General features: G+C 50.8%; 44 protein-coding genes, 1 tRNA gene and 3 pseudogenes (2 of these 48 cut by a window edge). 32 read left to right on the top strand and 16 right to left on the bottom strand.

From position 1 onward, the window contains the following. Positions 1 to 402, top strand: partial view of a DinB family protein gene (locus ABV298_RS03725; protein WP_353720847.1) — the 3' portion only. It extends 117 nt beyond the left edge of the window; 402 of the gene's 519 nt are visible here — the last part of the coding sequence; its start codon lies beyond the left edge, outside the window; the stop codon is at positions 400 to 402. Here the strand turns inward: ABV298_RS03725 and ABV298_RS03720 are convergent. Beyond that, the gene (locus tag ABV298_RS03720; RefSeq protein WP_353720846.1) at positions 399 to 2,414 is read right to left on the bottom strand and encodes a thioredoxin domain-containing protein; all 2,016 of its coding nucleotides are present in this window, start codon (positions 2,412 to 2,414) and stop codon (positions 399 to 401) included. The genes ABV298_RS03725 and ABV298_RS03720 overlap by 4 nt on opposite strands. A gap of 14 nt (positions 2,415 to 2,428) precedes the next feature. Beyond that, a complete protein-coding gene (locus tag ABV298_RS03715; protein ID WP_353720845.1) occupies positions 2,429 to 4,060 on the bottom strand; it encodes a T9SS type A sorting domain-containing protein in 1,632 nt (543 codons plus the stop codon). A gap of 160 nt (positions 4,061 to 4,220) precedes the next feature. Between ABV298_RS03715 and ABV298_RS03710 the strand changes: the two genes are divergently transcribed. From ABV298_RS03710 to ABV298_RS03685, 6 genes are all read left to right on the top strand, one after another. Further along, complete coding sequence (locus ABV298_RS03710; protein WP_353720844.1) at positions 4,221 to 4,676, top strand: hypothetical protein; 456 nt, start codon at positions 4,221 to 4,223, stop codon at positions 4,674 to 4,676. An 81-nt stretch (positions 4,677 to 4,757) separates the two neighbouring features. Continuing rightward, positions 4,758 to 5,483 carry an MFS transporter gene (locus tag ABV298_RS03705; protein ID WP_353720843.1) on the top strand — a complete coding sequence of 242 codons (726 nt, stop codon included), beginning with the start codon at positions 4,758 to 4,760 and terminating at the stop codon, positions 5,481 to 5,483. Then, positions 5,476 to 6,072 carry an MFS transporter gene (locus ABV298_RS03700; protein ID WP_353720842.1) on the top strand — a complete coding sequence of 199 codons (597 nt, stop codon included), beginning with the start codon at positions 5,476 to 5,478 and terminating at the stop codon, positions 6,070 to 6,072. The genes ABV298_RS03705 and ABV298_RS03700 overlap by 8 nt, the downstream gene beginning before the upstream one ends. 21 nt (positions 6,073 to 6,093) lie before the next feature. Continuing rightward, positions 6,094 to 6,168 (top strand) — tRNA-Val (locus ABV298_RS03695). Positions 6,169 to 6,356: 188 nt separating this feature from the next. Then, entirely contained in the window at positions 6,357 to 7,502 is a 1,146-nt protein-coding gene (locus ABV298_RS03690; RefSeq protein ID WP_353720841.1) for a T9SS type A sorting domain-containing protein, read from the top strand. 42 nt (positions 7,503 to 7,544) lie between these two features. Next, a complete protein-coding gene (locus tag ABV298_RS03685; protein WP_353720840.1) occupies positions 7,545 to 8,117 on the top strand; it encodes a metal-dependent phosphohydrolase in 573 nt (190 codons plus the stop codon). 62 nt (positions 8,118 to 8,179) lie between these two features. Here ABV298_RS03685 and infB read toward each other — a convergent pair whose 3' ends face one another. From infB to rimP, 3 genes are all read right to left on the bottom strand, one after another. Continuing rightward, positions 8,180 to 11,218 (bottom strand): translation initiation factor IF-2, encoded by a 3,039-nt coding sequence (infB, locus tag ABV298_RS03680; RefSeq protein ID WP_353720839.1) that lies wholly within the window; start codon positions 11,216 to 11,218, stop codon positions 8,180 to 8,182. A 69-nt stretch (positions 11,219 to 11,287) separates the two neighbouring features. Then, complete coding sequence (gene nusA, locus ABV298_RS03675) at positions 11,288 to 12,529, bottom strand: transcription termination factor NusA (RefSeq protein WP_353720838.1); 1,242 nt, start codon at positions 12,527 to 12,529, stop codon at positions 11,288 to 11,290. Positions 12,530 to 12,617: 88 nt separating this feature from the next. Next, positions 12,618 to 13,100: a ribosome maturation factor RimP gene (gene rimP, locus ABV298_RS03670; RefSeq protein WP_353720837.1), complete on the bottom strand. Its 483-nt coding sequence runs from the start codon at positions 13,098 to 13,100 to the stop codon at positions 12,618 to 12,620. 169 nt (positions 13,101 to 13,269) lie between these two features. Here rimP and ABV298_RS03665 point away from each other — a divergent pair, with 169 nt between their 5' ends. Further along, positions 13,270 to 14,355 carry an endonuclease/exonuclease/phosphatase family protein gene (locus tag ABV298_RS03665; RefSeq protein ID WP_353720836.1) on the top strand — a complete coding sequence of 362 codons (1,086 nt, stop codon included), beginning with the start codon at positions 13,270 to 13,272 and terminating at the stop codon, positions 14,353 to 14,355. Between the two features lie 24 nt (positions 14,356 to 14,379). Here ABV298_RS03665 and ABV298_RS03660 read toward each other — a convergent pair whose 3' ends face one another. Continuing rightward, a complete protein-coding gene (locus ABV298_RS03660) occupies positions 14,380 to 14,736 on the bottom strand; it encodes a DUF4907 domain-containing protein (protein WP_353720835.1) in 357 nt (118 codons plus the stop codon). Next, positions 14,733 to 15,710, bottom strand: a complete 978-nt coding sequence (locus tag ABV298_RS03655) for a kelch repeat-containing protein (RefSeq protein WP_353720834.1) — start codon at positions 15,708 to 15,710, stop codon at positions 14,733 to 14,735. The genes ABV298_RS03660 and ABV298_RS03655 overlap by 4 nt, the downstream gene beginning before the upstream one ends. A 547-nt stretch (positions 15,711 to 16,257) precedes the next feature. Here ABV298_RS03655 and ABV298_RS03650 point away from each other — a divergent pair. Beyond that, complete coding sequence (locus ABV298_RS03650) at positions 16,258 to 17,649, top strand: DUF4270 family protein (protein ID WP_353720833.1); 1,392 nt, start codon at positions 16,258 to 16,260, stop codon at positions 17,647 to 17,649. Between the two features lie 58 nt (positions 17,650 to 17,707). Here the strand turns inward: ABV298_RS03650 and ABV298_RS03645 are convergent, their stop codons facing one another. Continuing rightward, positions 17,708 to 18,610 carry a bestrophin family ion channel gene (locus ABV298_RS03645; protein WP_353720832.1) on the bottom strand — a complete coding sequence of 301 codons (903 nt, stop codon included), beginning with the start codon at positions 18,608 to 18,610 and terminating at the stop codon, positions 17,708 to 17,710. 581 nt (positions 18,611 to 19,191) lie between these two features. Between ABV298_RS03645 and ABV298_RS03640 the strand changes: the two genes are divergently transcribed. After that, positions 19,192 to 20,259: a hypothetical protein gene (locus ABV298_RS03640; RefSeq protein ID WP_353720831.1), complete on the top strand. Its 1,068-nt coding sequence runs from the start codon at positions 19,192 to 19,194 to the stop codon at positions 20,257 to 20,259. 425 nt (positions 20,260 to 20,684) lie between these two features. Here ABV298_RS03640 and ABV298_RS03635 read toward each other — a convergent pair. The 5 genes and pseudogenes from ABV298_RS03635 to ABV298_RS03615 form a co-directional block, all read right to left on the bottom strand. Next, a pseudogene (locus ABV298_RS03635) lies at positions 20,685 to 23,853 on the bottom strand (multidrug efflux RND transporter permease subunit). A 39-nt stretch (positions 23,854 to 23,892) separates the two neighbouring features. Continuing rightward, positions 23,893 to 25,029 carry an efflux RND transporter periplasmic adaptor subunit gene (locus ABV298_RS03630; protein WP_353720830.1) on the bottom strand — a complete coding sequence of 379 codons (1,137 nt, stop codon included), beginning with the start codon at positions 25,027 to 25,029 and terminating at the stop codon, positions 23,893 to 23,895. Between the two features lie 56 nt (positions 25,030 to 25,085). Further along, positions 25,086 to 26,450 (bottom strand): TolC family protein, encoded by a 1,365-nt coding sequence (locus tag ABV298_RS03625; RefSeq protein WP_353720829.1) that lies wholly within the window; start codon positions 26,448 to 26,450, stop codon positions 25,086 to 25,088. 382 nt (positions 26,451 to 26,832) lie between these two features. After that, a pseudogene (locus ABV298_RS03620) lies at positions 26,833 to 28,531 on the bottom strand (sodium:solute symporter). Then, a complete protein-coding gene (locus ABV298_RS03615) occupies positions 28,528 to 28,671 on the bottom strand; it encodes a hypothetical protein (protein WP_353720828.1) in 144 nt (47 codons plus the stop codon). The pseudogene ABV298_RS03620 and the gene ABV298_RS03615 overlap by 4 nt, the downstream one beginning before the upstream one ends. 220 nt (positions 28,672 to 28,891) lie before the next feature. On the opposite strand from ABV298_RS03615, the gene ABV298_RS03610 reads away from it, so the two are divergent. Both ABV298_RS03610 and ABV298_RS03605 read left to right on the top strand, forming a co-directional pair. Continuing rightward, positions 28,892 to 30,649, top strand: a complete 1,758-nt coding sequence (locus ABV298_RS03610) for an alpha-L-rhamnosidase C-terminal domain-containing protein (protein WP_353720827.1) — start codon at positions 28,892 to 28,894, stop codon at positions 30,647 to 30,649. Positions 30,650 to 30,663: 14 nt separating this feature from the next. Continuing rightward, positions 30,664 to 33,504 carry a family 78 glycoside hydrolase catalytic domain gene (locus ABV298_RS03605; protein WP_353720826.1) on the top strand — a complete coding sequence of 947 codons (2,841 nt, stop codon included), beginning with the start codon at positions 30,664 to 30,666 and terminating at the stop codon, positions 33,502 to 33,504. Positions 33,505 to 33,509: 5 nt separating this feature from the next. Here the strand turns inward: ABV298_RS03605 and rfbD are convergent. The 3 genes and pseudogenes from rfbD to ABV298_RS03590 form a co-directional block, all read right to left on the bottom strand. Next, positions 33,510 to 34,391 (bottom strand): annotated as a pseudogene (gene rfbD / locus ABV298_RS03600) (dTDP-4-dehydrorhamnose reductase); the annotation flags it as partial. Positions 34,392 to 34,433: 42 nt separating this feature from the next. Beyond that, entirely contained in the window at positions 34,434 to 35,414 is a 981-nt protein-coding gene (locus ABV298_RS03595) for a T9SS type A sorting domain-containing protein (protein WP_353720825.1), read from the bottom strand. A 181-nt stretch (positions 35,415 to 35,595) separates the two neighbouring features. Further along, the gene (locus ABV298_RS03590; protein ID WP_353720824.1) at positions 35,596 to 36,966 is read right to left on the bottom strand and encodes a sugar transferase; all 1,371 of its coding nucleotides are present in this window, start codon (positions 36,964 to 36,966) and stop codon (positions 35,596 to 35,598) included. A gap of 905 nt (positions 36,967 to 37,871) precedes the next feature. On the opposite strand from ABV298_RS03590, the gene ABV298_RS03585 reads away from it, so the two are divergent. The 20 genes from ABV298_RS03585 to ABV298_RS03490 form a co-directional block, all read left to right on the top strand. After that, positions 37,872 to 38,609, top strand: coding sequence for a CpsB/CapC family capsule biosynthesis tyrosine phosphatase (locus ABV298_RS03585; protein WP_353720823.1), 738 nt, complete (start codon positions 37,872 to 37,874; stop codon positions 38,607 to 38,609). Between the two features lie 217 nt (positions 38,610 to 38,826). Next, positions 38,827 to 39,654, top strand: a complete 828-nt coding sequence (locus tag ABV298_RS03580; protein ID WP_353720822.1) for a polysaccharide biosynthesis/export family protein — start codon at positions 38,827 to 38,829, stop codon at positions 39,652 to 39,654. A gap of 52 nt (positions 39,655 to 39,706) precedes the next feature. Continuing rightward, on the top strand, positions 39,707 to 42,076 hold the full coding sequence (locus ABV298_RS03575; RefSeq protein ID WP_353720821.1) for a polysaccharide biosynthesis tyrosine autokinase: 2,370 nt from the start codon (positions 39,707 to 39,709) through the stop codon (positions 42,074 to 42,076). A 206-nt stretch (positions 42,077 to 42,282) separates the two neighbouring features. After that, entirely contained in the window at positions 42,283 to 43,611 is a 1,329-nt protein-coding gene (locus ABV298_RS03570; protein WP_353720820.1) for a UDP-glucose/GDP-mannose dehydrogenase family protein, read from the top strand. Between the two features lie 270 nt (positions 43,612 to 43,881). Continuing rightward, positions 43,882 to 44,910, top strand: coding sequence for an NAD-dependent epimerase/dehydratase family protein (locus ABV298_RS03565; RefSeq protein ID WP_353720819.1), 1,029 nt, complete (start codon positions 43,882 to 43,884; stop codon positions 44,908 to 44,910). Positions 44,911 to 44,952: 42 nt separating this feature from the next. Beyond that, positions 44,953 to 45,504: a serine acetyltransferase gene (locus tag ABV298_RS03560; protein ID WP_353720818.1), complete on the top strand. Its 552-nt coding sequence runs from the start codon at positions 44,953 to 44,955 to the stop codon at positions 45,502 to 45,504. Positions 45,505 to 45,579: 75 nt separating this feature from the next. Continuing rightward, the gene (locus ABV298_RS03555) at positions 45,580 to 47,061 is read left to right on the top strand and encodes a multidrug transporter (RefSeq protein WP_353720817.1); all 1,482 of its coding nucleotides are present in this window, start codon (positions 45,580 to 45,582) and stop codon (positions 47,059 to 47,061) included. Positions 47,062 to 47,103: 42 nt separating this feature from the next. Next, entirely contained in the window at positions 47,104 to 48,339 is a 1,236-nt protein-coding gene (locus tag ABV298_RS03550; protein WP_353720816.1) for a hypothetical protein, read from the top strand. After that, positions 48,336 to 49,496, top strand: coding sequence for a glycosyltransferase (locus ABV298_RS03545; protein ID WP_353720815.1), 1,161 nt, complete (start codon positions 48,336 to 48,338; stop codon positions 49,494 to 49,496). The genes ABV298_RS03550 and ABV298_RS03545 overlap by 4 nt, the downstream gene beginning before the upstream one ends. Positions 49,497 to 49,517: 21 nt before the next feature. Beyond that, a complete protein-coding gene (locus ABV298_RS03540; protein WP_353720814.1) occupies positions 49,518 to 50,075 on the top strand; it encodes an acyltransferase in 558 nt (185 codons plus the stop codon). Beyond that, positions 50,053 to 51,138 (top strand): glycosyltransferase, encoded by a 1,086-nt coding sequence (locus ABV298_RS03535; protein WP_353720813.1) that lies wholly within the window; start codon positions 50,053 to 50,055, stop codon positions 51,136 to 51,138. Before ABV298_RS03540 ends, ABV298_RS03535 begins: the two co-directional genes overlap by 23 nt. Positions 51,139 to 51,192: 54 nt before the next feature. Next, the gene (locus ABV298_RS03530; RefSeq protein WP_353720812.1) at positions 51,193 to 51,720 is read left to right on the top strand and encodes a hypothetical protein; all 528 of its coding nucleotides are present in this window, start codon (positions 51,193 to 51,195) and stop codon (positions 51,718 to 51,720) included. 20 nt (positions 51,721 to 51,740) lie between these two features. Next, positions 51,741 to 52,859, top strand: a complete 1,119-nt coding sequence (locus ABV298_RS03525; protein WP_353720811.1) for a glycosyltransferase family 4 protein — start codon at positions 51,741 to 51,743, stop codon at positions 52,857 to 52,859. Between the two features lie 28 nt (positions 52,860 to 52,887). Beyond that, complete coding sequence (locus tag ABV298_RS03520; protein ID WP_353720810.1) at positions 52,888 to 53,331, top strand: glycosyltransferase; 444 nt, start codon at positions 52,888 to 52,890, stop codon at positions 53,329 to 53,331. Further along, the gene (locus ABV298_RS03515; protein WP_353720809.1) at positions 53,328 to 53,822 is read left to right on the top strand and encodes a glycosyltransferase; all 495 of its coding nucleotides are present in this window, start codon (positions 53,328 to 53,330) and stop codon (positions 53,820 to 53,822) included. Before ABV298_RS03520 ends, ABV298_RS03515 begins: the two co-directional genes overlap by 4 nt. A gap of 35 nt (positions 53,823 to 53,857) precedes the next feature. Further along, a complete protein-coding gene (locus ABV298_RS03510; RefSeq protein WP_353720808.1) occupies positions 53,858 to 54,802 on the top strand; it encodes an acyltransferase family protein in 945 nt (314 codons plus the stop codon). 22 nt (positions 54,803 to 54,824) lie between these two features. Beyond that, positions 54,825 to 56,006, top strand: coding sequence for an endo-1,4-beta-xylanase (locus ABV298_RS03505; RefSeq protein ID WP_353720807.1), 1,182 nt, complete (start codon positions 54,825 to 54,827; stop codon positions 56,004 to 56,006). A 74-nt stretch (positions 56,007 to 56,080) separates the two neighbouring features. Beyond that, the gene (locus tag ABV298_RS03500) at positions 56,081 to 56,254 is read left to right on the top strand and encodes a hypothetical protein (protein ID WP_353720806.1); all 174 of its coding nucleotides are present in this window, start codon (positions 56,081 to 56,083) and stop codon (positions 56,252 to 56,254) included. 11 nt (positions 56,255 to 56,265) lie between these two features. Continuing rightward, positions 56,266 to 57,621, top strand: coding sequence for a capsule assembly Wzi family protein (locus ABV298_RS03495; protein ID WP_353720805.1), 1,356 nt, complete (start codon positions 56,266 to 56,268; stop codon positions 57,619 to 57,621). An 8-nt stretch (positions 57,622 to 57,629) separates the two neighbouring features. Then, a protein-coding gene (locus tag ABV298_RS03490) for a DUF5723 family protein (RefSeq protein ID WP_353720804.1) crosses the window boundary here: on the top strand, positions 57,630 to 57,671 show its start. It continues 1,308 nt past the right edge of the window; 42 of the gene's 1,350 nt are visible here — the first part of the coding sequence; it begins with the start codon at positions 57,630 to 57,632; its stop codon lies off the right edge, out of view.

Here is a 57,671-nt window from a genome sequence, read left to right as displayed (position 1 = left end):
GAAACTGAAAAACTGCTGGGCCTGGGCGACCGCGTATATGAGCCGGGAAAATGGACGGTAAAGGATATTTTGCAGCACGTGATCGACAACGAGCGGATCATGGCTTACCGTGCGCTCCGTTTTTCCAGAAACGACAAGACGCCGCTGCCCGGCTACGACGAAGCTGTGCTGGCTGCGAATACCACTGCCAGCCACCGGACTGTCGACGATCTGATGGAAGAGTTCCGTGAGCTACGCCGGAGCACCGTCACATTGTTCCGGAATATGGACAGCATCATGCTCACCCGGCCGGGTAACGCAAATAATACCGAAATATCGCCCCTGGCATTGGGTTTTGTGATCCTCGGTCACCCGGTACACCACATGAACATCATCCGCGAACGATATTTCCCGCTGCTTTAAACGCCCGCGAGCTGATCGAGCGCCTCTTCCACCTTGGTTACGGGCAGTTGGCAGGTCTTGTCATAACAAACGTAAATCGCTGTTTTCGCATTGATATCCGTTCGGTTCATCAACAGCGGCAGGGTAGAAGAGGTGCTGGTACCCATTACAATTTTGTTCGGGACAAAAAAGCGGTCGAAGTCTTTCCGCATGGCATCCGCCTCGCCGCCGACGATCGCGATTTCCGCGGTGGGCACCGCGCGCAGGCAGTATAACGCAGCCCAGTTGGTAACCCATTGCACATCGGCCAGGAGTAATTTCGTCATCCGGGAAAGCATGTTGTCCGCGACCTCAAGATAATCGTCGCGATCCAGCATTTTGCCCAGCGTGTACAGATTGTGGGCCATTATAGAGTTCGAAGATGGAATGACATTGTCGAAAAGCTCTTTCTTACGTGCAATCAGCGCCTCGCCGTAGGCATCGGTAAAATGGAAAAAACCTTCCGACTGATCGAAAAAGTTGCTTAATGTGTAGTCTGCCAGTTGCCGGGCCTGTTCCAACCAGTTTTCTTCGAATGTGATTTGATACAGGCCGAGGTAACCTTCGATTACCGCCGCATAGTCTTCCAGAAAGCCGGTTATTGTGGCAGTGCCGTTTTTAAAGCTATGGTTCAATCGGCTTCCCGACGTCATTTTTTCGGCAAGGAACCCGCCGGTGGCGACGGCCAGTTCGCGTATTTCCTCGTGACCGAGCGCGCGGTAGCAGTCTGTCAGTCCTTTGATCAGCAGTCCGTTCCATGAGGCCAGTATTTTATCGTCCAGCCCCGGTCTGATTCTGTTACGACGTTTGACCGCCAGCTTGCCCAATGCGTTTTCATACAAACTTAAAAAGTCATCCTGCCAGATGCCGGCGGTACGGGCGGCGTATTCGATCGGTTCGGTCAGGTGCAGATGGTTGTAGCCGTGCTCCCAATTACCTTGCGCCGAAATATTATAAAGTTTTGAGAACCAGGCGAAATCTTCCCCCAAGGCTTCTTTGAGCTCTTGTTCGGTCCAGATGTAAAATTTGCCTTCTATGCCTTCACTATCCGCGTCCAGGGCGGAGAAGAAACCTCCTTCCGAGCTGCGCATTTCCCGGGAAAGCCATTGGATGGTTCGCTCGATGCGGTCGGCGTAAAGCGGCTTTTGGGTTAGCGAATAAGCTTCGGCATACACGCTCAGCAGCTGTGCATTGTCGTACAGCATCTTTTCGAAATGCGGGATAAACCAGTCTTCATCGACCGAATACCGCGCCCAGCCACCGCCAACGTGGTCGTAAATGCCTCCGAGCGCGATGCGGTCCAGTGACAGTTCTGCCTGGGCCAATGCCTCCGGGTTCTGGCTGATGTCGAAATAACGCAGCAGGAACTTGTAAATGGAAGGCATCATGAACTTGGGGGCCCGGTCCATTCCTCCCTTTTTAGTATCGAAATGCCTTTGTATCTGCTCGAACATCAGATCCAGGTCATGGGTGTTGAACTGGACGGTCGCATTTACGAGGCCGTATTTCTGGGTTTCAGAGGCGACCATGTTCTGGACAAAACCTTCGGCGGAACTGGCCAGCTCGTCGTAATGATTATGGAAAGCCTGGTTAATGCTCTTCAAAAGCTGCACCCAGTTTTGCGGCGGAAGATAGGTGACACCGTAAAAAGGTTTGGTGTCGGGCAAAAGGAACACATTCAACGGCCATCCTCCGCGTACGCCCATAGCCTGCACGGCATCCATATACACCGCGTCCACATCCGGCCGCTCTTCCCGGTCGACTTTAATGCATACGAAATATGCATTCATTATCTCGGCGATAGGCTCTTTCTCGAAGCATTCCCGTTCCATGACATGGCACCAGTGGCAGGCCGAATAGCCTATACTCACCAGGATGGGTTTGTTTTCTTTCCTGGCCCTGGCTAGTGCTTCTTCTCCCCAGGGATACCAATCAACGGGGTTGTTGGCATGTTGGAGCAGGTACGGGCTGGTTTCTTGACTAAGTCGGTTCATATTCGTACAGGTGGCTATTGCGATATCACCACCTTTTTAATGACTGTTCGGTTGCTGGTCGTAAAGCGGGCAAAATATATGCCAGCGGAGAGCTTGGGAAGCGGGATGACGGTTTGGGTATTGCCGGCGAATGCTTTCAGTTTTTGCTGAACGAAGATCTGGCCTTTGGTATTGGTCAGCGCGAAATCTATATCCGTTACGCCATTTACACCGGCGAGTGAAACCCGGAGTTCCCGCGTCGCCGGGTTGGGATATACATTCACCATATCCAACGAAGGTTCTACGCCGTTCACAGTGTCGTTGAGGTCGAATTTGCAGAGGAAAACTTCCTTGCCTTTCATGGTGATATTTCGTGCCCAGTTCTGGTAGGAAACCGTAATCGAGGTGGTTTCGTCGTCGGCGGCATAAGGGTTTTGTGCCGCGATCAGGATATTCCCTCCCTTCACAATGCCACGCCATACGGGATTTTGCTGTTCCATATTGTCGCGCGCCGACATGGGGATTACGACTTGATAGTCGCCTTCGAGCATGTCCCTGAACTGCGACAGCCGGTAGAGCCCATAAATGAAATGCTCATAGGGAGCATAATTTTCCTGCCGTTCGGCGGACAAAAACGGATTTTCCCAAACCCAAAGCCCTTTTGCGCCGGAAAAGAAGGGGAATATCGCCGTCGCTTCGGCCATGAACCCGGTAATCAGCGGGATGTTCGGATCGTAACTGTCGTGCACGCGCAACCACACGAACGGAATGACGGGTTTGTCGCTCCATGCGACGTTGGCTTCGATGTTGAACAGCAAATAGGAGAGGTAATCTTTTCCGAACGGATTATCATACCCGTAATAATAGTAGGGAGAAGGCGAGAGGAAATCCATCGCCTGATAGAAACTTCCGCCGATCTTGCCTGCATTGTCCTGGGTGAGGTAATGCGTACGCGCGAGGTTGGTGGCCCAATCCTGCCAACTGTTTGTGGTAATGTTGAGCCAGGTATTGCGGATGGGGACGTCGCTGTAACTGGTTATCGTGGCTTTGACACCCTTCGCGCGGAGGCGGTTGATCGCTTCGGTATACCACCAGCGCATATCGCGCTTGTAAGTCGCCAGAAAATCGGCGTCCGGCAAGTTGCGGTAACTTTGCGGGATACGTGCATTGGTTTTCAGCGCCAGAATATCCCGGTCTTCGCGCTGCATGCGTTCGATGTCGAGGCAAACGATGTCGGCGCCGGTAACGGTGCCCGCGTAATTGTCCCAATAGCTGCGGTATGCCGCCGTATCGTTCCCCCATGGACTGCGCAGAGTATTATCGGCCCACGGCTGGTCACCACTCGACGTGGCCACGCCGTACCAGAGCACGGCGATCTGACTGTGCTGTAACGAGGCGGGCTCCGGGCCGCTGAAAGCCGCGATGTGGCTGAAACCGTGTTTAAGGGGCTGGGATTGCGTGTCGCCGAAGCGGGGGCCGCTGTAAACGATTTTGAACGGAAGCGAAAATTCGGGGAACTTGCCCCATTCGATGCTGTTGTTGGTCTTGACAGGGTTTAGCACATAACCGGGTTGGCAGTTCTGGGCATAGGCATGGGCTGCCCATAGCCATACGCTCAAAAATATGCTGTAAAATGTCCTTAAATAGCTGTTTGTATAGTATATCATAAGATTTGACCGGACAATTTCGTTACCTTTGCAATGTCGCCAATTTCACTTTTTCGGGACGCCCGGTCGGGACACGCAGTCCGTGAGGCAGAGCCGGGAAGTACCGGGCCGAACAGTTCAGCACAGTCGAAATTGCCTTGAAACGTAAAATACAATCAACATGAAACGACTACTCCTATTTGTTCCAATCCTGTTTTTATCGCTTTTGGTGTTTAGCTGCGGGGACAAAGATAACGACGAAACGCCCCAGCCGACACAAAAGAGCAAAATACTGGTCAATTATCCCTGGCGGATGTATTCCGTGACGGATTTGTCCGGCAAGGAAATTCCCGAGAACCAGCTCGACGCGCAGACAAAGGGTATCAAGGAAATGGACATCCAGTTTCAGCAGAACGCGACGGTAAGAGCATTCGATCAAAATTCGAGCCAGGTGATCAACGGCGGAACATGGTACCTGATCAACGATGAAAAGACGCTGGACATCAAAATCATAGGTTTCTCCGGGGAGTTCGGTCTGGAAGAACTTACGAATACGAAAATGAGGCTAAAAAGTAAAATGACGGTGAACGGGAAAGAGCAGGAAGCTGTAATGGTGTTCCAGCCTGTTGTCAAGTAGCCAGTGGAGTGATATACAATTTATGGTGCAAAGCGGCGGATAAAATCTGCCGCTTTTCTTATTTTGTACAAATTTTTTTGAATGAAAAAGAATATCCCCTCTGTGATCAATGCGTGGTGCATGTACGACTGGGCCAACTCGGTGCACGCATTGGTGATTGTTTCCAGCATTTTTCCGGTGTACTTCAGCGCCACGGCATTAAGTGCTTCCGGCACACCCGATGTCGATTTCTTCGGGACGCCGATAAAAAGCTCCGTGTTGTTTTCCTACACGGTTTCGGTCTCGTTCCTGATCACTGCATTGCTTATCCCGATTTGCACCGCCATTGCCGACTTTACGGGCAAGAAAAAGCGGTTTATGCAGTTCTTTTGTTACACGGGTGCGATCAGCTGCATGCTTTTGTATTTTTTTACCAAGGAAACGCTCATATCGGCCGTGTTCCTGTTCGGGATAAGCCTGGTGGGATGGAGCGGGAGTATTGTCTTTTACGATTCCTATCTGCCTGAAATAGCCACCGAAGACCGTTTCGACCGGTATAGTGCGAGGGGTTTCTCGCTGGGATACCTCGGCAGTGTGCTGCTCTTGCTTTTCAACCTGAGTATGATCCTTGCACCACAATTCTATGGTATCACCCAAAAGTCGCTGCCGGCCAGGATATCGTTTTTTACCGTGGGGCTTTGGTGGATATTGTTTGCCCAAATACCATTCTATTTCCTGCCATCGGGCAATGCGGGTAGGGAAAGGGGGGGGCAACTGGATTTTCCATGGGTTCGGGGAGTTGCGGAAAGTGTATGGCCGGTTGCGTGAGCAGCCATACCTGGCGAAATTCCTGAGCGCATTCTTCATTTACACGATGGGCCTGCGCACGGTCATGTATGTGGCGACTATTTTCGGCGCTACGGAATTGAAACTTCCTTCGCAAAGTTTGATCGTGACGGTGCTGCTTATCCAGCTTGTAGGAATCGCCGGTTCGTATACATTTGCCTGGCTGTCCGGTAAAATCGGGAATATTTATGCATTGATGATCGGCGTGGCTGTATGGATAGGTATTTGTACAGGGGCCTATTACACTACCGAGGCGATGGAATTTTACGTAATCGCCTGCACGGTAGGAATGGTGATGGGCGGCATTCAGTCGCTGTCGAGGTCCACTTATTCCAAGCTTATTCCGGAAAATATCCCGGATACCGCCTCATATTTCAGCTTTTATGACGTAACGGAGAAGCTGGCGATCGTGATCGGCACATTCATTTATGGATTTGTAGAACATATCACAGGCAGCATGCGGAATAGCATTCTGGCGCTGCTCGTCATTTTTGTGATCGGGCTGATGCTGCTTTACCGCATCCCGTCCCGGAAAGTTTATCACTTTGAATTGGATCGTAATAAAAATTGATTTAATATCGCGACACGAAAAAGGATGTTAGCTCAGCTGGTTCAGAGCGCCGCCTTGACAGGGCGGAGGTCAGCGGTTCGAACCCGCTACGTCCTACCCGATGCATAGGCCCGAATGCGAAAGCGTTCGGGCCTTCTCGTTTTCGTAGGGCCCTGAATGTTAAATTTTGGTAATCGGCAGGCTTTGACGCCCAAAAAACAGTAATAGTAGGCGATAGTTAACTTATCTGAGCAAAACAGCGGGCAATCGCATTGCCCGGATTCTATCCTAAACTACCTGTGCCGATGAAAAGAGCCAAGACCAACATCTTCATCTTCGCCATGCTTCTGGTGGGGGCTTTACCTTTTTTACCCGCGCGTGCCCAAACGATTACATTCGACGATCAGGGTTATGTCCATAATGCAGGGCTTGGACAAAGCATTACCGTGGGCAATTTTACATTTTCGGTGGTCAACCAGACCCTGGCCATTGATCCCGAAAACGAGCAAATGTATTACGAGTCGTCTTCCGAGGGAAATGGCTTTGCCGGCTCGGGCCTGATTTATGTAGGAGATCAATTCGACTTCGACGATCCTTATTACTTCCGCATTCAGGTGAGTGACGGCACCAACCGGCATTTATCGAGCTTTTACATTTACGATTATATCAATGCGGCCGGCAAAGATAAAATCAGCATAACGGTAGAGGGGTTCAGGGATAATGTCAAGGTAGGAGAGCAGGACTTCAACCTGATCGGCGACGGTGTTTCCAAACAGGTTCTCAGCCTGAATACTACGATATTCAGCGATGTGGACGAAGTCCGGATCAGGCAATTTCAACCGTTTGCTTATGGCGCCGAATACCCGGGGTTGGTATTCGCTTTCGATCAGTTTGTATTCGAGGAAGCGTTGCCGGTGCGCCTGGCCGCGTTCGGAGCTCAAAAAACCGAAAATGGTATCGAGGTGTTCTGGGAAACCGCTACGGAGACGGGCAGCGCTTATTTCGATGTAGAACGCTCGACGGATGCGAGAAGCTGGGAGCGGATCGCCCGGCTGGACGCGAAAGGAGAATCTGACCAGTCGGTTCATTACCATTTTCGCGATGAGGGGCCTGTTCAGGAAGGGCGCTATTACCGGTTGAAAATGGTGGATGCCGATAGTTCCTTTGCTTACAGTAAAATAGAGCATGTCGCTGCGGACAAGCGGCGCGGCATCGTTATGTATCCTAATCCGGCGATCTCATCCGTAACGGTGCGTAATATCGACTCCCCTATATCTTCGGCGGAACTGCTGGACGACGACGGAAGGCGTATGGAGAGCTTTCCCTCTTTGCTGCCGGTGAGGGGAGAAATAACGTTGCCTCTTCCGGATATCACGCCGGGCACCTATTGGCTGCGCATACATATGGCCGGGGGTGTATTCGAAACAAAAAAACTTGTAAAAGCGAAGTAAAATTGTTTAGCTTACGGGGTGTAAAAGAACCCGAACTAATGCATGGAACTCAGCGACCGACAATGGAAATTATTCGACTTTGTAAAAGAGATGCACGGCTCGCAGAAAAGAAAGTACACGGACGCGCCTTACTACACGCATTTGTTGAGCGTGGCCGGGAGGGTCGATCAGTATGTGAAAAATGGGTATGAAACCGAGATAGCCCTTTGTCACGATCTGATAGAGGACACGGAATGTTCGCTGGCCGAACTTTCGTCGAAACTGATGAGCCTTGGGTACAACATCGAGGAAGACGAGGTGATACTGGCCGGCGTAGACGATCTGACGGACAAGTACACCCATGAGAAATATCCGTCATTAAACCGGGCGCAGCGCAAGGAGCTGGAAGGGGCGCGCATTATAGCGTCGAGACCGATCGCGCAGACAGTAAAATATGCCGACATCATCGACAATATGCTATCCCTTGCCGAACACGATCCCGGGTTCGCACGGGTGTATGCGCGCGAGGTCGATGGCTATCTCTGGAAAATCAATAAGGGAAACCCCGAACTCTACCAGGCATGCTGCCGACTTTTGACGGAGATGAAGGAAAGGCTGGGTTTGAACACTAATTAAATCCGGGGTAAAAAAAAGCCTGCCTCATTGAATGGGGCAGGCTTTTCGCGGTATGCTACTGGTTATAGTGTCCGTTTGACTTCGCGTAATTCGAAACTTTCGATGATGTCGCCGATTTCGATGTCGTTGTAGTTTTTGATGCTCAAACCACATTCGTAACCGTTCCGTACTTCCTGAACATCGTCTTTGTAACGTTTCAGCGAGTCGATCTCGCCGGTGTAAAGGACGATACCGTCGCGGACAACGCGAATTTTATTGTTACGTTTCACATAGCCATCCGTTACATAGCAACCTGCAATGGTACCAATGCGGCTGATTTTGAATACTTCTCGGATTTCGATATTTCCGGTAATAACCTCTTCGATAGTCGGTGCCAACATACCTGTCATCGCATCCTTGATCTCCTCGATAGCCTGGTAGATAACCGAGTAATGACGGATCTCGATCTGATCCTGCTCCGCCATTTTCTTCGCGTTCGAGGAAGGGCGGACCTGGAAGCCGACGATAATCGCATCGGAAGCAATCGCAAGGTTGACGTCGGATTCGGAAATCTGGCCTACCGCCTTGTGAATGATATTCACCTGAACTTCGGATGTCGAAAGTTGCAGCAACGAGTCGGAAAGCGCCTCTACGGAGCCATCCACGTCGCCTTTTACGATCAGGTTCAGCTCGCGGAAGTTACCGATCGCCTTGCGACGGCCAATCTCTTCCAGCGTAATGTGCTTGCGCGTCCGGATCGATTGTTCGCGTTGGATTTGCTCGCGTTTCGTTGCGATATCACGTGCGTCGCGTTCGTTTTCGAAGACATTGAAACGGTCGCCCGCCTGTGGCGCGCCGTTCAAGCCGAGCAATTGCACCGGCATGGATGGCCCCGCTGTTTTGAGCCTTTTCCCAAGGTAATCGGTCATCGCTTTCACCTTACCGAAATGCGCGCCGGCCAGTACCGCGTCCCCGACTTTCAAGGTTCCGTTCTGCACCAGGATGGTCGTTACGTACCCGCGCCCCTTGTCGAGTGACGCTTCTACCACGGTTCCCACTGCGCGGCGGTTCGGATTGGCTTTCAGTTCGAGCAATTCGGCTTCGAGCAATACTTTTTCAAGCAACTCGTCGATACCCTGGCCGGATTTTGACGATATCTCCTGGGTTTGGTATTTACCGCCCCATTCTTCCACGAGCAGGTTCATATTGGCAAGCTCCTCACGGATCTTGTCGGTATTTGCTCCCGGCTTGTCTATTTTACTGAATGCGAATACAATAGGTACACCCGCAACCTGCGCGTGATTGATCGCCTCGCGGGTTTGCGGCATGACGCTGTCGTCGGCTGCGATCACGATGATAACCACGTCGGTGATCTTCGCACCGCGGGCACGCATCGCTGTAAATGCTTCGTGACCCGGAGTATCGAGGAATGTTACCGGCTTGCCTGTTTTGGTTTTTACGCTATAAGCACCGATGTGCTGAGTAATACCCCCTGCTTCGCCACTGGCAACGTTTTCCTGGCGGATATAGTCGAGGAGCGACGTCTTACCGTGGTCCACATGTCCCATGATCGTCACGATCGGCGCACGTTCTACCAGGCTGTCTTCGTCATCGACTTCTTCGGTAACGTCGTTTTGTACTTCTTCCTCAGCCGAAATGAACGCCACTTCAAAGCCGAATTCGTCGGCAATGAACGTAATGGCTTCGGCGTCGAGTCGCTGGTTAATGGATACGAACATACCCATGCTCATACAAACCGAGATTACCTCCTGAACGGTCACATCCATCAATGACGCTAGGTCGTTGGCAGACACGAACTCGGTTACGCGCAATACTTTTGTTTCTTCGTCTCCGAAGCTGTTCGGATCGTTCTGATCGCCACGGTCACGGCGGCGGCCTTTGCCTCTTGCCATACCTTTGGTGTTTCCACCCCCCATGCGCGCCATTGTGGCCTTAATATTGTCTGCCACTTCCTTATCGGAAACTTCCTCGCGTCTGTTTCCTCTGCGGTTGTTGCCGCTATTGCTACCTCGATTACCAGGGCCTTGCGTGGTTTTCGACTGCCCGCCACCCTGTTGAGCGCCGCCCTGAGAGGCCGCTCCCGGTGTATTCGGCCGGTTGCGGTTTGCATCAGTACCGGCATTCGTGCTGGTGCCAGCGCTGGTATCGGCAGGACGGTTTTCTCCCGGAGCCACTGCGCCGTCGCGGATTCTCTTTCTCTTTCTGCGACGTTTTTTGTCGGCGGAAGTGTCGCTGGACGCAACCGGATCTTTCTTTTTATTCGACGGTAGTTCGATTTTTCCAACTACCCTTAACCCTCTGAGTTGTTCCCCACGTGCTTCGATCAGCTCGGATTCGCCGGATGGCTGCTCTTCGGTCGTGCTGCCGGATTCCGGCGCGGCTGGGGTAGTCTTTTCAGCAACTGGCGCCGTTTCTTTCGGCTCAGCCGACATTGCCTTGGTTTCCGCGGGTTCGGCCAAGCTTGGCTCTTCCCTGGCTGGTGTTTCGGCAACCGGCGCCACCTGTGCGGGAGGGGTTTCTTTTACGGGAGCTTCTACCGGAGATTCCTTCACAGGTTCCGGCTGACTTGCTGCCGGCCTGGGTTCTTCCTTCTCAACCGGCACGGGGGCAGGCTTAGGAGTTTCGGCAGCGGGCTCTTGCGGGGCTTCCGGCTTCGGTTGTTCCGCAGGCGTGGCCGATTGCTGTACTACCGGTCGTTTCGCATCCAGATCAATTTTACCTACCACCTTAATACCCGGCAATTTATTTTCGAAAGCAGGTTGAGGTTCCGCGGCGGGTTTTTCTTCCACCACAGGTTTCTCTTCCGCTTTGGGTGTATTTCTGAAATAGAGAATTCCCTCGACATCGCTTTTTACCTTGTCTTCCTTCACCTCAACCGGCGCTTCCGCAGGGGGCGCGGCCGGTTTTTGCGTCAGGGAAGACCTCAGCTCATTTGATTTGAAGTCCTTCGCAAGAAACTCAATTTGATCGGCATTAATTTTGGTATTCGGGTTACTTTCCACCTTATACCCCTTGGCAGACAGATGATCCACGATCGTAGTAATACCCACGTTGAGGATCCGTGCCACTTGGCTAAGGCGCATCATTTTATCTTCTGCCATATTAGCAATTTAGTAGAATAAGGTTTTGCATTGGTTGCGGAGCCGGTTTCGCGGCCCCACTTGTTTATTTTATTCAAATTCTTTACGCAGGATGTCGAGCACATCTTCTACGGTTGCCTCTTCGAGGTCTGTCCGGCGTACCAGTTCTTCCTTGCTCAGGGCCAACACGCTCTTCGCGGTATCCAGGCCGATCTTATGAAGCTCGTCGATGATCCACTCGTCGATTTCGTCCTGGAATTCGGTCAGGTCGACATCCTCGTCGTTTTGTTCTTCGATATCGCGGAATACGTCGATTTCCATGCCTACCAGCTTGCCGGCGAGTTTGATATTCTGTCCGCCCTTACCAATGGCCAGTGATACCTGGTCAGGTTTGAGGAACACCGAGACGCGCTTGGCTTCGCGGTCGATCTGCATCGAGCTCACTTTCGCAGGGCTCAATGCGCGGCTGATGAGTAGTTCGAGGTTGTCGGTGTAGTTGATAACGTCGATGTTCTCGTTACCGAGTTCACGAACAATGGAATGGATGCGTGAGCCTTTCATACCTACGCACGCGCCCACCGGGTCGATCCTGTCGTCGTATGATTCGACGGCCACTTTGGCACGTTCCCCTGGTTCACGAACAACTTTCCGTACAGAAATGATTCCATCGTAGATTTCCGGGATCTCCACTTCGAAGAGTCTTTCCAGGAATACAGGCGACGTTCTGGATAGCGTAATCTTGGGTGAACCGTTGTTCATCTCCACTTTATGGATCACCGATTTAACCGATTCGCCCTTACGAAAACGGTCTTTGGAAATCTGCTCGGTACGCGGCAGGGAAAGTTCGTTGCCTTCCGAATCCACGATGATCACCTCGTGCCTCAAAGTCTGGTACACTTCGCCGGTAATCATTTCACCCACCTGATCCTTGTATTTTTCATACATGATCTCTTTTTCCATATCCTTGATCTTCTGGATAAGGGTCTGGCGGGCGGTTTGCACCAGGCGGCGACCGAATTCGGCCAGTTTTACTTCTTCGGCAACTTCTTCGCCTACCTCAAAGTCGCTCTGGATCTTGCGGGCTTCGGAAAGAGGTATTTTGTTATATTCCCAGATATCCTCGGAATTGTCGTCCACGATTTCACGGGTACGCCACATTTCAAGGTCACCGCTTTCCGGGTTAATAATTACGTCAAAGTTGTCGTCGGTGCCATATTTCTTGCGAATCATAGTACGAAATACCTCTTCCAAAACACTGATCATCGTGGGACGATCGATGTTCTTAGAGCTTGCGAACTCCGCGAATGACTCAATTAATATTCCGCTATCCATTGCTATGTTAAAGAATATTTGCTGATACTAAGTTATACATATTATATAATTGATCACAACCCGGAAATGCGAATCCGGCACTGTAAATCTATTTAAAAGAGATTTCTATCAACGCTTTGGCAATCTCATCCAGGCCGATCTGCCGGACCAGCGACGCCTCGTCGACCGGCGTTTTCGCTTTTTTCTTCGGGGCCGGGAGCTGGACGGTAATGCTATCCTCTCCTGCGTCGGTCAGTGTTCCCTGCAGGACTTCGCCGCTTTTCAGACTAATTTTAAGGTTGCGGCCCACATTTTTCTTGTACTGGCGTGGCAGCAGAAGTGGCTGGTCGAGGCCGGGGGAGGAAACTTCCAATGTGTACGCGTCTTTGAATATTTCCAGCTCTTCAAGCTGTTTGGCGAGCCTGCGGCTGATGGACGTGCATTGCTGGATCGTAATTCCCTCGTCACTGTCCACAAGAATGGTCACTTTCTGGCTCAGCCTGGATGGTTTGATCACAATGTCAACCAGAAAACAATCGCCATCTTCCAAAAGCGGGGCCAGCAGTGATTCTAAATGTTCCTTTACGGTCATGTACGAGTTTATACAAATAAAAAAGGGGATTTAGACCCCCTCAATCAATCGATCAAAATAGAATTGGATGCAAATATAAAACTATTTTAGTATTTCTACAAACATTGACGGATGTCTTCCAAATCCATCTCCTTCACCTATTTTTGCGAAAATATGCCGTTTGGAATCAATGAAGGGGATCAAGAAGTTACTATGGTTTTTGTATCAATGCTTTGCCTGCTATACTCTGCTGATTTACACGCTGATACTGTTCGTTCCATCGGATGGCTGGCTGGCCGGTTTTATGATGATGTCGTTTCCGCCGGTCGTGCTCATCCATTTGGCTTCCGTCCCTGTTTGGTTTGTGATAGAGAAGAAAAAGGCCGTTCTACCGCTGGCTATGTTTGTTATCGCCGGCATATTCCTGTCGAGGACTTACGCATTTGGACGTTCGGATGAGCCGGCTGCGGATATCGGCGGTAAGCGGAAGTTCTCCGTGATGAGCTACAATGTCCATGTATTCCAGAAGTTTTCGGAATGGTGGACGAAAGAAGGGCTGAAGGAGGTCAGGGCGATGAAGGCCTGGGTAGGGGATAGCGGGGCCGATGTGCTTTGCATGCCCGAGTTTTACGATCAGGACGAAACCATTTTCGAAACCGGAACTTATCTCAGAAAAAAAGGGTATAAGCACGCCGCTTATCTTCACGGGCGGAAATATGGCAAATCTTACTGGGGGCTGGCGATTTTTTCGAAATATCCCATTGTAGCGTCGCGCGATACGGTCTTCGCCGCACAAAACGGGATGATTCAGGCCGATATCAGGATCGGGCGGGATACCGTGCGGGTTATCGGCCTGCATTTGTATTCGATGACGCTCGGCCTCGGCAAACTGGCACAACAGCGGGAAATGGAGGGAATAAAGGCCGAAGGCCGCATTACCCTGCGAAAAATGAAAAACGGATTTACGCGCAGGGCCGAAGAATTTACCGTATTACAGAAATGGATCAAAACATCCCCGTACCCGGTGCTGGTGTGCGGGGACTTTAACGAAGTGCCTTACAGCTATATTTACGGGCAGCTAAGGAAGTCGCTCTCGAATAGTTTCGAGGAAAGGGGACAGGGATTTGGTTTTACCTATAACCATTTGCCGTATTTTATCCGCATCGACCATCAGTTTTACGACCATGAGCGGCTAACCCTGCTGAATTTCGACACTTACTCCAAAGTGAAGTATTCCGACCATTACCCGATTATGGGAACGTACATCTTCAAATAAGAAGAGGCTCCCGCGAGCCTCTTCTTACTGATATTTTATTCCGAGACTGTCGAGCTCGTGCGTAGAGATCGTGGGAGGAAAAATACCACTGTCCAGCTTCCGTTTCACGAGATTGCCGGTTTCTGCGGCTTCCCGTTCCGTTGCGAAACCACTCAGGCCGGGCACTCCGGGAATTATCTTCTGTTCAATTACGGGAGTCGTGTCCTGCCGGATCCGGTATCCCCAACCATTTTCTACTTTGATAGTTTCCACATTGAAACGGCCTTCGCCGCCTGGATTTCCGTCCTGTCCTTTAAAGAACAGAAAGTAAATCGCTGCTGCGAAGGCCGCCATAAAGGCCAGTATGAAAATGTTCAGGTTGCTGCTTCTCTTGCGGATCACAGATCGTCGTCTTCGTTGGCAGGAGATGCAGGATCGAAGCCCCAGAAGTCGTCGGTACCACCGCCGTTGCCCAGTGCACTACCGGTTCCCAGATAGCCGATTTTACCGATCGCGAATGCACCAGCAAATCCTCTCTGGTTAGGGAAAGATGATCTTTCCAGCCAGCTGTTGGCACCCGGATCGTATTCCCAAACGTCAGACCGCCCCTTTCCGCCAACGATGTAAGCTTTTCCATCGATCACGAAAGCCGATCCGTAAGAACGTGCAGGGAAAGCATCCTGGTCGAAGCCTGTGGCGAAGTCGATACGGGTCCAGTTACCCGCGCCGCCGTTTCCTGACGGATCGAAGCTGTAAATATCCTTGAAGGACGTTCCGGTATTACTTTCGCCGAATCCTACGTAAGCTTTATTACCAATGGTGAATGAAATGGCCCCGGTCCTTTTTCCCCCTTTGAAAGTGGCCATTTCGGTCCATTTATCGGTGGCGGGGTTGTATTCGTAAAAATCCTGATAATAGTTGCTGCCGTTGAAGCCAAGGCCAACATAAGCTCTGTCGTTTACGACAAATGACGTCGCGAACTGACGGGTTCCGCCGCCGAAATCGGCAACCTGATCCCATTTGTTCGTAGCGGGGTCATATTCGTAAAAGTCCTTTTTATAACCGTTGTCGACGGTAAGCACACCATCGTAGCCGCCGCCTACATAAGCTTTGCCTTTCACTACGAACGCCGTAGCATTGTTCCGGCCGGTGCCGGGGAACGCGGGTATTTGTGTCCAGGTCTGTCTTTCGGCATTGTAAGCCCAAAAGTCCTTTACCCGGGCAACTGTTTCGTTTGTATAACCAGTACCAATGTAACCTACGCTACCAATCACAAAACTCACGGCGTTGGTCCGTATCGACCCGCCGAAGTTGGGCAGATCTTTTCTGAACCAGTTTCCAAGTTTTTCGGTCTCATCTTTGTCTTTACAGCTCATCTGAACCAACGCGGTAGAGGCGACAAGAAGGGCGAGCGAAGTCTTTTTTTAAGGTATTAAACATGAAATTATAGTTTGACGAATTGTTACAAATGAGTAATGAGGTTTTAGAATGAGTCGTCGGCAAGCCAGCCAGCGTTTTTATATAGCAGGCCTACCCGTAACCTAAATTTTTTGCAAACATAACATCTTGATACTGCTAAGTAAAATAATCAGAAATTTTTTGTCCAAAACTTTCATCTGTCAGTTACTTTCAACGCGTATCGGGTTACAATGTTGCGCCGTAAGGCCACCGGCCGTTCTCAGGATGCATTCCAACCGCGAATGGTTTAAAATAGTCCCCTTCATTTTACGTTTCTTACCGGGTTTGCCACTATTTGGGTGCTTGCGGCGTAACTGGTGGAAAGCCTTTGCTTAACTCTTACGTATGCATTCCGTTTTTTGTTGCAAACCGGATTATTAGTTTCTTATTTGGCCGAAATCGTCGAATCGTGTTGTAATTAAGTTTGCAACTGATATTTTTGCACTTTTTACTGTCTTGCTCTAAATGAAATTTAAGTCTTATTCCCTCGGGGGATCGTCCATAGTCAATAAACTTCTGATCATAATTGGGTTTGCCTTTTCGCTCATGGCTTGTGAGTGGGGAGATGAGATAAAATCCATCGCACAGCCCAATGCGGACGATTTCGCGGTGCTCGCTACCGACACGGTTACGATCCAGCTTTCCACCATAGCGGCCGACTCGGTGATGACCAATCGGCCGTCCCGTATGCTGTTTGGGGCATTTAAAGACCCATATTTCGGAAAAGTACGGACGATGAATTTCTTTCAGCCGACTGCCGAAAGCGGCGTCAGCATTGCCCAGGAAGCCGTGTATGATTCATTGATATTGTCGTTGCAATTTGATAACAAGTTCAGCTATGGCGACACTACAAAGCCGTTGAACCTTTCGGTTTACAGGCTTCTGACCGATATCATGGATAAAAGCTCTTATTGGAACCACAATACCACGTCGTATGACCCGACGGTTATCGGCAAGGCTACCATTGTTCCCAGACCTTTTACGACACCGCTGTTGAAAGTTCGGCTTTCGGACGCAATCGGCAAGCAGGTATTTGAAATGGCTAAAAGCAACCAGCTCACGTCCAGCACCGATTGGCTGAACGTGGTGAAAGGGCTGGTGGTGATGCCGGGAGCTGCGGATAACGGCGCGGTCATCGGGTTCAAATCGGGAAATGACAGTACATCCGTGCAACTTCACTATCATACGCCGTCCGTCAGCGAATTCAAAAAGGATTCCACAATATTTAAGGTTATGGAATCCTACAATCATATCACGGCTGATCCGACCGGCACGCAACTGGCAAAGTTGCCTGCAAACAGAAGGATCGCGTTGCCTTCCACGCAGTCGGGAAATATGGCTTTCATGCAGGCCGGAACGGGCATCATGATGCGGGTTGATCTTCCATATCTCAAAAATTTCAAGTATACCAAATACACAGCCATCAATAAAGCTTATTTACGGGTCAGGCCGCTGAGGGCTTCTATCAGCGATTATCTTCGTGTTCCGCCTGTATTGTATCTCTACCGGATCGACAAGAACAACCAGTTTTATACCGATGCGAACGGTTCGCCTCAGGCTGTACAGGTACTTGGCGGCCAGGGAGGTGTTTTCAGCACCTACCGCAAAGACCTGGTCAACAACGACGAATACTATGAATTCGATATCAGCTCTTTTGCCACGGAGATTATGGTCTCCGAAAGCAATGATATTGGTGGGTTTGTGATCCGTAGTGGTACGTTTAACACGCAGAGCTCATTCCGCGACGCCGGTACCGATTACAGTATGAATGTAAACAGATTGGTGGTCGGCGACCAGTATAACGCCAACAGGGGAGTCGAATTAAAGCTATTTTACACTGAGGTAAAGCCTAAATAATACATCCCAAATACACAAAACGGGGTAAGCTGGAAAGCGCTTACCCCGTTTTTCATAACTACATCACTACGCCGTTTTTCGGCAGTATCTTCTCCGGGATTTTGTCGGCCCCGATCAATTGCAGCAGATTAATCTCGATGTTGCGCGACAGCGATGTCATCGGAATATCGTTCGGCCCGTTTTCGAACGGGTTTTGCATGATATAAGCAATCCATTCCACGTAAAAGAAAAGGAAAGAAATCGTGAACGTGATCGGGATGGCGATCCGTCCGATGCTTTCCACAAGGCCCATTGGCAGTACCAGCGTGAAAATAAATATGACCAGGTGGACAAAAAAGCTGTACTGGGTGGGGAAAATCGTGTTTTTGATCCGTTCACATTTCCCCATGGCGTCGCAGAGCCGCCGCATCGTGTCGTCGATATTCTGATATAGGAGCGTCTGGATTTTGCCGGTTTCATGCAACCGGGCGAATTTAAACTGGATCAGGTTCAGGATGGCGTTGGGAATGTTATCGTGCGCACTTACGTATTCGCGCTCTTCGGCGGTAAGGTGCAGATCCGCATATACCAGTACCTGGGTGCGCCTGAGCGAGTTGGCAAGCGCATAGCACCAGGCGATTTGGAGGTGTGCGATATTGGAAACGAGCTCGTCCTTTTCCGTTAAAGGCGCTTCGATGAAGGCTTTGGCCTGACGAACAAGCGTCCGGCTGTCGTTGACGATCTCTCCCCAGCATTTACGTGCTTCCCACCAGCGGTCATACGCAGAGTTGGTCCGGAAACCGAGCAGCAAGGAAAGCGCCGTACCGAGGATCGTAATGATGGAAATGGGGAAGGACAGAAAATGCCAGTTTTGGCTGCTGTAAAGGTAAAATACCAGGGTGGCATAGGCCGTTACGGCAACCACACCCACCCAAATACCTTTGAGGAGCCGCCAGATCGAAAAGACCTGTTTAACGTACATAAGGTGTTATGATAAGTTCATAGGCAAAATATAAAAAAGTGGACCAATACAATCGCGATCAAAGAAGATTTCGATTATTGTTTGTTAAGAAGGTGCGATGTCTACGTGTGGGGTGAGCCGATATACTTAAACCTGTATTTAAAAATATAGTAGAAATAACGGCAGTGACAGACCTATACGAGATCGTCTTTCCTGCGTTCCATGTTTTGATGGAGAAGCCAATTTTATCGGACAACACATTCGTCTTGTGACTGGGATATTATCTATGCAAGGAGTCATTGATGTAAAAAGCCGAAGTTTACAAGCACTAATCTGGTCTATGGAATTTAAACAATGGTCTGTGATTGATTGGCTTGCGTAATTCTATAATCGAAAAATCCCGGATAAATTTTGAACCACCGGTAGTTAAAATCGTAGGAATTGCCGAAAGAACGAGAAAAAGCTTTTGATTATGACCAGAAAAGTTTGTCGAAGCATTGTAAAAATATTTTTAAGTTTTTATGGTTACTTGCAGTAGATATTGTTCTTTATATACTCTTGTAACTGTTTTTAATTTATTTTTAACCAAAACACTTTATCAAATGAAATTAAAATTATTTGCTACGTTGGGCATTTGCGGGATGATGTTACTCTCCTGTAATGATGAAAAGTTTACGGAAGATAGGATAGCTGAGGGAACAGAAGGAGTGCTTTCCAAAACTCAGAGTGGAACAGTTGAGTTTAAAGATGGAACTTTTCATTTTTCTACACTAACAGCGTTTGAAGAGTTTTCGAACAAACTTTTAAAGGAAGAGGCATTTAGGCATTTTGTAGCTGACAAATATGGCAAAGATTTACTCGTGGGCAAAATCGGTGATCCGAACCTCTCTGAAAAACACCGTCATATTTTGGGCAATGTACCTTCTCAATACCCATTTATTCTCAATAACAGTGGTGCGTATGTGCTTGAAGATAAGTATGTAGTGTTTGGACTGCAGTCACAGTATGTTGTAGATATTAACAAGAAGGATCAATTCGACTGGAACAATGAAGAAAATATTGATCGGTCCCAGCTAAAGGCATTTCGATATGGTAGGAGAACGGGTATTATTAAGGCTTCTAATGTGAATGCCAGGTTGGATATTGGATTAAATCAGAAACATACGGGTGGTGCTCAGCATGAATTTACACAGCAAACACCAGTAAGTGGGGCTAGAAAATGGGTAGACGAGATCGATGCACTAGATATTAGGCTAGGTACAGCACGAGATCCATCGCGTCCATGGGATCTCAACTTCTATGATAAATGGGAATGTGTTCTTGTGTTTAAGGCGAAACTGGAATATAAAAGTGGAGGTTCTTGGCTGCCTGCTGGTAATAATCGCACAATTACCCCTGATATACTTTATTCTTTAACGTTAGGGCCATCTCCGACAAATGCTAGAACTGTCGCTACTAATGAGAGAATTGGGCCTGTTTGTTGCGTATCTACAACGCCAGTTCCAGTTACCGGAACAACCGATTGGCAGTTTGAAAAACACTATACATATGTTGATACATTTGGCCAACATGTAGGCAGTATGTGGTATTTAACTGGATCGGGAACAATTAAACATGAAATAGTTGGAGATAATCCTTCTAATATTTGGATTCGATCTATTGCTTGGTAACGGTAATGGGACTTAAAAATATCCATGTACAGTTGCCACAACGGTCGCATTTGACTACTATCTTAAATACTGTATAAATGAAAGTCGGAACTCATAACCCGACTTTTCATTTATACAATATTTTGAATAACCTCGTTTTATTTGTTTAAAATTCAAACTTTTTGCGACATTGATTGATGAAGTTTGCTCGTAAAGGCCATTTTTCTAATACTTTTACCGTTGCTGCAAGCGCCGTTTCGAGGTCTGCATTAGCTACTGAGCGTACACTCTGGATGTAGGTTGCCGCTCCCATTCTCTAAATTACTCATGTCTGGGCCGAGAAATAAGAAGCCGAGAAATAAGAAGCGTAGAGAAGTAACTTAACTATAAACAAAAACGAGGGCACTTTGCGGTACACCCTCGTTTTTGCTTCATATCAAATCTGATTAATGCGCCGCAGAGCCCGCCACATTATCCGGCTTTGCAGCTTGGTCCCCTTTCTTCGTCACCAGTTTTTCAATAGCCACAAACAATACCGGTACCACAAAAATCGCCAGCGAAGTAGCGGCGAGCATACCGCCGAATACGGTCCAGCCGATGGTTTTACGCGACTCTGCGGCGGCACCGCTGGCAAATGCGAGCGGAAGGACGCCGAGGATGAATGCGAGCGAGGTCATGATAATAGGGCGCAGACGCAGCTGCACGGCTTCGAGAGTCGCTTTCACGAGTTCCATACCATTATCCACACGTTCCTTCGCGAATTCGACGATCAGGATCGCGTTCTTCGCGGCCAAACCGATCAGCGTGATCAGACCGATCTGCGCGTAAATGTTGTTGGACAAATTCGGCAGGAATGTCAATGTCAGGATCGAGCCGAAAGCGCCGATGGGCACCGCGAAAAGTACCGAGAACGGAATAGACCAGCTTTCGTAAAGCGCGGCTAGGAACAGGAACACGAAAACGATCGAAATTGCGAAAATGGTCACGGTGCTGTCGCCCGCTTTGATCTCTTCGCTACTCATACCCGAAAACTCGTAGCTGTAACCGGCGGGCAGCTTGGCGGCTTCCTCGCGCAGCGCCGTGATCGCCTGTCCGCTACTATACCCGGGTTTCGGCGTACCGTTGATCTCCACCGAACGGTAAATGTTGTAGTGGGAAATCAATGCGGGGTTTTCTACGACCCTCGAAGTAACCAATGCGCTTAGCGGCACCATGTTACCGGCACGGTTGCGCACGTAGAATTTCTGGATCTTGTCGAGCGACGAGCGGAAACTGCTGTCGGCCTGCACCATCACGCGGAAGTTCCGTCCGTAAAGGTTGAAGTCGTTGATATAGGAGCTACCCAAAAGTGTCGACAGGGAGTTGAACACATCATTGACCTGAACACCCAGTTTCTTCGTTTTGTCGCGGTCCACATCGATCTGATAGCTCGGCGTCCGTGCGTTGAAGAAGGTATAAGCCATCGCGATTTCGGGGCGTTTGTTTACCCGGCCGAGAAATTCGCGCGCTACGGCTTCAAATTGCTGGATATTGTCTGTACTGGTCGATTGTTGTAACTGGAATGTAAAACCGGATGTCGCGCCGAGACCCGGGATCGCCGGTGGTGCGATAGCCAGCACGCGCGCTTCCTTGATATCCGCCGTGCGTTTCTGAATTTCCTTGATCACCGCCTGTACGTGGTGTTCCGCGCCTTTCCGCTCGGCCCAGGGATGCAAGCTCACGAACATTGTTCCGACGTTGGATTTGTTCGAGAAGCTGATTACGTTCAATCCGGCCAGACCACCCACCACTTTCACCTCGGGAATAGATGAAACGCGTTGCATAATGTCCTTGATCATCGCCACGTTACGGGTTGTAGAAGTAGCTTCCTGCATTTCGTAGGTAACGAAAAGGCGGCCCTCGTCTTCCACCGGAATAAATCCGGAAGGTTTGTTTTTGAATAGGAAGAACAATCCGACAAACAGGCAGACCATCATTACCAGCACCAGCGGCGTAGCTTTGATCCATTTGGAGACACCTCTGGTGTAAGAGTGCGAAACTTTATCGAACCAGCGGTTGAAACGGTCGAAGAACTTTTCGAGCCAGTTCTTCTTGTCGCCCTCACCTTTGGATGGGCGCAGCATGATCGAGCAAAGCGCTGGCGTCAGCGAAAGGGCGACGAATGCAGAAAGCAACACGGAAACCGCGATCGTGATCGCAAATTGCTGATAGAGCCGCCCCACGATACCAGGCACGAAACCCACCGGAACGAACACCGCAGCGAGAATAAGCGCAATCGCGATGACAGGGCCGGAAATGTCTTTCATAGCCTGTTCGGTAGCGGCGCGCGGCGACATTTTTTTGTCGTCGATATAATGTTGCACCGCTTCCACCACTACGATCGCGTCGTCCACCACAATACCGATCGCCAGTACGAATGCAAAGAGCGTCAGCGTGTTGATCGTGAACCCGAAAGGAATGAAGAAGATAAACGTACCGATCAGCGAAACCGGGATCGCCAGGATCGGGATAAGTGTCGCGCGCCAGTTTTGCAGGAACAGAAATACCACGATCACCACGAGGATCATCGCCTCGCCGAATGTATGAAGCACCTCTTCGATAGATACTTTCACGACAGACGCGGTTTCAACCGGGATCACGTAATCGATATCCTTGGGGAAGGTTTTCTTCATTTCGGTGAGCGCCTTCATTACGCCCTCGTATGTGTCCAGCGCATTGGCGTCGGGAGCCTGGTAAATCAACACGAATGCGGCAGGTTTACCGGCCACGAACGCGTTCACTCCATAATCGAATTTGCCTAGCTCCACGCGGGCCACATCGCGCAGGTACACCACGCTACCCTCTTCGGGGGCGGAGCGGACGATGATGTTTTCAAACTGCTCCTTAGTATTCAGGCGGCTGTTGGTAAGCACGCTGTATTCGAATGCCTGTGCGCCGGGCTGAGGGGTTCCGCCCACGGTACCCGCCGCGATCTGAAGGTTTTGTTCGGCCAATGCCGCCGAAATGTCCGAAGGGGTCATCCGCAGGTTAGCCAGTTTCTCCGGGTTAAGCCAGATACGCATACCGAAGTCGTCGGCGCGCGACACGATATCGCCCACGCCTTTAACGCGCTGCAATGCGTCTTTAAGGTAGATATTGGCATAGTTACCGATAAACTGCGCATCGTGCGTGCCATTTGGCGAGTATAACGCCAATGCGATCATAATACTCGGCTGGCGTTTCCGTACTGTCAATCCGAGGCGTTTCACGGCGTCCGGAAGCGTCGGCTCGGCCACGCTTACACGGTTCTGCACATCCAGCGCGGCTATATTGACGTCCGTACCGACGTCGAACACGACGTTGATGCTGCTTTGTCCGCTGCTGGTACTGTTGCTGGACATATACGTCATGCCCGGCACACCGTTGATCTGCGTCTCGATGGGGGTTGTGGTCGTCTGTTCGACCGTCTGAGCGTCGGCCCCGGTAAAGTTACCGCTTACGGTTACGGTAGGAGGGGTAACGTCGGGATATTGGGCCACCGGCAGGGTGGTCAGGGCAATGAGCCCCACCAGGACCAGCACCACCGAGGATACTATCGCGGTGACCGGCCTTTTTTATAAAAACATCTGCAATCATTTCGTACTGGTTTATGAAATAGTAAAAGGGACCGGCAGCTTATTGTTTTTTGGGAGCACCACCTGCACTAGGCGCGCCTTCCTGAATAACTGCTCCTTCACGAAGGTTCTGGACACCTTCCACGGCAATTTTTTCGCCTTCTTTCAGGCCATCCCTGATAATTACATTGGAGCCGATAGCCGTACCAAGCACCACTTTCCGCTGGGTAACCTTGCTGCTGTCGCCAGCCACATACACGAAAAATTCACCCAGCTGCTCCGTCACGGCTTTGTGAGGAATCACCAATGATTTAGTACCTGCGTTGTTCAGTACCATCACAGTGCCGGTCATACCCGCACGGAGCTGGTTGCCTTTGTTCGGGAAAATCAAACGGGTTTTGATGCTACCGGTTTGCGGGTCCACGGCACGGTCGAGCAATGCGATTCTGCCGTGCGCAGGATACACATCCGTTCCGAATTTGATCGAAAAAGTCGAGTCGTTCGCTTTTTGCGACTTCATCAGCGACGTGAAACGATAGATTTCCTTCTGGTCCACGTTGAAATCGACCGCCAGCTGGTTATCGGTCGAAACGGTATTCAAAACAGTCTGTCCGGCCGAAACGGGCGCTCCTACTTTCACCGCTGAAATGCCTATTATGCCATCGAATGGCGCGGTTACTTTCGTATAACGCACACTTGTCTGGCTCGCCTTGATACTGGCCCTGGCGGCTTCTACCTGGCGTTTGGCTACTTCCAACGCGGCATCTGCATTATCGACGAGCTGTTTGGCCACCGCGTCGTTCTTTTCGAGTTCGTGGTAACGGTCGGCATCTTTTTGTGCGCGGGCGAGGTTGGCTTCCTGCACGTTCAGGTTGGCAATGGCCTGCTCATAATTGGCGTCGTAAAGCTGGGCGTCGATGGTGTAGAGCAACTGGCCCTTGCGCACGCGCGCGCCGTCCGTGAAATGGATGCCGGTTACAAAGCCGGTCACCTGCGGGCGCAGTTCCACCTCGTTGAGTGGTACCACGGTTCCGGGATATTCGTCATAATACGATGCCTCCGTGGATTTAACCTCGGTCAAGGTCACCGGTACGGCCTGAGGTGCGGTAGGTTGCTGTTGCTGATCTTTTTTGCCGCAGGAGAAGATCGTCAATGCAAGCAGGACAGCGGGGTAATATTTTGTTGTATTTAAAAACATATCATTAAAATATTTTCTATGGAAGCTGGTGTTAAAGATGGTCTTGGCCTGACCTGTTACTGGATGTTGATTTGTCCGAGCGCTTTCTGAACGTCGATTTTGCTCGCCAGCACCTGGTACAATGCATTGTAATAGTTGATGCGGGCCAGGCGCAGGTCGGTCTCGGAAGTAACCACTTCGAGGTAGGTCTTGATACCCGATTTGTATTGCAACTGGATCACGTCATACACTTCACGCGCCAGCTCCACATTTTCTTTTTGTGCGAGCAGGTTCGTCAGATTACCCTTGTAATTCGCCAGTGCGCTGGCATATTCCGAGTTTACATTGTTTTGCAGGCCTTTAATATCCCAGTCGAGGCGTTTGATCTGCCATTCGGCTTGTTTCGTATTGGCTTTTCTCTTCCCTCCCTGGTAAATAGGCAGCGAAAGCGTCAGCAAGCCGAAAGAGTTGGGATAATTTTTATTATAAAGGTCCGAAAAATGGTTGTTCTGAAAGTTGAGGTTATAGGCCCCGTTCAGCGAAAGGTTCGGCAGGTAGCTCCATTTATTGTATTGCAAATTCGCTTCCGCGAGCTTTTTCTGCGTTGCCAGGATCTGGTACTCGATCCGTGCGTTCAGATCCACATTCTGCAATGTGTCGAGCGCGATTTCACGTTCCATTTGCAGCGTGTCGTAGCTGATTTGCAGCGCCTTGTCGAGCGGATAGCCCATCAGTGTTTTCAGGTATTCCAGTTTTGCTTTCAACACTTCCTCGTTGCTTTTTTTGTTGGCGCGGGTGTTGTTGAGGGAAATGGTCGCCCTTTTGTAGTCGATCTTGTCGGCAACGCCCGATTTGTACTGATTCTGCGCATCTTTCAGGCTGCGTTCGAGGCGGACGATATCCTCCTCGGCGACTTTAATTTGCTGGGTAGTAGCCAATACGTCGTAAAACGCCTTGGAAACGTTCACTGCGAGATCTGTTTTATTGTTGACCGTGTTCTGGCTGGCCGCGAAAAGCACATCGCCGCGGGTGCGCCGGGCAAGCAGCACGTCCCGGTTGAAAATCTGCTGCGAAAGCGTAAACTGCGCGGCCGATACGTTGTTGACCCCCAGTTTCACGGGATTACCGGCAATAATGCTCGTCTGGACAATGAAATTATGTTGTAAATTGTAGTTGAAGCCGATCTGTGGGTACCAGTCGGCCAGTTTGGCGCGGACCTGGTTGGCTGTGATCTGCTCGTCGATCAGCGATTGCTGGATCACCGGCTGGTTCTTGATGGCGTAGGCAACCACTTCCTGTAAAGTTGCCTGTTCCAGGACCGGCGCTTCCCGGTTACTTTCCTGTATGCCCTGGGCCAGGGCCGTACTGAGTAAATTCAATAATAGGAATGCCGAGCTAAGCGCCAAACGCGTCGTTTTTAGTGGCTTAGACCAATACTTCATGTAGGTGTTAATTAAAATTTGGATAGAGATAACGTTTTTGCCTGATGATGAAACAGGTGGATAATTGGAAAAAATCGGGATCGGGATCAGCTATCGGTGGGAAGAAACCGGATTTTGACCCCCGTAAAGAAAGGATTAAACGGCGTGAGCATGGCCTGTGGGTTTAAGAGATGTTTTTGTAAACAATCGGTGACATAGGTAATCTGCGTATAATCTGCCCCGTTGCCCGGATTGTACTTATTAAGGATTTAAAGGCGGGAATAGTTTCCTATGCATTCGAAAAAAACGGGTAGTACACTATACTTTCTTTAAAATGTTTAATTTTTAAAGAAAATTGTACTTTATTGGCGATGTGCTTATGTGTAAAAATAACGCAATGGCGTTATTCCATGCCTGCCTGGGGTTGCGGCCATATTTTCTCGATCGCCCAGGCAAAGACGATCACCAGTGCGCAACCGATCAGGTTCAGCCAGAGAAATGCGGTCAGATCGGCGATGTAGCTGACGATCACGAAAACCTCCCCGATAATGCTTCCCCAAAAAACCGCCCTGCTGCCGATATTTTTAAAGTAGAATGCAACCAGGAATATGCCCAGGATCGTCCCGTAGAACAGCGAGCCGAGGATATTCACCGCTTCGATCATGCTGCCGAGCCGCGACGCATATTGTGCCACCGCAATGCAGAACACCCCCCAGAAGAAGGTGGCCCAGCGCGAAGCAGCCACATAGTTGCGGCCGTTCTCGTCCTTGCGGATCATCCTTTTATAAATATCGACGATGGTACACGAAGCCAGCGAGTTATAGGCCGCTGCCACGGAGCCCATCGAGGCGAGCAGGATTACGGCGATCAGAAGCCCTACCATGCCCACCGGCAGATAGTCTATCACAAAGCGGAGGAAAATATAGTTCACGTCGTTGGTATCGCCGCCATTGGCTTTCGAAAGCAGGTCCGTAGCCTCTCTCCGAACGTCTTTTACCTTGCCTTCGAGTTCAGCAAGGACATTCCTCGAATCGGCGATCGCCCGGGCATCGTCTTGCCGGATGGCTTCCGTTAGCGCCAGCACATGCGGCCGTTTTACCGACTGGATTTCCTCGTGCTTCTTTTCCAGTGCCTCGTATTCTGCCGCATACCGCGACGACTTGACATGATCAACGGCGGTCTGGTTAAAGAAAAGCGGCGGGGCGGTAAATTGGTAGAATGCGAACACCAGCACGCCTACCAACAGGATCAGGAACTGCATCGGGATTTTGAGTAACCCGTTCATTGCCAGCCCAAGCTTGCTTTGCCCCTGTGAACTGCCGGTCAGAAACCGCCCTACCTGCGATTGATCGGTCCCGAAATAGGAGAGTTGCAGAAAGAACCCGCCGATCAGCCCCGACCAAACATTATACCTGTTGTTCAAATCGAATGTAAAGTCGATCAGATTGACCTTGCCCATCTTGCCCGCGACATGCAATGCGTCGGTAAACGACACCTGTTCCGGCAGGAACTTTACCACCATTACGCCCGCCACGACCATGCCGATCGTGATAATGCCCATTTGCTGCAAATGCGTGTGTGAAACCGCACGGGAGCCGCCCAGCGTGGTGTAGAGTATCACGATGCCCCCCCGAAATAATGTTGGTCCAGGTAATGTCCCAGCCCAGAATAGCCGAAAGGATCAGCGAGGGGGCGTAAATGGAAAGACCGGTCGATAACCCGCGTTGCAGCAGGAATAGAAAGGCCGTGAGCGCGCGCGTACGCAGGTCGAAACGGCCTTCCAGGAACTCGTACGCGGTGAATATTTTGAGCTTCCCGAATTTCGGCACGAATGTCACGCAAAGTACCACCATCGCCAGCGGCAATCCGAAATAGAACTGGACGAAACGCATGCCGTCGGTATAAGCTTGCCCGGGCGCGGAAAGAAAGGTGATCGCGCTTGCCTGCGTCGCCATGAGCGATAACGTTACATGGTACCAGGGCATCGATTGCCCGGCCAGCAGGAACGAGTCCATCGTATGCTTTTCGCGGCTGCGATAGATTCCATACAAAACGACAAACAGCAGGGTAAGCGAAAGTATAATCCAGTCGAGCGTGCTCATTGAAAACGGGTCATAAATAAATAGAAGAGGACAATCTGCAATGCGAGCATGCCAATCAGGAGAATGTAAAGCTGTTTCCAGCTATTGACAAACGGGGGCAGCCCGTCGCGGTCCTGCGAGCTATTTCCTTTTATGATCATCGGTCGGGTTGAGCGGTTTAGTGCTGAAAAATGGCCGGGTATCGTACCACAAGCAAAAGTAGAACGGTTTTGATTTACTTTTAGCATGCAAAAATGTTAACGAAGCGTTAACGGTAGGTATATGGGTAACCGCTGCCGGCAGGACAGAGCAGGTTAGTTCACTAATTTATAATTATTTATTTTCCGGGAATATTACAATCCTGACCAAACCAATCCGCTTGTGAAAATCATTTTTGCCTTCCCTTTGCTTTTGTTTGTTTTAATGGCCGGGAGCGTTGCCGCACAGGAGCTTCCGCCGGTTTTCGATGACAGTTACCAGGCACAGAAGGACTCCCGGATAAGGCAATACCTTTCGCCGAAACGCATCGTGTGGATGTCCGACCGGAGCGGCGCTACGGTGACAGACGCCCAGCATTTGCTGCGACCGGGCATCGGGCAGGCCGATCTCGTCCATGAGAATTTCGCCAGGCTTATCAGCAAGGAAGGCGAAATGCCGGGCATATTGTTTGATTTCGGCAAAGAAATACAAGGCGGCATCCAGATAGTGACCGACCAGCCGGCGAACCAGAAGCCGATCCGCGTCCGTATCCGGTTGGGCGAATCGGTGAGCGAAGCCATGTCGGAGATCGATACCATTCACGGTGCGACCAACGACCATGCGATGCGCGACTTTACGATCCAGGTGCCCTGGCTGGGGGTCATGCAAGTAGGTAATTCGGGCTTCCGTTTTGCGCGAATCGACCTCGTGGATGCCGACCGCGAGCTGCAATTGAAAGAAGTCCGCGCTATTTTCGAATACCGCGACATTCCCTACCTCGGCTCATTTAAAAGCAACGACGAGCGCCTGAACCAGATCTGGAACACCGGTGCGTACACAGTGCACCTGAATATGCAGGAGTTCCTTTGGGACGGTATCAAGCGCGACCGCCTTGTGTGGGTGGGGGATATGCATCCGGAGGTGATGACGATCAACACGGTTTTCGGTAAAAATGAAGTGGTGGCCAAAAGCCTCGATCACGCCCGCGACATTACCCCGTTGCCGGGATGGATGAACGGTATTAGCGCCTATTCTATGTGGTGGGTGTTGATTCACAGAGATTTGTATAAAAATCAGGGCGACCTGGAATATCTCCGTAAGCAACAGAAGTACCTGGTTGGGCTGCTCGACCAACTTATGGAAAAGACAAAAGACAACAAGGAAAACCTCGATGGTACCCGCTTTCTCGACTGGCCGTCCAGCGAAAACCCGAAGGGGATTCATGCAGGCTTGCATGCGATGATGATCATGACGCTCGAAGCAGGGGCCGAGCTTTGCCTCGTTCTCGACGAACCCGCACAGGCCGCCCGGTGCAAAACCATGGCTACCCAAATGAAAATGTATGTCCCCGATGCCAACGGTTCCAAGCAGGCGGCGGCACTGATGGCGCTGGCAGGGCTGATACCTGCCGAAAGGGCGAACTCGGAAGTAATCGCCGTGGGTGATTGCGAGCGGTTTTCTACATTCTACGGCTATTATATGTTGCAGGCCAAAGCGAAGGCCAGAGATTACACCGGCGCATTGAACTGCATCCGCAATTACTGGGGTGGCATGCTCGATATGGGCGCTACCACTTTTTGGGAAGATTTCGACCTCGCGTGGACGAAAAACGCCGCGCCGATCGACGAGCTTGTCCCCGACGGCAAGGACGATATCCATGGTGATTTTGGGGCCTATTGTTACAAAAAGCTGCGTCACAGCCTTTGCCATGGCTGGGCTTCGGGGCCCACTTCATGGCTCACGGAGCACGTGCTGGGTATAAGTGTGGTGGAGCCCGGTTGCAAAACGATCCGGGTCCAGCCTAACCTTGGCGATCTGCAATGGGTGGAGGGTACCTATCCGACACCGCTCGGCGTGGTGAAGGTCCGGCACGAGAAACAGGCCAACGGCACTGTCAAATCCACCATTGACGCGCCGAAGGGTGTGAAGGTTTTACGCTGAGAATTATGGGTTTTATGAAAACGAATATGCTGTCGGCGATGCTGGCGCTGGGGGCCGCCTGGGCTCAGGCAAAAGGGCTGGTCCCTGGCTACCTTCGGTGCGAATACAAGGAATCACCGGTTACCGATGTCGTCCGACCGCGTCTGAGCTGGGAACTTACCGCATCCGAAAACAACCAGCTGCAAACGGCCTACCAAATCATCGTGGCTTCTTCGGTGGAAAAACTTACCGAAAATGCCGCCGATTTCTGGAATTCGGGAAAGCGGCCTGGTCGGGCAACGGCCCAGATCGAATATGGGGGAAAGCCTTTGTCGTCACGAACGGTTTGTTACTGGAAGGTGCGGAGCTGGGACAGGAACGGCGTTGCGGGCGAATGGAGCAAACCTTCGCAATGGGAAATGGGATTGCTGGACAAACCGGAATGGAAGGCACAATGGATCGGACTTGACCTGGATCATTTGGGAAAAGGCAAAGTGTACCATTTGCCGCCGGCGCCGTATCTGCGAAAAGACATTATACTGCGTACCGGCATCAAGAAAGCCCGGTTATATGCTACCGCGCTGGGTTTGTACGAGTTCAGCATTAACGGAAAAAAGGCAGGCGACGCCTTCCTGACGCCGGGCTGGACGGACTACGACAAGCGTGCTTATTATCAGGTTTACGATGTAACAGGCGATCTGAAAGCCGGGAAGAATGCATTGGCTTCGCAGCTTTCCTATGGATGGTATGCCGGCTACCTGGGTTATTCGCTGCTCGTCGGGAACCCTGTGGTACGGGCATTTTATGGAAACGTGCCCGTCCTGAAAGCGCAGCTCGAAGTGGAATATGCCGACGGTAAGAAGGAAACTTTCGTGACCGATCAGACCTGGAAAGCAAGCCAGGGCGCATTACTGGAATCGGACCTGCTGAACGGCGAAACTTACGACGCGCGCCTGGAACAGGCAGGCTGGAATCTGGCCGGTTTCGACGACGCGAAATGGACGAATGCCCAGGTGTTTCCCGACAAGGCGGAACGCAAAATACAGGTCTATCCCGGCCCGCCGGTTAAAATTACGCAGATATTGAAACCTGTGGGCCATAAAAACCGCGGCAATGGTACCTACATTTTTGATATGGGCCAAAACTACGCGGGCATTGTGCGCCTGCACGTGAAGGGCCGCGCAGGGGATACCATCCGGTTGCGATTCGGCGAAAAACTGTATCCCGACGGCCGCCTTATGACCGAAAACCTGCGCATGGCCCGGGCCACCGACACCTACATTCTGAAAGGCGACCCAGCAGGCGAGAGCTGGGAGCCCAGGTTTACCTTCCACGGGTTCCAATACGTGGAAGTAAAGGGGTTGAACAATGCGCCGGTGCAGCAGACATTGACAGGCCTTGTCATCGGTTCCGATACGCCGAAAGTAGGAACTTTTGAAACCGATAACGCGATGGTGAACCAGCTTTACAGCAATATCGACTGGACGCAACGCGCTAATTATATCGATATCCCCACCGACTGTCCGCAACGCGACGAGCGTATCGGGTGGACCGGTGACGCGCAGGTGTATGTGAAGTCGGCTACATTCAACCGCGATGTGGCTTCGTTCTTCACCAAATGGATCGTAGATCTTAACGATGGTCAGTATGAAAGCGGAGCATATCCCCTGTACGCCCCGCGCCCGAATCTCCGCAAAACCGATACTTTCTCGCCCGGCTGGATGGAAGCGGGCATTATTTGCCCATATCAGATTTACCGTTCTTACGGCGACACCCGCATGATCCGCGACGGCTGGGCCCATATGGTGCATTTCATGGATTTCCTCGATGCCAGAAGCAAAGGCACTTATCTTTTCAAGGAAAACGCTTTCGCCGACATCGACCCGAAAGGAGGCTTCGGCGACTGGCTTTCGTTCGGCAGGAAAACCCCGCCGGATATGCTCGCGTCGTTTTATTACGCATATTGCGCCGACCTGATGGCCGAAATGGCCGCGGCTATCGGCAATATGAGGGACCAGCAGCGATTTGCGGAAGTCGGCAGAAAAGTAAGAGCAGCGATCCGCAATCATTATGTAGGCCAGGATGGCCGTTTCAAATGCGACTCGCAGGCATATGGAAATGGCGCAGGGTACGTCGACGGCTCGCTTGGCTTTACGGGCCATACCCAAACGGCCTATGCCAACGCGATTTATATGGGTATTGTCAACGGAGAGGATCGCCGCAAAGCAGGCGTGTATCTGACCGCATTATTAAAAGATAATGGTAATAAACTCGCAACGGGTTTCCTCGGCGCCAAGCCGTTGCTGCCGGCGCTCTCGGCCACAGGCCATTCCGACCTGGCTTATCGATTATTCCTCAGCAAAGAATTCCCTTCCTGGGGGTTTGAAGTAGAAAACGGTTCCACGACCATCTGGGAGCGTTGGGACAGTTATACCAAAGAAGACGGCTTCAAATACAACGCAGCCATGAACTCGTTCAGCCATTACGCGTTCGGTGCTGTTTGTGAATGGATGTTCGGAAACGCAGCCGGTATCGTGATGACCAAACCCGGATTTGAAACATTCGATATTCGTCCCGAAATCGCGCCGGACGGCCTGGGCAGCAATGGCATCAACCACCTGAAAGCCTCTTTACGGACGATAAACGGTACGATCGTTTCTGAATGGAATAAGAAGGATCGTAAACTGACGATGAAAGTCTCCGTGCCCGTAAATACGCTCGCGCACATATATGTACCCGTAGGTGCGGATACGCAGGTGCTGGTAAATGGAGAGCAGCTATCTTCTTCCGCATTGGTAAAAGCTGTCGGAAAAGAAGATAGCTACCGTATTGTCGAGGCTGGCTCGGGCAACTACGAATTTACGGTGAGCAGGTAAGGCAGTTAGCTAACCGTTTCGTTTACCAGCCGGTCGATGCAAATGCCGAGGCTGTCGCGCCAGTAAGGGATCGAAATGCCGAAAGTGTTTTTAATTTTCGATTTATCCATGACCGAAAATGCCGGACGTACCGCGCGGGTTACATATTCGGAAGTTTTGACGGGATTCAGTTTGACGCTCGTTTCGCTGAGGTCGAATACCGCTTTGGCAAAATCATACCACGATGTGGCGCCCTCATTGCTGTAATGATAAATGCCATAGGCCTTGTTGTCGGATTCGATGATGTCCAGGATTGCGTTCGCGAGATCGATCGCATAGGTAGGCGAGCCCACCTGGTCCACAATCACGCCCAGCTGCTCGCGCTCACGGCCTAGGCGCAGCATCGTTTTTACGAAATTATTACCATATTCGGAATATAGCCAGCTCGTACGGATAGTATAATGCGCCGGCAGGATTTCGGCGATGGCCGCTTCGCCTTCCAGTTTTGTGAGGCCGTAATTATTCTCCGGCTCGGCAGGATCATCTTCGGAAAGTAGCTTGGGTATATTTCCTTTGAAAACAAAGTCGGTCGAAATGTGGATCAGCGTCGCCTGGTGTTTCCTGCACGTTTCAGCAATATACGCAGCGCCGTCGCGGTTTACTTTCCGGCAGGTATCTACATCGTCCTCAGCCTTGTCTACGGCGGTATAGGCCGCGCAGTTGATCACGAACTGAGGTTTTTCGGCCGTAAACAGTTTGTCGAGAAGATCTTTGTCCAGAATGTTGGCGTGTTCTTCGGAAGGGAATGAAATGTCGGTCAGATTACGTTCCGCTGAGACTTTTTTGAGACAGCTTCCCAGCTGCCCCGAGGCACCTAATACAACTATTTTCATTGAGTATTTTGATAATGCGTTGCTGCAAAGTTAAGAATGCCTCAGGGAAGGGGAATGTTATTTGCTGATTATTATTTTGCGGGAAGTAGTTTTTCCTTTATCGTCTTCGATGTTCACGACGTAAATCCCCGCTGGAATGCCGTTCACATCGATACCATTGTCATAAGCCTTGTTGACAGAGATTACCGCGCGGCCGTTACCGTCGAGAACCGATATCCGGCGGGCCTTCCGGCTGCCGCGCACAAAAAAACGGTCGCGGACGGGATTCGGGTACACAGCCGTTTCGCCCCCGTCCCACGAGGTGTACCCGGGTTTCTGAACCTCGGTAGCACCGGACAACGCAATGGTGCTGTCGGCGTCGGGAGCCATTTCACGCGCCGTCGACAGGTCGGCTCCGAAGGTATAGGCTACGTAACTGTTTGGTACGATGGCGGTGGTGGTAGTCATCGAGCCCGCGCTGATATTGCTACTCCCCCCGAACAACGATACGGGATCGATGACCGAGGCCAGTTTAACCCATTTCGAACCATTCCAGCCGATAATGTACACCTTGCTCATATTGCCGCCGGGCGCGAACGACGACATCGCGCTTTCCAGGTGCCACGACAAGGTGATCTTCGTAGGCGTGGTTCCGTTGATGTCCCAGTATTCGCGTGCCGACACTTTACCGATGTTGGCATCTTTGCTCGTCGCCGAAAACGGGGCGCCGGCCGGGAGCGGCGGATAGTTGCCGCCTTTGTGGCTGCTTGTTATACCTAAGGCCGGATTGGCCGAAAAATATGCGCCCATGGTACCATCGGCGGTGGCGGCAAATGGCCGGTACACCGAATTGTCGCAGACAGGAAAGATAAAGCGGTTACTTCCCTTGACTTTCACATAACCGTCGACCATGTTGCCTGTAATGGTGGCTGTACTCGGATAACTGACCCTTCCGAAAGTCTGGCGGTCGGTAAACAGTATCCGCCTTTGCGCATGCAGGCTGTTTCCCGCGATCAGCAACAGGCACAGCGGCCCCAACAATCGTATAACCCCTCTCATCATCTCTTTGTAAAACTGCTAAAAATTGGTAATGTATTTTGTTACACAATATTAGAAGTTATTCTACAAATTTCAAAATATGGGTTGCTAAATAGACGAATAGTTTTCGCCATAAACGACAAATGGCACCATCAGGCGCCATCTGTCTGCATTTTTGGTTGTGGATACTGTAAGAAAAATTCTATTGCCCGCGTCCAAGAACCATGACTTGGACAGTTCTGAAAATCAGCTGGACATCATCAAAAACACTGTATGATTTAAGATACTGGAGATCATATTTGAGACGTTCGACATTCTTGGCTACCGTATCGGCATAGCCCACGTTGATCTGGCCGATTGAGGTAATGCCCGGTTTTACAGTCAGCAGGCGCTGAAAATCATGCGGCGCGGCTTCCATCAGCATATCCACATCATATTTATAAAGAGGGCGCGGGCCTACCACCGACATTTCCCCTTTCAGCACATTGATGAACTGCGGGAGCTCGTCGAGGCGCGACTTGCGGAGAATGCGGCCGATCGGCGTGATGCGCGGGTCGTCGTCACCTTTGGAATGTTGCAGGCCCATTTTATCGGCATCGACCCGCATGCTGCGGAACTTGTAAATATAAAACGGCTCGCCCCAGCGGCCTGACCGCTGCTGTTTGAAGAATACCGGCCCCGGAGAGGTGATCTTGATTGCCGCCCAGACGAGGAAGAACACCGGCGCGCCGAGGATCATGACGATTATGGAAAAAATCAGGTCGAATGCACGCTTTACGGTCTGTTCGTTCAGGCTCGAAAACGGTTTGGTGTTGATCTGGATGATCGGGTACATGTCGTGGTATTCGATGGTCGCCATGTTGGTCATGAATCCGCGGAAATCCGGCACGAGGCGGATCTGCGTACGCTGGCGTTCGCCGAGGCGGATCACTTCGCGTACCTGGTCGTCGTTCATTTCGGAAAGGCAGCAGTAGAGATAATCGAGCTGCTTCTCCTTGACCATCGATTCCAGCTCGTCGATCGGGTTATGGTAGGCCGACAGGTCGATGGAGCCGGAAAAGCGGTAACCCAGTTCTTTGCGGTCGTTATAAAAGTCGCGGATCAGCGTCGCCAGATCGCCCTTGCCGACGATCCCGTAGCGGTTGTAGTTGTAACCGGCCTGGCGGTACAGTTTCAGGAAGAGCACCGAAGCGGCCCGTGACGTTACGCCGAGCACCAGAAACAACCCGTAAGTAAGGAGGAACTGCGTTCTGGAATATTCTTCCCCCTGTTTGCTCAGGTACAGAAATGCCATCATGATCGCCCCATGCACCGTAACAGCCTTGAACAGGTTCGTGATTTGCGTATTGAAATGATACGAAAGTCTCGTAAACCGGTAAGTTTTGAACAGATAAATGGTGAATATCCACACCAGGTTCGCCATCAGCAGCAGGTTGACGTACTGGTTCTCGAAGACCGTCGCGACACTGTTGTCAAAACGAAAGACGTAGGCGAAGAAGAACGATAGATTCAGCAGAGCGACGTCCGTCCACAGGTGAGCCTTAGGCAGTAGCCCAGGATAGTGATTTTTCATGATGTTGTAACGTTGAGTATGATATTAGGGAAGATCGCGGCAGCTTGTGTGGAAAGGACTGTCAGCGATATTTCTGATCCCATACCACAAGTCTACGACTAATCTTCAAAAATTTCAATATATAATGCGCATTAATTTTCAAAATGATCAAATAAGAACGATAGGGCCATATAATTTCTTTTATATAACTATTTCTACTTTTTTTTGTTCTATTTGACTTTGGTAGTTTTTGAGCGGTCGGCCGGTGTGAAAAGTCGGTGCCGGTTGTTGTCAGGGAATCCGTTTTATCCAAAAATTATACCAAGCCGCCTGTTCCTTTTGACGAGTGTTGGCTGCGGTTTAATACCACAATGTGCGGTGAATCGCAACTACACACTCGGTCACACTTTGTAGCATATTTTCGTCAATAGTACCACAAATTGTGACAAGCGGTTTTCTGTATGAAAGACAGTAGCGGAGCGCCGTGCATACGAAATTTGAACACTTTCTTTCCGGACTTTCGTCTTACGGAAGCGTTAATTTTTACAATGGAACGGCATTTTCGTTTGCTGGTCTGAATTTTGCCGCTGACTTCTGGCGAACGGCCAAATTGGATTCATCCCCGACGAGGCCCCGGCGCGAAAGAGTTGGTGTCCGCTCCCGGGAGGGGCAGTGAGGTGTTGGTTCTACAAAGCCATAGGCTGCGTTTATGAACATTCTGTTAAGAAACCGCAATTGTGATGTAAGGAAAAAATCCAATTTTAAACTTTGAAAAATTATTTATCGTTTTTGGCTCGAAAATGTACAACTTTCAATTGTTTTGTCTTAATTTTATCCAACTTTGTGGAAAGTAACAAATTGCGGCCCGTGTTTCCGGCTGGTTTTTTTTACCCTCCCGGCGGGATATTTGCGTGCCGTACGTATATATGCTCAACTGGTTATTTGAAAAGAAGAAAAAAGAGGATGCAGACCTGTCCGTGATCGGGATGGACCTGCATTCCCACTTGATCCCGGGGATCGACGACGGCGTGGAGACCATCGAAGATTCCCTGGCGATGCTGCAGAAGATGTACAGGCTCGGTTATCGCAAGGTGTACACGACACCTCATGTGATGTGGGACTGCTACCGGAACACGCCGGCTATCATCCGCGAAGGGATCGCCGATGTGCGGGTGGCGGCAGCGAACGCCGGTCTCGATATGGACATTCACGCGGCAGCCGAATATTTTATCGACGAACATTTTGTGGAATTGCTCAATACAGGTGGCGAGTTGCTGACTTTACCAGGCAACCGCCTGCTGGTCGAACTGCCTTATTCGACGAAACTGATGAACACTTCCGAAACCTTGTTCCAGATCGTCGCCAAGGGTTACCGGCCCGTACTCGCACATCCCGAGCGTTATACGTATTTTTACCAGGACCCGTCGATTTTCAGGAAACTTTGCGACCAGGGATGTGAATTACAGGTGAATGTGCTCTCTCTCGGAAACTATTACGGAGAAAATGTGCATAAAATGGCCGACTGGCTGCTAAGCAACGGCCTGATAACTTTCGTCGGAACCGACGCGCACAAGCCGGCACATTTGGATTTAATTAATAGGACGGATAAAAAGGGATGGCTTAAAAAGTACAAGTTTCAAAACCTGAAACTGATGGACGAGTAGGATTTTACCTTGAATAAAATTCTACACGTATATCGCGCGTTTTCGGAATATACGTAAAAATTCCTTTAATTGCGTTTGTTGGTATTTTTATGCTGTCCGTTCGAATGTTTTTAAGTGTTAGTTGAAATAAACCCGATGCAATGGTGTTTTTTATAACAAAACAATGAATTATATTCGTGCTCTGATTTTTAGAATCTTTCTTACTCAACGTTAATACATGAATACACTGCAAAAATCACCCGTTCGTTATTTTTTGTACTCTCTTGTGCTGGGAGTCTTCCTGATCAGCTCTGTTTCGTCCTGTATTTCCAATAAGTCAATTGTATATTTTCAAGGTGACTCCCTGAAATACTCGGCCCAGGAAATTACCCAGAAATATGTTCCGGTTATTCAGCCCAACGACATCCTGTCGATCGTGGTCGGAAGCCTGAACGCCGAGGCAAACGAGATTTTCAATACTCCTAACTCGTTCACAACAGCCACTACAAACTATTCTACAACGGGCGGCGGCGCGCGCGTACAGCCATTAGGCTACCTGGTGGATTCCGATGGTACCATAGAAATGCCGATGGTAGGGCGCGTAAAAATCGGCGGCCTCCGTACGATCGATGCGGCCGATACCATTCGTACGCGCCTGCTTAGCTACCTTAAGGAACCCAGCGTGATCGTCCGTAACCTGAACTTCAAGGTGTCGGTATTGGGCGAGGTCGCCCGTCCGTCCGTATATGTGATCCCGGACGAGAAAATCACATTGCCTGAGGTGCTCAGTTTGGCCGGCGACCTTACCATCTACGGAAAGCGTGAAAATGTAATGCTCATCCGCGAGGAAAACGGCAAGCGCGAATATGCCCGAATTGACCTCACCAGCAGGGATGTCCTCAACTCTCCTTATTATTACCTCCACAAGAACGACATCATTTATGTCGAGCCTATCAAGACGAAGATCAACGCAACCGACAGGAACGTACAGCTGGTACCGATCATTACCTCGATCGTGGCGGCTATCGGTACACTCGGGATCCTGATCATCAATATCACCAAGTAGCTTTTCCAGTGCCTGAAATCTTTTCAGTAGACACTTATTATACTCAACTGTTATGATCGATACTAAAATCAATGGAATGCAACCGTCCTTTTTGGAGGAAGAGGAGCAGGAATTTAATCTAAGGGAGTACATAAACCGGTATTTCAGATATTGGTATCTGTTCCCGGTGTTCATCGTCCTGGCACTTACGGGCGCGTTTTTCTACCTGCAGATCACACAGCCGGTTTACAGCACCAAATCCAGCATCCTGATCAAGGAGGAAAAAAGCATCGGCGGTTCGCAGGGCGATATCCTGACTGAAATGAGCTCCGAATTCGGAGGGAACAAGGTAGTGGAAAACGAGCTCGAAATCCTGAAATCGCAAACGCTAATGGAGCAGGTGGTGAAGGAGCTCAACCTGGACGTGTCCTATACCTCGAAAGAAGGTTTGCGGACGGTCAACCTGTACAAGCGAAGCCCTATCACACTGACCGCCGAAGTGATCACCCCACTTGGACTCGAAGAGCCGCTGACAATCCACATGGTCGACAGCACGCATTTCCGGTTCAATAACGAGGACAAGGTATTCCAGGTGGGCCAGCGTTTCAACAACGCGTGGGGCGCATTTGTGGTCAACAAAGGCAAAGACTCGGAGTATAAAGATATTAAAGTGCATTTCAGCGACGTGAAAGCGCTCGCGGAGGCAATACTCGGCCGGCTCTCGATCACCCAGCCGAACATCAAGAGTACCGTACTCGAACTGACTTACGAGGACACCGACATCCAGCGCTCGAAGGATATTCTCAATAAGCTGCTCGATGTGTATGTGCAGGCCTCGCTCAACGACAAGAACACCGAAGCGAGCAATACGCTGAAATTCATCGAGAACCGCCTTGGCCTGATCACCGAGGAACTAGGCGATGTGGAAAAGAATGTAGAGACTTATAAAACCAATGCGGGCATTACTGATATCAGCTCGGAGTCGAAGTTGTTTTTGGAAAATATCAAGGAAAACGACGCGCAGCTGAACGAGGTCAATACAAAGCTGAGTATTCTGGAAAGTGTCGACAACTACATCCAGAATGCAGGCGAAGGCGCCGTAGCCCCCGCTACTTATATGATCGACGACCCCGTGCTGGTGTCGCTGCTGACGCGTTTCAATGAGCTGGAACTTCAGCGTGAGCGCTATGCACGTACAACTACCACCAAAAACCCGCTGCTCGAAACGATCAATACGCAGCTGGAAGGTACACGCCAGTCGATCCGTGAAAACGTGCAGAACCTGAAACGCGGGATGGCCGTCACGAAGCGTAACCTCGAAAATATCAACAACCGCTTTTCGGCCGGCTTGCGTGCGATCCCTAAAAAAGAGCGTGAGTTTGTAGGGATCAAGCGCCAGCAATCGATCAAGGAAGAGCTTTATCTTTATCTTTTACAAAAAAGGGAAGAAACCGCACTGGGCTATGCCGCCACGGTTTCGGACAGCCGGCTGATCGACGCCCCTGTGACGACGTCCCAGCCGATCAAACCGAAACGTGCATTCATCTGGCTTGGAGCGCTTGCGGGCGGAATCGCCATTCCGGTATTGCTGATTAACCTCCTGTTCATGCTGAACAACACCGTACAGCGCCGCGAGGAAATCGAAAAAGTAACCCATTCGTCGATCCTCGGCGAGGTAGGGCAGATGAATACCCCGGCCGGGGCTCCTGCCGACGACAATATTATCAAAATGACCAGCCGCACGGCCGTTGCCGAACAGTTCCGAGCGCTGCGTACGAACTTGCAGTATCTGGGCGACGGCAGTTGCCGGATCCTGATGTTCACCTCGTCTATCGGCGGCGAGGGCAAGAGCTTCGTAAGTGTGAACCTGGCCGCGAGTCTGGCCTATTCGGACAAGAAGGTATTGCTGATCGGTCTCGATTTGCGCAAGCCTACACTGCACGAGCGCCTGTCGTTGCCGAATAAAACCGGTGCTTCGAACTGTCTGATCGGTCAGGGCAACTATGAGGATTACATTCAGCAAACGGATGTCCATCCTAAATTCCACGTTCTCACCAGCGGTCCTATTCCGCCGAACCCGTCGGAGCTTCTGAGCAACGGCCGCCTGCCGGTAATGCTTGCGGAGCTGCGTAAAGAGTACGATTACATCCTCATCGACTCGCCGCCGTTCGGTCTGGTAACCGACTCCGCGCTGATAGCCGAGCACGTGGATGCCACGTTGTATATCGTTCGTTTCAACTACACATTGCTCGACCACCTGAAACGCATTGGCGAACTCCATAAGGCACGCCGCTTCCAGAACCTGTCGATCATCTTCAATGGTGTGAATTACGGCATCGGTTACGGTTACGGCTACGGCTACGGTGGTTACGGCTACGGTTACTACAAGGAGGAAAAATCCGAAAAGGGCAGCCGCTTGAAGAAACTTGTGGGGATGAACTGACCTGAGAATCCCCGGGAAATAACGTGTAATGTTGCTTCTCGGGGAATAGTTTAGATATTTCGTATTCTTTCGTAGTATTTATTTGGATTTTCTTTAAAAAGTATTATTTTAGTAGGCCTTGTAGACAGACAGTCAGATAAGTTTGTTCGAAGCCTCAGGAAATAATTATAATCTAATCAATTTACTCAACGTTATTTTTTCTGCGTATGAAAATCGCTGTTATTGGAACCGGCTATGTTGGACTCGTTACCGGAACCTGCTTTGCTGAAACCGGAAACCAGGTTACCTGTGTGGACATCGACGTTAACAAGGTAGCCAGAATGCAAAAAGGAGAGATCCCCATCTACGAGCCCGGTCTGGACGTATTGTTCGATCGTAACATTGCCGAAGACCGTTTGAAATTCACCACCGACATCGTGGAAGGTATCGAAGGAGCGGAAGTGATCTTCCTGGCACTTCCCACGCCGCCGGACGAGGATGGTTCTGCCGACCTGAAATACATCCTGGGCGTAGCCAACGACCTCGGTCCGATCCTGAAAAACTATGCGGTGATCGTCGATAAGAGCACGGTGCCGGTGGGTACCGCTGAGAAGGTGCGAGCGGCCATCGCGCAGCACGCAACTGTGGATTTCGACGTGGTGTCGAACCCGGAATTCCTTCGCGAAGGCGTGGCGGTCGAAGATTTTATGAAGCCCGACCGCGTAGTGGTGGGAACGACTTCCGACCGTGCGAAGAAGGTAATGGAGAAACTGTACGCGCCATTGGTCCGCCAGGGTAACCCCATTATTTTCATGGACGAGCGCTCGGCGGAAATGACCAAGTATGCGGCCAACTCCTTCCTGGCACTCAAAATCACTTTCATGAATGAAATAGCCAACCTTTGTGAGAGGGTTGGGGCCAATGTGGACGACATCCGCCGCGGTATCGGGACCGACAGCCGTATCGGAAAACGCTTCCTGTTTGCCGGTATCGGATACGGTGGCAGCTGCTTCCCCAAGGATGTGCAGGCGCTTGCCAAGACGTCCATCGACTACGGCTACGATTTCCGCACGCTGAAATCGGTGATGGCCGTGAATGCCGACCAGAAAAAGAAATTGCTGCCAATTGTTGAGGACTTCTTCGAAGGCAGCCTGGCAGGCAAAACGATCGCGGTATGGGGCCTTGCTTTCAAGCCGTATACCGACGATATCCGCGAAGCCCCTGCGCTTGAAAATATCCGGGCGTTGCTCGCGGCAGGAGCGAAGGTCACTGCCTACGATCCTGAGGCAATGGAAAATGTTAAAAGATTGATCCCCGAAGTTACCTACTGCCACACGGCTTACGCGGCGCTCGACGACGCCGATGCACTGATGATTTTTACCGAATGGCCACAGTTCCGCACCCCGGATTTTATTAAAATGGGCAAGCTCCTCAAAGAGAAGGTCGTGTTCGACGGCCGTAACCTCTATGAGCTGAACACGATGCGGGAGCACGGCTTTACCTATTACAGCATTGGACGGGAAGCGGTTAACGCGGTTGAAGAACCGGTAGCGTAGGTATTCCCGAAGGTCACGCGGGCGCGGCGTGCTTCGTCCAGGCAACCGCGCTTGCGTGAAACCGGAACCCCGGTGTAAACAATTCATTAAATCTCTCCCTCCCGGTCATTTCAGTGTAACGCAACCGGTATCTTTCCACTGGCAGTCGATGTGTTCCCGCAGGGCGCGTCGGCTAAGACGGAAAGCGCTGGCGGGAGCCGAAGATGCGAATGCCGAGGTAAACCAGGTAAAGATCTTTTTTCAAGACATTAAACGGATTACTCAACAGATATGAAAGTATTAGTAACAGGCAGCGCGGGATTTATCGGGTTCCACACGGTAAAGAAGCTACTGCAGGAAGGTTTCGAAGTAGTGGGCCTCGACAATATCAACGATTATTATTCGCCCCAGCTCAAATATGCACGTCTGAAAGAGGCGGGTATCCAGCAGGAGAAAATCAAATGGTACCAGCTGGTACAGAGCACGATCAACAGCAATTACCGTTTCGTGCGCATGAACCTCGAAGACAAGCAGCAGTTGTTCAGCCTGTTCCAGGCCGAGCAGTTCGACTACGTAATCAACCTCGCTGCGCAGGCGGGCGTCCGCTATTCGATCGAGAACCCGGATGTGTACGTGCAGTCGAACATCATCGGCTTTCATTATATCCTTGAAGCCTGCCGTTACTTTCCGCCCAGGCATCTGGTGCACGCATCTTCGTCGTCAGTGTACGGCGCAAATGCCAAAATCCCTTTCTCGGAGGAAGACAAGGTAGATTCGCCGGTGAGCCTCTATGCCGCCACTAAAAAGAGCAACGAACTGATGGCGCATTCATACAGCCATCTTTACAATATTCCCATTACCTGCCTCCGCTTCTTCACGGTTTACGGCCCGTGGGGGCGCCCGGATATGGCCCCGATGCTCTTTGCCCGGGCTATTTCGGAAGGCAAGCCGATCCAAGTGTTCAATAACGGCGATATGGAACGCGACTTTACATTCGTAGGCGATATCGTCGACGGCGTAACCAAGACGATGGTGGCCGGCTTCGAAGAAAAACCGCAGTACCGCGTGCTCAACATCGGTAACGGCTCGCCGGTGAACCTGATGAAGTTTATCGAGGAGCTGGAAGAAGGCATCGGCACCAAAGCCATCAAGAACTTCCTGCCGATGCAGGCCGGTGATGTTCCCCGGACCTGGGCGAGCCAGGAAAACCTCGAACGCATTACCAACTATAAACCGCAGGTCGAACTCAGTTCCGGTATCAAGGAATTTGCGGACTGGTACCTCGAATATAGCGGGCAACTGGCGGCGCATTATGTTTAATGCCCCGTTGCCCTGGTTGAATGTAATGTCTGCGCCGTAACAATGGGAAGCAAATTAAAATACGATCTTTTCCGCAGCGCCGGAAGGACTGGCACCAAAGCTTTTCTTTCGCGATTGCTGTTCAATTACCCGTTCAGGTTTATTGCTTTTTTCAGGCTATCCCAAAAGTATTCCAAAAGCAGTCCGCTCGGAATGCTTTACAGGTTGCTTTACAGACGTTACGGTGTGAAATACGGCATTCAGATCCCGCTTTCGGTGCAAATTGGGAAGGGATTGCTATTACCGCATTTCGGTGGAATAGTTGTCAATTCCCAATGCAGGATCGGCGATAACTGTACTTTATTACACAACGTCACAATCGGCAATACCAAAAGAGGGGAGAAGAAGGGTGCGCCAAGCATCGGCAACAGGGTCTATATCGGGCCGGGAGCGGTTATCGTCGGCGGCATAGTGGTCGGCGACAATGTACTGATCGCCCCCAATTCCTATGTAAATCTCGACGTACCTTCGAACAGCGTAGTGGTCGGTAATCCGGCCCGGGTAATCGCGAAGGAATCAGCAACGGAAGGGTATATTACCAATCCCGTAATTTGAACCAAACCAGCCATAATAAACGACACGGGGCTCCGGTCCGGAAATCCGAATTTAAAATATTGCAATACAATCTGAATGTCTTCGCAAGTAACTAAGATCGCCAAAAATACCTTGTTCCTATACGTCAGGATGTTTCTCCTGATGTTCATCGGGCTTTATACATCCCGCGTGGTATTGGAAGTTCTGGGCGTCGAAGACCTTGGCATTTATAATGTGGTGGGTTCGGTGGTGATGATGCTCGAATTCGTTTCGTCGAGCCTTACCAATTCATCGCAACGCTATTTGAATATCGGTTTGGGGAAAAACGACCTGGCACTTACAAACCGCTATTTCTCGCAAAGCGTGGGGCTGCATTTCCTGCTGTCATTATTCATTGTTCTTTTGCTGGAAACGGTGGGGCTGTGGATGTTCAATAATAAATTGGTAATTCCCGCCGACCGCAGAGAGGCGGCATTCTGGGTTTATCAGCTATCCACACTGGCAGCGTTTATTAAAATTAACCAGATATGTTTTCAAAGTGTGGTTGTCGCACGCGAGAGCATGTCGGTGTATGCGTACCTGAGTATTTTCGAAGGGGTCGCCAAATTGGGGATCGTATATCTGATCGGTGCGAATGCGCCATTCGATAAGCTGGCATATTACGGATTTTTACTGGTAGTAATTCAATTGGTGGTGTTCCTGACACACATGGTGTATTGTTACAGGAAATATCCCGAATCGCATTACAAATTCTTCTGGGACAATGCATTGTTCAAAGAAATGGCGGGTTTCGTAAGTGTAAATGCGTTCGGATATATTTCGTGGGCAATCGGCGTTCAGGGGATCAACGTAGTGTTGAACCTTTTCTTCGGACCGACCGTCAATGCGGCGCGGGGACTGGCATCGACGGCGGGGAGATTTATCAACCAGTTTGTCAATAACATTTATCTCGCTATCAAACCGCAGATTATTCAATCCTATGCGAAAGGAGAGACGGAAAGTATGGTGATGCTGGCCGAAAAATCGACGGTTTATGTGTTTTATCTGGTGCTGTTCGTCTCGCTTCCGATCCTGTTCGAAACCAGTTTCATTCTTCAATTCTGGCTGAAAGAGGTACCGGAATACACCAAACTATTTACAGAACTGACCCTGATCCAATCCTATTTCTGGATGTTGCCGATCCCGTACAGCCAGATCGCCACCGCGACCGGCCGGATCAGGAATATTCAGCTTTACGGCCGGATTTTCACATTACTCGCATTACCGGTTTCGTATGCGATCCTGCTGGTGGTCAGGAATCCTTACTACCCGGTTTTCGTGATCATTACCATGGACGCATTCTTCTGGTTATATACGATATATGACGTTGATAAACAATTGAATATCAAATTCGACAGGTATGTGAGGAATGTAATCCTGCCGGTACTTTACATGGCTGCTGCGATGGTGATTTCGCTCTCGCTGGGCCATTACATGATAGCGGCCATGGAGCCGATGTTCCGGTTTATCATCGAAGTCGCAATGAGCCTTTCGTTGGGATTTCTTTTTTACTTTTTTATTCGGTATGCCGCGCGATGAAATGGCATACCTGAAAGGCGTAGTAATTAAGAAAATAAAGAGATGACCAAGCTGACAGCGATAGTTTTCTTCCTGATATTCTTTATAGGCAGCAACGTATTGAATACGTTGAAGATAGATAACTATACTTTTTTTTACCTGATCGTGGCGATGTCGCTGGGTGTGCTTGCGATGAGCTTTCGTGACCGTTCGTTCCGGGACCGGAAGTACGAGATCGGTGTGCTGTTGCTGATCGCCTTTGTGATCGTTTACCGGATGTACGCCGGTATTCTCACCGACTCGCTGAGAAGCGCCGCTATTCTGTTCGCGACACCACTCATTTACCTCCTGGTACCGAAAGAAATCAGGACAAAGGACGATTACCTGGTCAAAAGGAAGATCGTCAAGATTATCATCGCATTTTATGTTTTCGAATGCCTCGTGGCGATTGCGGAATATCTTTTGCGGACGCATTTCTTTCTCTGGATCGACACTACTTTCCAGTCCCACCTGATGAATATCCGCCTGCGTGAATCGTTCAGGAGTGTGGCATTGCACGGCGCACCTTTGAGCAATGCGTTGATGGTAACCGTGCTCAGTGCATTTTTTATAACATCCTCGTTGAAGGATAAGTACAAGTTTGCGTTGTGGGGCCTCGGATTTGTGGCTGTCCTTGCGTTCAATGCGCGAATGGCGATTATTGTAAACCTCGGCTTTTTCGGTTTCTATATCCTCAAATTGCTGGGGAACAGGAAAGCGAAGTTTACAACGAAGCTATTCATATACGCAGCTTCCGCGGCGTTCTTTATGGTAGCGGCTTACCTGGTATTTTACCAGGGATTGGGCGACCGCCTTTTCAAAAAAGAGCTCCTCGACGAGGCAAGTGCGCAAAAACGTTTCGATTTGTTTTCGATCTTCGATGGCCATACGGTTTACGACTTTTTGTTTGGCCGCTCGATGCGGGAGTTCGATATGATGAAGGAGCTGGCGGGACTTCTGATCATCGAGAATTTCTGGGTTTGTGAAATCGTGCTGTTTGGAGGGTTGTTCGTCGCCGGGATGGTGATTTTGTATATTAAGCTATTGGCACCGTACGTTCGGGAATATTCTTTCTACAACAGAATGGTGATTTGCCTTTCTTTCATTCTGCTGGCTTCGACCAACAACTCGCTGTTTACGCAATACCTCCCGCTATTACTTTTTGTGGTTTGTCTGAACCTGTTCCGGCCCGATACTTTTAGAATGATACTCCCGCCAAAGTATATTGACAGATACGCATTAACCAGACAAAGACGATGAAACTGATATTTGATTTAACCAAAACGCAACCTGTCGGGAATACCAAGTTCCACGGAGGGGGAAAGTACGGTGAAATCGTGTTCAAATCCCTCGCCGGGAGTTCGAAAGACATTGTTGCCTATTACAATTCGGAAAAATGGCTGAACCCAGAAATCGCGCAGATTTGTCGGGACAATCATTTCGTCATGGTGGATTCCAACCAGCGCTCATTGCAGGAAACCGTGGCCGAATATCCGGGCGTTGTGTATAGCCCGATTATCGAAACCGACCTGGCGACGATCGGCGACAATATCACTTATATCACCACGGTTCACGGCCTTCGCGTGCTGGAACTGCCTTACGATAAATACATTGGGCATTACCGGAGCAAGAGCTTCAAATTGGGGTACGAGTTATACTACAAATACAAATCAAAGAAGACGTTCGATCTTACTTTGAAGAAATACCGCGAGGTTTTTCAGCGCAAAAATATTCACGTCGTAACGGTTTCCGAGCATTCGAAAGCGTCGATCCTGGCGTTTGTGCCTTACCTGAAACAGGAAGATATCGAGGTGTTTTATTCGCCTTCGACCGTGGGAGGGCTCGAAAAAGTGGAGCCCTACGAGGCGGGCGAAAAATATTATATGATGGTGAGCGCCGACCGCTGGGTGAAAAATGCTCTTCGTGCGGCCATGGCTTTCGACGAGATTTTCTCGGAACGCCCCGATTTTAAGGGAAAAGTGATCCTGACGGGCTCCAAAAACAAGCACATTTTCGACAAGTACATCAAAAACAAATCCCGGTTCGTGTTTGTCGATTACGTGGACGGCAAAACGCTGCTTTCGATGTACAAAGGGGCCTACCTGTTTGTATACCCGTCTCTGAACGAGGGCTTCGGATACCCGCCGGTAGAGGCCATGACGCTCGGCACGCCGATTATCGCCTCGGCGATTTCGTCGATCACCGAAATCTGCGGCGACAGCGCTTTGTATTTCAACCCGTTGCTGGTGAGCGAGATCAAAATGCGTATCCTGCAAATGGAGAACAGGGAACTGCGGGCCGAGTTTATCCGCAAACAACAAAAACGCGTGCAGGAAGTGAAGGAGCGGCAGGACCAGGACCTGGAAAGGCTGACGCAATACATTCTCTCGCACGTAAACCAGTCCGTAAACGCCTGAACCAAATAGCCCTTTATCAGAATGGGAAGACTAAGTATCATCAAAAATCTCCTGAAAAGGTGGTGGCTTTCGCCGGTCGACTACGCGCGGTCGATTGGCGTGAAAGTGGGCAGCGGCTGCCAGTTTTTCAATGTGACGTGGTCGTCGGAACCTTACCTCATATCGGTTGGTAATAACTGCCAGATCACGAACGGCGTGAGGATTTTTACGCACGGAGGGGCATTCATGTTCCGGCGCGAGGTACCCGATTTCGATTGCTTCGGCAAAGTGGCGATCGGCGACGGTGTGTATATAGGCAACAACAGCCTGATCCTGCCCGGCGTGACGATCGGAAACAATGTGCTCGTGGCGGCCGGATCGGTAGTCACGAAGTCGGTGCCCGACAATGTGTGTGTCGGCGGAAACCCGGCGAAGATTATCTGCTCGGTAGAAGATTATAAAAGGAACAACATCCGGTATAATGTGCACTCCAAGGGCATGAGCCGCGAAGAGAAGAAGGCATTGCTGCTTTCGCTTCCCGACGACCGCCTGATCCAAAAGGGTTACCTGAAATATAATGAGCGGATTAGCAACCTCTGATACAACCAGACAAAAGGCCGTTTTCTTCGTGAACTGCTATGCCGGCGGTGCGGAGAAAATGACGCTTTTTATAGCCAGTTGTCTGGATAGCAGCCGGTACGACGTCATTTTTTACATTGTCGGGAAAGAAATAGGCCTGATCCGCAATTTCATCCCCCGGGAAAGGACCTGCCATTACATTCATGTCAAAAACTATAAGGACGGCCTCATGCGCAAGCTCGCGAAAGTGATGCGGGAGGAGAAGCCTGACTACGTTTTTTCATCGCTCATGCCGATCAACATCCGGCTCGCGCTGGCTTCGATCATGTTCCCGAAAGTGAAAGTGATCCTGCGGAGTAACAATTATTTATACACACAATCGATCGTTCAGAAAGCACGGTTATTTTTGGCTTACCGCTTTATGGACCATCTGATCGCGCAAACGGATGAAATGCGTGACGAAGCGGTAAAAGTTCTGCGCCTTCCGAGAAGTAAGGTCACCACGCTCGCCAACCCGATCAACGCGGACCAGATCAATAAAAAGCTCGAAGGTGCAACGTCGCCATATGAAGGCACTGCCACCAACTACGTGTATGTGGGTCGTATCGACCGCATCAAAGGGCTGGATGTTTTGGTTAAATCATTCGCCAGGGTCCTGGCGGACGAGCCGGATTCCAGGCTGTACATCGTAGGAAAAGTGGAAGGCAGTTTCGCGGCCTATTACGAGGAGCTGCGGGCGATCCAGAAGCAATTGAATATCGGCGATCAGATCGTTTTTACGGGGTTCAAGGAGAATCCGTACCAATATATGAAGTTTGCGGACTGTCTTGTGCTGCCGTCGCGTAATGAAGGATTGCCGAATGTCGTGATCGAGTCGCTGTACCTGCACACGCCGGTAGCGGTGACGGCGTCCATTCCCGTGATCCGGCGCATTGTGCGGCACGGCGTGGACGGTTTCGTGACAGAGGTGGACGACGTGGATGGACTGGCCGAGGCCATGAAATCGGCATCGAAACTGGGGCGCGTAGAGTCGGCTTACAAGTCGGCGACGAAGGAAGATTTTCAGAAGTTGTTTACGAAATAACCGGCGCCATAGCCTGGCCCGCCGGTTTTCAGACAGATTAAACTCAGCGTTATTATGTCAATTTTGAAGGATTATGCCGCTTATGCCGAGCATTCCGGCAGTAAGTTGAAGCCGTTCGTGAAGACGATGTTTTACTGCAACATCTTTTTCCGGATCAGCTACGTGCTCTACAAAATCAAGCTCATTCCCCTGGCCAGGATTTTCTGGCTGTTCAACCGGGTCCTTTTTTCCGTAGAAATAGACCCGCGCGCCAGGCTCAAAGGCGGCTTCGTGATCCTACACGGAACGGGCGTGGTCATCGGCTATAATGTGGTCGCCGAAGGGAATTTTAAAGTGTACCAGGGCGCTACCATCGGCGGAAACGTCGGGAAAAAACGTACCGCGAACGGCCGTACATTCAGCCAGCCCTGGTTGCAGCCCGACGTCGTGATCGGTATCAATGCCGTAGTGGCCGGGCCGGTGATACTGGGCGCGGGAAGCCGGGTAGGGGCCAATTCCGTGGTAACCCGCGATGTGCCCGCCGGGGCGACCGTCGTATCGAACAATGTGATCCTTGCTGAAAAAAGCGAGGTAGTATTATAACCCGTCAACACACACATTCTATGAAAATCCTCTTTGTCATTAACTCCTCCAACAATGGCGGCGCCATCAAGATGATCGTGGCGCTGTACCGGGAAGTGAAACGTCATTTCCCGCAGAGCAAGATCGTGTTCCTGAAAAAAATCGAATCGCAATATTCGAATATTGAAGATGCCTATTATCTGAGCGACGAACTGAGTTCGCTTGCGGACTATTATATCGTTTACAAACGCCTGAAAGCGGTCATGATCGACGAGAAGCCCGATGCGCTGATCAGCTTTCTGCCGCTGGCCAATATTTTCACGTCGGTTATCGGCCGGTCGCTGGGGATCAAATACCGCGTGGCGTCGCAGCGTAACCCGCCGCAGATCTACGGCAAAGTGGTGCGCATGCTCGACCGCTACCTGGGCTCCCGCGGTTATTACACGGCCAATGTATGCAATTCCAGGGCAGGTATGGATGCATTCGGTGCGTACCCGGCATCCTACAAGAAACATTTGTCGGTGATCAACAACTGTGTGGAAGAGCCGGATTTCTCACTTTCCAAAACGGAGGCGAAAATCCGGATGGGCATGCCGTCCGGCAAGACGATCCTGACCTGCGTAGGCCGCCTGCACGAACAGAAAAACCACGAGGTGATCGTGAAGGCCATGAAGCATTTGGATGACGCCGTGCTTTACCTCGGCGGCGACGGGCCATTGAAGGAAGAGATTTCCGGTCTGATCCGGTCCGAAGGCGTGGATGACAAGGTGGTCATGCTGGGTGACCTCGACCGGGAGCAGGTGCGCCTGCTGCTGCGGGCGTCGGATGTGTTCCTGATCCCGTCCAGGTATGAGGGACTGAGCAATTCGCTGCTTGAAGCGATGTCGTACGGCCTGCCGGTGATTTGCAGCAATATTCCGTCGTTCACGGATTTCCTCAGGCTCGAAAACGGGTTGGAGCCGGATTATGCGGGGATGGTTATCGAAAACAACGACGACCGAGAATGGGCCACGGGTATCCGGCAAATGATCCGCAACGATGAGTTGCTGGAACGCTACCACCGTCGTTCGCTCGATAAAGTGGCCGACCTGAGCCCGCAGAAAATGGCTTCGAGGTTCCTGAAACTGTTGGGCGTTCAGGAAAAGGAATATGTTGGTTGATATCCATTGTTTTTATAACAACAAGAAAATGAAAGTAATAGCCATAGCCTCAGTAGGTGGCCACTGGGTACAGCTGCTGCGTTTGCGCCCGGCCTTCGAAGGATCGGAGCTGATATTCGTTTCCACGAAGCCCGACTTCGCCAAGATGGTGGAAGGCAGCAAATTTTACGCCGTGGCGGATGCCAGCCGCTGGGACAAAATGAAGCTGATCAAGTCGTTTTTCGATGTATTCAGCATCATCCGCAAGGAAAAGCCCGACGTGGTGATCACCACGGGCGCCGCACCGGGATTAATGGGCCTGATTTCGGCCAGGATACTCGGTAAGCGTACAATCTGGGTGGATAGTATCGCCAATGTGGAAGAACTGTCGATGAGCGGGAAGATCGCTTCCAAATTCGCCAGCCGCACCTACACGCAATGGCCGCAGCTTGCAACGGACAAAGTTTTATTCGCAGGAAATATATTGTCATGATTTTTGTCACAATCGGTACCCAGGCCCCGTTCGACCGGCTCATCAGGGCAATCGACGAGATGGCCCCGCAACTGAACGGCGAGCGGATCGTCGCTCAGGTATTTGAATCCTCGTATCAGGTAAAAAACCTGGAAACGGTCGGGTTCCTGTCGCCCGACGAGTTCAATACCTATTTCGAGGAGGCTCGTCTTGTGGTGGCGCATGCAGGCATGGGTACGATCATTTCCGCGCTCACGCAGGCGAAACCGCTGCTCATCCTGCCGCGGCTGGCCAGTATGGGCGAGCACCGCAACGACCACCAGATCGCGACGGCGAAGAAAATGCAGGACCTCGGTTATGTGCAGGTGGCATTCGACGAAAAGGAGCTTGCGCGTAAACTGCTCAAAATGAGTGCCGGTGCCAGTGGCTCCGTTTCGTCGCCGCAGATCCGTCAGGTAGCCTCCGATTCGCTCATCCGTTCGGTGCGCAGTTATATTTTTTCGGGTAAATAAAAATACGTGCAATGCGCCGCTAAAACGCACAAGGTTTGGAAAGGAACACAAATCTGGATATCGCGAAACTATCGCTCAGCTTTCTGGTCATTGCGGTGCATTTGCCGCTGTACAATGGCGTAAGCGACGATCAGGCCTATACGATGGGTTGGTTGTTCTCGAACGGCATTTCAAGGATCGCCGTGCCCTGCTTCTTTATGATCAACGGGTACTTTGTGAATATCACCGACAAAACGAAGGTCAGGAAATACATGACGCATTTGCTGATCCTCTATGCCGTGTGGATGCTGCTGTACTTGCCGGCTTACTATCATTCGGTTGTCGGTAACCCCAAATACCTCGTCAAACTGGTCGTTTTCGGGTTTCACCATTTGTGGTATGTGATCAGCCTCATTTTCGCGACGTTTTTCCTGTACCTGATCAAACGCTACCTGCCGGTGTCGCAGCGGATGCTCATCGCATTGGTCGTCGGCTTGTTCGTCATCGGCTACCTGATCCAGGACGTAGTGGCGCCGCGTTTCCGGCAGCCGCAACATTATGTGGTGGTATACCGCAATTTTCTTTTCTTTGGCCTGCCGTTTTTCACACTTGGCCACATAATCCGCCGGACGTCCTTCGAACTCGATGCACGCGCCCGCCGGAATTGCTATATTGCCATACTGGTCGGCACGGTAACATTGCTGATCGAATCGTACCTGAGCCTCAAATACAAGCTCGGGGTGAACCTGTACATTTCGCTGCTGTTCCTGTGCCCGCCGATCATGATTTTACTGTTCAAATCGACGTGGCGGAAATCGGGGAGCCTGGTAGCGGATATCGCCAATGCGGTATTCTTCACACACACCGGCGTGATTCTTTTCCTGCAAGACTACTTTGCGGGAACGCCCAACATTTATCTGTTTCCAGTGGCCGTTTTCCTGTCGATCATCGTGTCCGGCATCGTGTACGCGCTCAACAGGCGGTTGAAATTTTTGTTGTGACCCATTAACCCGATACACTGATATGAGACTTATCGTTCTGTGCCTGGTGATGACCGTGTTTTGCGGGGTGATCAGTCTGACCACCTGGACGGACGTGCCCGATAACTCGTCGGTTGCGCATGAATATTCCACGACAGCTGCTGCACGGCAGGAAGCCGCTGCACGTGCCGATGCGGACGAAAAGCCGTTACGAGAGGCGTACAAAGACTATTTCCCTATCGGTACCGCCGTTTCCCCGAGTATGATCACCGATGCGAAGCGTGCCCGGTTCATTGCCACGCAATATTCGAGCATTACGCCCATGAACGGCATGAAAGCCAGATATATTCATCCCGAAGAAAAAACGTATTCCTGGGCCGAGGCGGATCAGGCGGTAGAGTTTGCGGAAAAAAACAACATGAAAGTCCGGGGCCACACCCTTATCTGGTTCCAGAAAATGCCTGACTGGTTTTTTATGGACGGTAGTGATTATGCCTCCAAAGAAAAAATCATGCGGCGCATCGACGAGCATATAACGACGGTCATGAACCGCTACAAGGGCAAAGTGTACTGCTGGGACGTGGTGAACGAAGCCTACCAGTTCTTTGGTAATGCGCCCGCCACACCCAAAAGGGCCAAGATTTACGATATGATCGGCAGCGAGTACATCGAACGTGCGTTCGTCGCGGCCCGTAAAGCCGATCCGAACGCCAAGCTGTTTTACAACGACAACGGCTTCGAGGACCCCGATCGCCGTAACCGCATTTTTAAATACCTGAAAGCCAAAAAGGAAATGGGTATTCCGATTGACGGCATCGGCATGCAGAGCCATTACGGTGTGGAGGGGATCAACGAAGGCTATTTGCAGGAAACTATCGACATGTTCGCGTCCATCGGCCTGGAAGTACAGATTACCGAGCTGGACGTGTCCATTTATCCCAAAAGAGAAAACAAGGTTGGTAATGGCCGCGTTCTGGCGGCTACTGAAATACAGGGCATGAGCGATCGATACACCAGGGAAGTTCAGCGCGAACAGGGCGACGTGTTCGATATCATTTTCCGCACCTGTCGGAAAATGAAAGGCAAAGTGACCGGTATTACGCTCTGGAGCCCTTACGACAAGGACAATTATCTCACCGAAATGCTGAATAAGAAAAATTATCCGTACCTGTTTGATGAGAACATGACACCGAAAGCCTGCTATTACCGGATCGTCAACTTCTAGCAGCAGGCCCTTTTACCGGATACCCGCGCCCAAAGGCATCGTAACACCCCTCTCGAAGAACTAACTCAACGTGAATGAAGAAAACCCTAAAATCCATTCTGCTCCTGTCGGGCCTGCTGGCCCCCGCGTGGAGCATGGCCCAGGACGGCACGTCTACGGCCGCCGACAGTATTTTTTTCAGGAACCCCGGCGGGGCGCTTTCAATGCCAGTCTGGAAATACCGGTCGTTACGACCACCAACGGCGTAGTCCCCTTCTGGATGCGCGCCAACCGGTTCGGTAATGCGCCGGTGGAAGGCACTTCGGCAGGGGTAATCGGGAGCATTTCGAAAAGTTACGGGGCAAATCGTCCGGGGCGGTTCGACTGGCGTGCCGGGGTAATATACAGGCTCAATGCCGGCCGCAAAACCGAAGGTACGCTCATTGAAGGCTTCGCGGCGGTAAAAGCGGGTATTTTCGAATTGAAAGCCGGCCGCTCGCGTGATATTACCGGTCTGGTCGACAGCACGTTATCTTCCGGTGCCATGGCCGTTTCCGGCAATGCGCTGGGTATCCCCAAAATAGAATTGTCTGTTCCGGAATACTGGCGGTTACCGGCGCTGGGAGGGGTGCTTTCCTTCAAAGGCAGTTTCTCCTACGGCTGGTTCGGAACTACGCCCATCAGCCCCGTCAGCGGAGGCGGCGCCAGGAAGGACGATATTCCGCCTGTTACCTCGTTTTACCATCAGAAATCCCTTTACGGACGTTTCGGCAAGCCCGGCTGGCGGTTGAATATCTTCGCGGGTTTCAATCATCAGACCATGTACGGGAATGAGGATGACATTTATGAAGGATTCAATCTCGGCAAACTCGAATCGTTCTTTCATGTGGTTACCGGCAAAACCTGGCGCGCAAACAGCGGTTTTGCGACCAAGCTCGGCAACCAGCTCGGTACCATCGATTTCGGGGCTACTTACGATTTCCGGACGACGCAGCTTTTTGTTTACCGACAACAAATCTATGACGTAGGCGCATTGTCCAAGCTCGCCAATGTCCGGGATGGTCTGACGGGTATTTCGTTGAAAAACAAGCAGAAACGCAATGCCGGTTGGAGCCGGATTCTGGTTGAATTTTTGTATACCAAAAATCAGGCGGGCGAACTGTGGTCGAAGGTCACGAAATCGGGCGACGAGAACTACTACAACAACTATATGTATGCAGGTGGATGGTCGTACCGGGGCCGGGGCATAGGCAACCCGTTCCTCACGCCCCGCCATGAAGCACGCGCCGATTTGCGGCACAAGGACGGCGAGTATTTCGTAAACAACCGAGTGATAGCGTTCCACGCGGGATTGGGGGGAAACATCGGTTCGGTGAATATTACTACCCGGTTGTCCTATTCCCGAAATTACGGCACTTATGGTACCAGCCCGATCGGCACTTCGCTGGGCAGGAGGAGGGAGGTATTGCCTCCGCCGTATTTCCGGCAGGTCAACCAGTTTTCGGGTTATCTCGAGGGCAGTAAAATGTTTAAAAATAACTGGGAAGTGGGCGTGGCGGCAGCATTGGATTCCGGCAGGCTGCTCTACAATTCCTTCGGGCTGATGCTGAATGTGAGAAAATCACTGCAATTCTAGCCAGCGGTATGATACGTATCGGGCGAATATGGATCGGAGTATTGGCGGGG

Origin of the sequence: Dyadobacter sp. 676 (assembly GCF_040448675.1) — a bacterium.
In the GTDB taxonomy this organism is placed as follows: domain Bacteria; phylum Bacteroidota; class Bacteroidia; order Cytophagales; family Spirosomataceae; genus Dyadobacter.
This window is presented reverse-complemented; position numbering and strand designations above follow the sequence as displayed.

Excerpts from the sequence above, each read along its gene's own strand:
- ABV298_RS03595 (WP_353720825.1), bottom strand. The coding sequence starts at position 35,414 with ATGAGAGGGGTTATACGATTGTTGGGGCCGCTGTGCCTGTTGCTGATC.
- ABV298_RS03655 (WP_353720834.1), bottom strand. The coding sequence starts at position 15,710 with ATGAGCTGTAAAGACAAAGATGAGACCGAAAAACTTGGAAACTGGTTC.
- ABV298_RS03535 (WP_353720813.1), top strand. The coding sequence starts at position 50,053 with ATGAGCGGATTAGCAACCTCTGATACAACCAGACAAAAGGCCGTTTTC.
- ABV298_RS03500 (WP_353720806.1), top strand. The coding sequence starts at position 56,081 with ATGAAGAAAACCCTAAAATCCATTCTGCTCCTGTCGGGCCTGCTGGCC.
- ABV298_RS03505 (WP_353720807.1), top strand. The coding sequence starts at position 54,825 with ATGAGACTTATCGTTCTGTGCCTGGTGATGACCGTGTTTTGCGGGGTG.
- ABV298_RS03640 (WP_353720831.1), top strand. The coding sequence starts at position 19,192 with ATGAAATTAAAATTATTTGCTACGTTGGGCATTTGCGGGATGATGTTA.
- ABV298_RS03650 (WP_353720833.1), top strand. The coding sequence starts at position 16,258 with ATGAAATTTAAGTCTTATTCCCTCGGGGGATCGTCCATAGTCAATAAA.
- ABV298_RS03565 (WP_353720819.1), top strand. The coding sequence starts at position 43,882 with ATGAAAGTATTAGTAACAGGCAGCGCGGGATTTATCGGGTTCCACACG.
- ABV298_RS03545 (WP_353720815.1), top strand. The coding sequence starts at position 48,336 with ATGAAACTGATATTTGATTTAACCAAAACGCAACCTGTCGGGAATACC.
- infB (WP_353720839.1), bottom strand. The coding sequence starts at position 11,218 with ATGGCAGAAGATAAAATGATGCGCCTTAGCCAAGTGGCACGGATCCTC.
- ABV298_RS03615 (WP_353720828.1), bottom strand. The coding sequence starts at position 28,671 with ATGATCATAAAAGGAAATAGCTCGCAGGACCGCGACGGGCTGCCCCCG.
- ABV298_RS03645 (WP_353720832.1), bottom strand. The coding sequence starts at position 18,610 with ATGTACGTTAAACAGGTCTTTTCGATCTGGCGGCTCCTCAAAGGTATT.
- ABV298_RS03590 (WP_353720824.1), bottom strand. The coding sequence starts at position 36,966 with ATGAAAAATCACTATCCTGGGCTACTGCCTAAGGCTCACCTGTGGACG.
- ABV298_RS03520 (WP_353720810.1), top strand. The coding sequence starts at position 52,888 with ATGAAAGTAATAGCCATAGCCTCAGTAGGTGGCCACTGGGTACAGCTG.
- ABV298_RS03495 (WP_353720805.1), top strand. The coding sequence starts at position 56,266 with ATGCGCGCCAACCGGTTCGGTAATGCGCCGGTGGAAGGCACTTCGGCA.
- ABV298_RS03705 (WP_353720843.1), top strand. The coding sequence starts at position 4,758 with ATGAAAAAGAATATCCCCTCTGTGATCAATGCGTGGTGCATGTACGAC.
- ABV298_RS03580 (WP_353720822.1), top strand. The coding sequence starts at position 38,827 with ATGAATACACTGCAAAAATCACCCGTTCGTTATTTTTTGTACTCTCTT.
- ABV298_RS03560 (WP_353720818.1), top strand. The coding sequence starts at position 44,953 with ATGGGAAGCAAATTAAAATACGATCTTTTCCGCAGCGCCGGAAGGACT.
- ABV298_RS03630 (WP_353720830.1), bottom strand. The coding sequence starts at position 25,029 with ATGTTTTTAAATACAACAAAATATTACCCCGCTGTCCTGCTTGCATTG.
- ABV298_RS03720 (WP_353720846.1), bottom strand. The coding sequence starts at position 2,414 with ATGAACCGACTTAGTCAAGAAACCAGCCCGTACCTGCTCCAACATGCC.
- ABV298_RS03570 (WP_353720820.1), top strand. The coding sequence starts at position 42,283 with ATGAAAATCGCTGTTATTGGAACCGGCTATGTTGGACTCGTTACCGGA.
- ABV298_RS03550 (WP_353720816.1), top strand. The coding sequence starts at position 47,104 with ATGACCAAGCTGACAGCGATAGTTTTCTTCCTGATATTCTTTATAGGC.
- ABV298_RS03585 (WP_353720823.1), top strand. The coding sequence starts at position 37,872 with ATGCTCAACTGGTTATTTGAAAAGAAGAAAAAAGAGGATGCAGACCTG.
- ABV298_RS03555 (WP_353720817.1), top strand. The coding sequence starts at position 45,580 with ATGTCTTCGCAAGTAACTAAGATCGCCAAAAATACCTTGTTCCTATAC.
- ABV298_RS03525 (WP_353720811.1), top strand. The coding sequence starts at position 51,741 with ATGAAAATCCTCTTTGTCATTAACTCCTCCAACAATGGCGGCGCCATC.
- ABV298_RS03530 (WP_353720812.1), top strand. The coding sequence starts at position 51,193 with ATGTCAATTTTGAAGGATTATGCCGCTTATGCCGAGCATTCCGGCAGT.
- ABV298_RS03685 (WP_353720840.1), top strand. The coding sequence starts at position 7,545 with ATGGAACTCAGCGACCGACAATGGAAATTATTCGACTTTGTAAAAGAG.
- ABV298_RS03665 (WP_353720836.1), top strand. The coding sequence starts at position 13,270 with ATGAAGGGGATCAAGAAGTTACTATGGTTTTTGTATCAATGCTTTGCC.
- ABV298_RS03515 (WP_353720809.1), top strand. The coding sequence starts at position 53,328 with ATGATTTTTGTCACAATCGGTACCCAGGCCCCGTTCGACCGGCTCATC.
- ABV298_RS03710 (WP_353720844.1), top strand. The coding sequence starts at position 4,221 with ATGAAACGACTACTCCTATTTGTTCCAATCCTGTTTTTATCGCTTTTG.
- ABV298_RS03575 (WP_353720821.1), top strand. The coding sequence starts at position 39,707 with ATGATCGATACTAAAATCAATGGAATGCAACCGTCCTTTTTGGAGGAA.
- ABV298_RS03625 (WP_353720829.1), bottom strand. The coding sequence starts at position 26,450 with ATGAAGTATTGGTCTAAGCCACTAAAAACGACGCGTTTGGCGCTTAGC.
- ABV298_RS03715 (WP_353720845.1), bottom strand. The coding sequence starts at position 4,060 with ATGATATACTATACAAACAGCTATTTAAGGACATTTTACAGCATATTT.
- nusA (WP_353720838.1), bottom strand. The coding sequence starts at position 12,529 with ATGGATAGCGGAATATTAATTGAGTCATTCGCGGAGTTCGCAAGCTCT.
- rimP (WP_353720837.1), bottom strand. The coding sequence starts at position 13,100 with ATGACCGTAAAGGAACATTTAGAATCACTGCTGGCCCCGCTTTTGGAA.
- ABV298_RS03605 (WP_353720826.1), top strand. The coding sequence starts at position 30,664 with ATGAAAACGAATATGCTGTCGGCGATGCTGGCGCTGGGGGCCGCCTGG.
- ABV298_RS03540 (WP_353720814.1), top strand. The coding sequence starts at position 49,518 with ATGGGAAGACTAAGTATCATCAAAAATCTCCTGAAAAGGTGGTGGCTT.
- ABV298_RS03690 (WP_353720841.1), top strand. The coding sequence starts at position 6,357 with ATGAAAAGAGCCAAGACCAACATCTTCATCTTCGCCATGCTTCTGGTG.